Annotated in this window: 37 protein-coding genes (1 of these 37 only partly in view); 12 read left to right on the forward strand and 25 right to left on the reverse strand. The window is 41.3% G+C overall.

From position 1 onward, the window contains the following. Positions 1-154: 154 nt before the first annotated feature. The 6 genes from R9C00_09585 to xseA form a co-directional block, all read right to left on the reverse strand. On the reverse strand, positions 155-1,162 hold the full coding sequence (locus R9C00_09585; protein ID WPO37701.1) for a transposase: 1,008 nt from the start codon (positions 1,160-1,162) through the stop codon (positions 155-157). Positions 1,163-1,590: 428 nt separating this feature from the next. Next, positions 1,591-2,187 (reverse strand): hypothetical protein, encoded by a 597-nt coding sequence (locus tag R9C00_09590; protein ID WPO37702.1) that lies wholly within the window; start codon positions 2,185-2,187, stop codon positions 1,591-1,593. A 233-nt stretch (positions 2,188-2,420) separates the two neighbouring features. Next, entirely contained in the window at positions 2,421-2,639 is a 219-nt protein-coding gene (locus R9C00_09595; protein ID WPO37703.1) for a cysteine-rich CWC family protein, read from the reverse strand. A gap of 56 nt (positions 2,640-2,695) precedes the next feature. After that, the gene (locus R9C00_09600) at positions 2,696-3,301 is read right to left on the reverse strand and encodes a phospholipid scramblase-related protein (protein ID WPO37704.1); all 606 of its coding nucleotides are present in this window, start codon (positions 3,299-3,301) and stop codon (positions 2,696-2,698) included. Positions 3,302-3,534: 233 nt separating this feature from the next. Beyond that, the gene (gene xseB / locus R9C00_09605) at positions 3,535-3,738 is read right to left on the reverse strand and encodes an exodeoxyribonuclease VII small subunit (GenBank protein ID WPO37705.1); all 204 of its coding nucleotides are present in this window, start codon (positions 3,736-3,738) and stop codon (positions 3,535-3,537) included. Then, the gene (gene xseA, locus R9C00_09610) at positions 3,719-4,960 is read right to left on the reverse strand and encodes an exodeoxyribonuclease VII large subunit (protein ID WPO37706.1); all 1,242 of its coding nucleotides are present in this window, start codon (positions 4,958-4,960) and stop codon (positions 3,719-3,721) included. Before xseA ends, xseB begins: the two co-directional genes overlap by 20 nt. Before the next feature lie 203 nt (positions 4,961-5,163). Between xseA and R9C00_09615 the strand changes: the two genes are divergently transcribed. The 4 genes from R9C00_09615 to R9C00_09630 all read left to right on the forward strand — a co-directional run bounded on the left by R9C00_09615 (position 5,164) and on the right by R9C00_09630 (position 9,772). Then, positions 5,164-5,664: a biotin/lipoyl-containing protein gene (locus R9C00_09615; GenBank protein WPO37707.1), complete on the forward strand. Its 501-nt coding sequence runs from the start codon at positions 5,164-5,166 to the stop codon at positions 5,662-5,664. Positions 5,665-5,845: 181 nt separating this feature from the next. Then, on the forward strand, positions 5,846-6,454 hold the full coding sequence (locus R9C00_09620) for a ribonuclease HII (GenBank protein ID WPO37708.1): 609 nt from the start codon (positions 5,846-5,848) through the stop codon (positions 6,452-6,454). Between the two features lie 90 nt (positions 6,455-6,544). Then, positions 6,545-7,105 (forward strand): hypothetical protein, encoded by a 561-nt coding sequence (locus R9C00_09625; GenBank protein WPO37709.1) that lies wholly within the window; start codon positions 6,545-6,547, stop codon positions 7,103-7,105. Between the two features lie 93 nt (positions 7,106-7,198). Then, complete coding sequence (locus R9C00_09630; GenBank protein WPO37710.1) at positions 7,199-9,772, forward strand: tetratricopeptide repeat protein; 2,574 nt, start codon at positions 7,199-7,201, stop codon at positions 9,770-9,772. Here the strand turns inward: R9C00_09630 and R9C00_09635 are convergent. Next, entirely contained in the window at positions 9,769-10,824 is a 1,056-nt protein-coding gene (locus tag R9C00_09635) for a M20 family metallo-hydrolase (GenBank protein WPO37711.1), read from the reverse strand. The genes R9C00_09630 and R9C00_09635 overlap by 4 nt on opposite strands. Positions 10,825-11,345: 521 nt before the next feature. On the opposite strand from R9C00_09635, the gene R9C00_09640 reads away from it, so the two are divergent. Then, positions 11,346-11,783 carry a hypothetical protein gene (locus tag R9C00_09640; GenBank protein ID WPO37712.1) on the forward strand — a complete coding sequence of 146 codons (438 nt, stop codon included), beginning with the start codon at positions 11,346-11,348 and terminating at the stop codon, positions 11,781-11,783. A gap of 134 nt (positions 11,784-11,917) precedes the next feature. On the opposite strand, the gene R9C00_09645 is transcribed toward R9C00_09640, so the two are convergent. Together R9C00_09645 and R9C00_09650 are read right to left on the reverse strand one after the other, a co-directional pair. Then, positions 11,918-12,052, reverse strand: a complete 135-nt coding sequence (locus R9C00_09645) for a hypothetical protein (protein WPO37713.1) — start codon at positions 12,050-12,052, stop codon at positions 11,918-11,920. 25 nt (positions 12,053-12,077) lie between these two features. Then, positions 12,078-12,794, reverse strand: a complete 717-nt coding sequence (locus tag R9C00_09650; GenBank protein ID WPO37714.1) for a transposase — start codon at positions 12,792-12,794, stop codon at positions 12,078-12,080. 231 nt (positions 12,795-13,025) lie between these two features. On the opposite strand from R9C00_09650, the gene R9C00_09655 reads away from it, so the two are divergent. Both R9C00_09655 and R9C00_09660 read left to right on the forward strand, forming a co-directional pair. After that, positions 13,026-13,436 (forward strand): VOC family protein, encoded by a 411-nt coding sequence (locus R9C00_09655; protein WPO37715.1) that lies wholly within the window; start codon positions 13,026-13,028, stop codon positions 13,434-13,436. 239 nt (positions 13,437-13,675) lie between these two features. Next, the gene (locus R9C00_09660; protein ID WPO37716.1) at positions 13,676-16,192 is read left to right on the forward strand and encodes a DUF5686 family protein; all 2,517 of its coding nucleotides are present in this window, start codon (positions 13,676-13,678) and stop codon (positions 16,190-16,192) included. 206 nt (positions 16,193-16,398) lie between these two features. On the opposite strand, the gene R9C00_09665 is transcribed toward R9C00_09660, so the two are convergent. Next, positions 16,399-17,220: a hypothetical protein gene (locus R9C00_09665; GenBank protein ID WPO37717.1), complete on the reverse strand. Its 822-nt coding sequence runs from the start codon at positions 17,218-17,220 to the stop codon at positions 16,399-16,401. Positions 17,221-17,375: 155 nt separating this feature from the next. Here R9C00_09665 and R9C00_09670 point away from each other — a divergent pair, with 155 nt between their 5' ends. Next, on the forward strand, positions 17,376-20,729 hold the full coding sequence (locus R9C00_09670) for a methylmalonyl-CoA mutase family protein (protein WPO37718.1): 3,354 nt from the start codon (positions 17,376-17,378) through the stop codon (positions 20,727-20,729). Positions 20,730-20,806: 77 nt separating this feature from the next. Here R9C00_09670 and R9C00_09675 read toward each other — a convergent pair whose 3' ends face one another. From R9C00_09675 to R9C00_09720, 10 genes are all read right to left on the reverse strand, one after another. Beyond that, positions 20,807-22,690 carry a DUF4914 family protein gene (locus R9C00_09675; GenBank protein ID WPO37719.1) on the reverse strand — a complete coding sequence of 628 codons (1,884 nt, stop codon included), beginning with the start codon at positions 22,688-22,690 and terminating at the stop codon, positions 20,807-20,809. A gap of 535 nt (positions 22,691-23,225) precedes the next feature. Beyond that, on the reverse strand, positions 23,226-26,240 hold the full coding sequence (locus R9C00_09680; GenBank protein ID WPO37720.1) for a hypothetical protein: 3,015 nt from the start codon (positions 26,238-26,240) through the stop codon (positions 23,226-23,228). A gap of 393 nt (positions 26,241-26,633) precedes the next feature. Beyond that, positions 26,634-27,422, reverse strand: a complete 789-nt coding sequence (locus R9C00_09685; protein ID WPO37721.1) for a hypothetical protein — start codon at positions 27,420-27,422, stop codon at positions 26,634-26,636. A gap of 74 nt (positions 27,423-27,496) precedes the next feature. Beyond that, entirely contained in the window at positions 27,497-27,823 is a 327-nt protein-coding gene (locus R9C00_09690; GenBank protein ID WPO37722.1) for a tyrosine-type recombinase/integrase, read from the reverse strand. A gap of 3 nt (positions 27,824-27,826) precedes the next feature. Further along, complete coding sequence (gene tnpA, locus R9C00_09695) at positions 27,827-28,291, reverse strand: IS200/IS605 family transposase (protein ID WPO37723.1); 465 nt, start codon at positions 28,289-28,291, stop codon at positions 27,827-27,829. A 340-nt stretch (positions 28,292-28,631) separates the two neighbouring features. Continuing rightward, entirely contained in the window at positions 28,632-28,940 is a 309-nt protein-coding gene (locus tag R9C00_09700) for a hypothetical protein (GenBank protein ID WPO37724.1), read from the reverse strand. A gap of 19 nt (positions 28,941-28,959) precedes the next feature. After that, positions 28,960-29,604 (reverse strand): hypothetical protein, encoded by a 645-nt coding sequence (locus tag R9C00_09705; protein ID WPO37725.1) that lies wholly within the window; start codon positions 29,602-29,604, stop codon positions 28,960-28,962. Positions 29,605-29,892: 288 nt separating this feature from the next. Continuing rightward, a complete protein-coding gene (locus R9C00_09710) occupies positions 29,893-30,015 on the reverse strand; it encodes a hypothetical protein (GenBank protein ID WPO37726.1) in 123 nt (40 codons plus the stop codon). A 497-nt stretch (positions 30,016-30,512) separates the two neighbouring features. Next, positions 30,513-31,136 (reverse strand): hypothetical protein, encoded by a 624-nt coding sequence (locus tag R9C00_09715; GenBank protein WPO37727.1) that lies wholly within the window; start codon positions 31,134-31,136, stop codon positions 30,513-30,515. 483 nt (positions 31,137-31,619) lie between these two features. Then, entirely contained in the window at positions 31,620-31,850 is a 231-nt protein-coding gene (locus R9C00_09720; GenBank protein WPO37728.1) for a hypothetical protein, read from the reverse strand. Between the two features lie 72 nt (positions 31,851-31,922). Here R9C00_09720 and R9C00_09725 point away from each other — a divergent pair, with 72 nt between their 5' ends. Both R9C00_09725 and R9C00_09730 read left to right on the forward strand, forming a co-directional pair. Next, positions 31,923-32,588 (forward strand): chromate transporter, encoded by a 666-nt coding sequence (locus R9C00_09725; protein WPO37729.1) that lies wholly within the window; start codon positions 31,923-31,925, stop codon positions 32,586-32,588. After that, positions 32,585-33,130: a chromate transporter gene (locus R9C00_09730; GenBank protein ID WPO37730.1), complete on the forward strand. Its 546-nt coding sequence runs from the start codon at positions 32,585-32,587 to the stop codon at positions 33,128-33,130. The genes R9C00_09725 and R9C00_09730 overlap by 4 nt, the downstream gene beginning before the upstream one ends. Before the next feature lie 29 nt (positions 33,131-33,159). Here R9C00_09730 and R9C00_09735 read toward each other — a convergent pair whose 3' ends face one another. Then, entirely contained in the window at positions 33,160-34,275 is a 1,116-nt protein-coding gene (locus R9C00_09735) for a serine hydrolase (GenBank protein ID WPO37731.1), read from the reverse strand. A gap of 338 nt (positions 34,276-34,613) precedes the next feature. Between R9C00_09735 and R9C00_09740 the strand changes: the two genes are divergently transcribed. Continuing rightward, positions 34,614-36,740 carry a CRTAC1 family protein gene (locus R9C00_09740; GenBank protein WPO37732.1) on the forward strand — a complete coding sequence of 709 codons (2,127 nt, stop codon included), beginning with the start codon at positions 34,614-34,616 and terminating at the stop codon, positions 36,738-36,740. Positions 36,741-36,752: 12 nt separating this feature from the next. On the opposite strand, the gene R9C00_09745 is transcribed toward R9C00_09740, so the two are convergent. The 3 genes from R9C00_09745 to R9C00_09755 all read right to left on the reverse strand — a co-directional run bounded on the left by R9C00_09745 (position 36,753) and on the right by R9C00_09755 (position 48,854). Beyond that, positions 36,753-38,108, reverse strand: coding sequence for an ATP-binding protein (locus tag R9C00_09745; protein ID WPO37733.1), 1,356 nt, complete (start codon positions 38,106-38,108; stop codon positions 36,753-36,755). After that, positions 38,098-39,501 (reverse strand): sigma-54 dependent transcriptional regulator, encoded by a 1,404-nt coding sequence (locus R9C00_09750; protein WPO37734.1) that lies wholly within the window; start codon positions 39,499-39,501, stop codon positions 38,098-38,100. Before R9C00_09750 ends, R9C00_09745 begins: the two co-directional genes overlap by 11 nt. A gap of 284 nt (positions 39,502-39,785) precedes the next feature. Then, positions 39,786-48,854, reverse strand: coding sequence for a T9SS type A sorting domain-containing protein (locus tag R9C00_09755; protein WPO37735.1), 9,069 nt, complete (start codon positions 48,852-48,854; stop codon positions 39,786-39,788). Between the two features lie 1,255 nt (positions 48,855-50,109). On the opposite strand from R9C00_09755, the gene R9C00_09760 reads away from it, so the two are divergent. Beyond that, positions 50,110-56,778, forward strand: a complete 6,669-nt coding sequence (locus R9C00_09760) for a DUF2341 domain-containing protein (protein WPO37736.1) — start codon at positions 50,110-50,112, stop codon at positions 56,776-56,778. A gap of 94 nt (positions 56,779-56,872) precedes the next feature. Here the strand turns inward: R9C00_09760 and R9C00_09765 are convergent, their stop codons facing one another. Beyond that, positions 56,873-57,671, reverse strand: partial view of a T9SS type A sorting domain-containing protein gene (locus R9C00_09765; protein WPO37737.1) — the 3' portion only. 302 nt of this gene lie beyond the right edge of the window; 799 of the gene's 1,101 nt are visible here — the last part of the coding sequence; the start codon falls outside the window, past its right edge; it ends in the stop codon at positions 56,873-56,875.

Here is a 57,671-nt window from a genome sequence, read left to right on the forward strand (position 1 = left end):
GTACTTCTTTTGGCGTATAATTTCAGTAGTACCTCCGGAGGTAGCCTAAATCATAAGAGCAGAGAGGCGTTTCGATGGATTCTCTTGGCTTTCACTTGCAGCAGGTACAACAAAAAGCCCCAATTCTGAGCGATGGGGGCGCTACTCTTATGGTTTATGCAAGGGTATGGGTATAATTTTTTTCATATTTTCTATCTTGCTTTATGACGGCAAAAATTCTATGGACAAGCTTTGACCTGATAGCGTTGAGTACCGACATCTTGTTTTTCCCTTCTGCGACTTTTCGGTCATAATATTTCCTGAGCTCCCCTGTCGTGTTGAGGGTAGACAGGGCTGCCATGTGGAATATTTTCTTGAGCTCTTTGTTTGCCTTGTACGAGACCTTGTTGCGTGAACGGATGCTGCTGCCCGACACATACCTGAACGGCGCACAGCCGATATGGCAGACAAACTTCTTGGGGTCATCGAACTTCCGGAAATTTTCCGTGGCCACGATGGTGGCGATGGCGGTCTGCATGCCCACGCCCTCCACGGAGACGATCTTATCGAAATTCCCCTTGATGCCCGGGTCGTCTTCTATGAGCTGCCCCATCTGTTCCTCTATCTCATCGATCGTTTTTTTATAAGCGGCGATGATACCCTTTACCCTCTTTTCTTTTTCCTTGAAATACCCTTTGTCGAGAAACCCTTCTTCTTGTTTTAGCTGCCCCCTATATTTCGACAGGTCACGCACGGCCAGCTCCCGCTCGGCGGAAAGCAACTTTAACACCTTGATAGTCTTGGGCGTAGGCTCGGATAGCTTTGCCCTATCGGAAAAACGCTTGGCATATTGGGCGATCCTTATGGCATCTGCCCTGTCGTCCTTTCCCCTTGTCAGGCCTTGCGAGCGGAGGATGGCATAGGCCGGTTCCATCCAGAGGCAAAGCCCTAGGCAGAGACAGGTGTCCACCAGCTTGTTGCCGAACTGCCCCGTATGCTCGGCACATAGCAAGGTATCCCCTTCTTCAAGCCCGTGCACTTTGAACAAACCCTTCAGCCCCTTTGACAGGGCATCCCTGTCGTTGTCCCATTTGAGGTTGACAAGCTCGCCGTGCCCGGTCAAGAGGGCAAGGTCGATGGTCTCTTTGCTGATATCGATGCCGATAAAGTTTTTAAATCCCATGGTTATCCGTATTTTTATGTTGGACAAAAATCTGGAGGTTAAGAACCTGGGCCGTATCCTAATAACCTTAACGGTGACAAACTCTTATACAGGTCTCGGGCCAGGAGGGAGGACAGGCACTGAGGAGCGACATGAATCTTGTTCAAGAAGCGACATAGGTCGCCCGTCCCCCTTCTTAACCAAAAGAAATATCTCACTATGTTCAAGTAAATACAATTCTTCGAATAATACAAGAGTACTAATCTAAGGTGGGAGCGACCCCATCGTTTCTTGCGCCCGAACTAACGCCGTTACTCTTTTTAGAGCAGCAAAGCTTTATAACCCCAAAAACCAAAACGCCCCGCCAAAAAGTTGACGGTGCGTTTCGATGGTTACATTCTTGTTTTCAATTGCTACCCTTGTTTGGTTGAACCATAAGAGTAGTAGGGTTAAAAGAACACTTCTTTTTTGTTAAAGCTAAATAGTTCCATCATATTCTTAGAAGGTGTTATATAGTGAAGTTCATGTTTTTTAAAAGCCTCTACAGGAGGTTTTGCAAAATATAAAATCAGCTTTCTAGTATTAATATTATTACTATCGAATTCTATATTGAATGTCACACTTCTCTTCTGATTACTACGGAATAATTGTAACCCCATGTCATCATTATGTATCGGAGGAGAGTACTCACCCTCATGCTCCTTAATAAAAGCATCTATAATCTTACTAGAAAAAGGAAAATACTCTATTGTAATACTGTTGTTTTCTTTGATAATAGCTGGGAATTCTCTTTGGTCTAAATCGCCTTTAAATGAATAAACCATCAAATAGTCTTCATTTGATATATTTTCAACATCTATTTTAATGTTGCTAGTACCATTTTCTATTGCAACATCTACCACATTAACTATCAAATGCGTTAAGCTATCTACATATTCTTTATTGTTGTTATGACTCTTTATATGCTCATCATGACAATTAACCATTAAAAATAAAATACTTATCAATGTAACTACTTTAGTTACTTCTATTTGGATAGTACTCATAAGCTGCCCTTTCTTTTAGTCCTTGTTCTTTTCTAATTAAATTTTCAGAAATACGATCTGGAGGAATAAAACCCTGATACGGGATCTCCTTCCTAAATACCAGCAAGCATTGCGGAACTTTCCTTTTTCACGGAGCAGCAAGCCTTTGCGGAATAGTAGGTTGGAGATTCCCACTTTCGTGAGAATGACTCGGAATGGCGGAAGCGGGAAGTGATATTCTCAGCAGAAAAAACTCAATCCTCATTCTCTCCAAACTCTTGTTTCATTTCTAGTAGGCAGTTGATGCAGAGGCAATCGGTGATGCCGTTTGCTCTGTTTTGGGCAGTAACATATTCTCTTTCTTCAGGAGTGAGCTTGGCGGAGGCGCATTGGCAATGGGCAATGTCGGGAGGGTTGCAAAGAAATTCTTTGTGGCAACGGGGGCAGGTTTTGTGTTTTGCTACTAGTTCCATAGGGGCAAAAGTAGGGTAAGGGAGACATGAAAGTTCATATCTCCCCGTATATTTTATTACTCTTTCAATACCATGTCGATACAGAAGACTGCGGCAAGGATCAATAGTCTCAACGGATGATCACTTGGTACTTTCTCGTCGATTTGGAGCATGTAGTTATCGGCGGTGGTGAAGAGTTCTTTGCCAAGTCCTGCCCATTTTTTGCTCACATGGGCAAATTCAACATCGTCTTTCACAAACTTGAAATCCCAGCTTGTCCATTTTCCTTTCAGGGTACAAAAGATATTATCCTCAGGATCGAGCACGTTGAACTTTCCGCCTATGGAGAAAAACTTTTGTTTGAATTTCCCTACCAACTGGTCGTCTTTATCAAACACTTGAACGGTAGATAGGAACAAGGAAATGCCACGTTTCACAGTCAATATTTTTTCTCCAGAACTAGCTCTGACCTCCACTTCAAAGGGTGTCATTCGTTTGTAGTCGGTGAATCGTAAGATTTTGGTGAAAAAGCCCAAGCCGGGTTCGCGGCAAGTCATGAGAAGCTCTTGGGTTTCGGGATCAAAAACATCGTAATTGTTCGATGCTTTGAACATTCCCACATGTTCTTTTACGAAAAAGAGGTTTCTTTCGAGAATCGAGTTTGATTCTAATGTTGCATTCATGTTTGTGAGTTTTAAGTAAAGGTTTAAAAAAAATGCGTTGTAAATAAAACCCTTTGCTTGTTCTAAGATTGTTGTATAGGTGATACTTTTAACTCAATACACAAAAAACTTGCAATCGCAGCGGCGAACCGTTAGAAACCTGTAACTCGTAACAGGTAAAAAACATTAGAATAGGAAGTTGGACTTAAAGAATTAAGTGCTGTTGTCATTTACGGAGAAGTACTCAAAGCAAATTACTCCCCTCCCTTTAGGGTTTTATTTACTTCGTCCTCGGTTTCCCTCAGCTTGTTTTGGCAGTAGGTGAGGAGGAATCCCGCCCGCTTCACTTTTTCGGTGAGTTGGTCTATGGGTATCTCATTGTTCTCTAATGCTTCTTGGATGTCGTTGAGCTCTTCCAGTGCTTCGCTGTAGGTCGGTTCAGTTTTCTTTTTGCTCATCTCTTTTTTCTACTTTATCGATGGTACTTTTTATTTCAAATTGATGGGTAAGGGTGGTGAGTTCCTCGCCTTTTTTTAGCTCGCTTGCGGTCTTTACAGGCTTCCCGTTTACATAGCTAATGGAGTAGCCTCTTTTCAAAATGTTTTCGGGGTTGAGGTGGTGGATTTCCTGCCCAAGGCTTTTTATTCGCACCTTTTCTCTTTCCAAAAGTAATTGTGCTTGCTGGGCAGTTTTCATTTTTATTTCTCCCAAAGCTACCTTTTGCATGTACAGCAATTGCAGCACACCGCTTTGCAGCTGGAAGCTGGCACTGTCGAGCATCCTCGATTCGGTGTTGAGCAGATCTTTGGTGAGGGCTGCGATGTTTTCAAATCCAAGTTGGAGTTGGGACTCAAAGTTGATGCACAACTGCACGAAAAACTCCGCCACCGCAGTGGGGGTTTTGAGCTGCTGTCGGGCTACCATATCGCAGACGCTTTCATCGCGGTGATGGCCGATGCCTGTGAATACAGGAAGTTCCAAATTGGCGATGGTTTCTGAAAGGGCATAGCTGTTGAATACTTCCAAGTCGAGCCTTGCGCCTCCGCCACGGATCAGTGCCACAGCATCAAATCTACTTGGGTCAATGCGTTTGAGAGCAATGATGATTTCTTGCTCAGCCCGCTCGCCTTGCACCGAAGCTTGGAACGTTTCTAGTTGGAATTTGTAGCCGTAAGGGTTTTGGTGGAGCTGGTTCAGAAAATCGGAATAGCCCGCTGCTGTTGGTGAAGAGACGACCGCAATCCGCTGGGCAACTAAGGGCAAAGGTAACCCTTGCTGCTTGTCCATCAGTTCGTTGTCTATCAACTGCCAGATGGTTTCCCTCCGCTTTAGTTCTAGCTCGCCAATGGTATAAGCAGGGTTGATATCCTGCACATTGAGGGACAAACCATGTACTTCGTGGTAAGTGACTTCCACCAAAATAAGCACTTTGCTCCCTGCCGAAAGCAGCACTTCTAGCCCTGCGCCGTGCTCGGCATGAAGCTGTGCGAGTTTGCTTCCCCAAATGTTCGCACGAGCTTTGGCAACGATGCGCTCGTCTTCTTTTTGCACCAGTTCCAAATAAGCATGAGTACCCACCTGTGCCTGGGCAAGTTCGGCGCTAATCCAAAATTGCCGATTGATATCGACAATCAGTTTTTGGATGCTTTTGTTGAGCTGGAGTAGGGTAAAATGTTTCAAATTAGTTTCAATTTGTGGCGAAGTTAGGTAAAATGGGATTCATGCTCAACCATAATTCAAATATGGTTTCTCAACCCGCTCAAACTCTTTAGTTTGGGCATAGTTAATCTTGTAGGCTTATGCTTTTTAAAAACAGGAGGAACAGTATGCTGGTTTTGAGAAGGTATGGTCGATCTTATTTTTTGTATTTAAACTGATGAACCATGTTACAAATAACCGTAGCCGAAGGGCATGTTTTTGAGCTCGAAAAAAAGGAAGGAGAGGTTTTTTTGAATGGAAAAAAGTTGGACTGGGACTTGTCCAAAATTAATGAGCGACATTATCATGTGATTAGCGAGGGGCAATCTTTCAACTTGGAAATTGTGGAAAAAGATCTCCAAAGCAAAGAATTTGTTTTGAAGATAAATGGCAAAACGCTGACCGTTGTCGCAAAAGACAAGCTTGATTTGTTGCTGGAGAACTTGGGTATGGCTCAGGGGAGCAACAAAGTAGTTTCCGAATTGGTGGCGCCTATGCCAGGGCTGATTATGGAAGTGTGCGTAGAAGAAGGTTCAGAAGTGAAAATTGGAGATAAATTGATAGTTTTGGAGGCGATGAAAATGGAGAATGTGCTGAAATCACCTGTTGATGGGGTGGTAAAATCGGTCAGCGTGGGGAAAGGCGACAATGTAGAGAAGAAGCACGTGCTAATTCATTTTGAATAATGCTGTTTATCAAAAAAAAAGCTGATGTAGAGCCAAGGCATGCCTTGGCTCTTTTTTACTAGATAACTAAAGTTGCGCAATATTTACCTTTATCAGATATTGCATACCAAAAATTTATGGTTAACCGAGCCTTGTTAATGATTGGTGCCAGAATGCGTGACTTGAATAAAACAAGAAAAGAATGCTAAAAAGTTATTACGAAATTGGTGGGATAGAGGCCGGATGCGACGAAGCGGGGAGAGGATGTTTAGCTGGACCCGTAGTGGCAGCGGCTGTTATTTTGCCCGAAAACTACGAAAACGAACTGCTTAACGATTCGAAAAAAATAACTAAAAGCCTTCGTGAGTCGCTGAGGGAAGAAATCAAAGAGCATGCGCTGGCTTGGGCAGTGGCGGAAGTGAGCAATGAAGAAATTGATGAAATAAATATCCTGAAAGGGTCTTTTGTGGCCATGCATCGGGCTATTGACCAATTGAAAACTCGTCCTAATCGATTGCTGATAGATGGTAATCGCTTTATTCCTTACCAGTCGGTGAAGCATTTTTGCATAGTAAAAGGCGATGGGAAATATGCTTCGATAGCGGCAGCGTCTATTTTGGCTAAAACCCATCGGGATGATTTGATGGAAAAGCTTGCCAAGGAATACCCAGGGTACGGCTGGGAAAAAAACGCTGGCTACCCAACCAAGGCGCATAGGGAAGGAATAAGGCAATTGGGCACGACTCCTTTCCACCGAATGTCGTTCAAGCTCTTGCCCGAGCAGCTGGAGGTGCCTTTTGGGAAAAAATAAAAATACCTGATAAAGACTCATTTTTTTTGTGGAAATTTGCCCTTGTAAGTGGGCTAGTTGTCCATTTTTAGGTTCAACGATTTATTTTCTATGCTTAAAAATATCAAAATAAAACAGGTGTTGGTTGGTGCGCTATTGCTCTCAATAGTTGCGGGTTGTATGCAAAAAGAGTTCGATAATATTAATATTTTAACGGACGTGCAAGGTGATTTTGCTTTCGGTGCAGAAGGTGAAACTATTCCTGCTGATACGATATTGAGCGTATATGGAGATACTATTTTGGAGGATACCAACTTTTTTGTAGATACACTTAATATTTCGAGAGATGATGTAAATCAAATATTGTCTGATGAAATTATTTTGACAGTGGAGAGCGGAAGTGCAAATCTTCGCTTTTTGCAAGGGGTAGAGGTCTATTTGTTAGATGCCGATGATTTAGAAAATGAGATTCTTATTGGGTTTCAGGATACTATTATTTCTACCGTAGGCAGTAGTTTTGAGTTAGAACTCGAACCGAATGATGTAAAAGACATAATGTTTTTGAGTGAAAATGTAGGGATTAGAACACTGTTTGACTTGAGAAGTTCTGTTTCTACCGAAATTAAAACAAGGGTGAATATAAAATTGAGGGTAGCGGGGGAATTGGAATAGATTGGGTGCTCAAAAAAAGCTGATTGTATTACAGTAAAAAACAGATTTGCCCGTTATACGCTGTAACGTACTCTAATTAGCTTTACCTATAAAATGAAAACCATTTCTTTACGCTTTTTCATCTTACTTTTTCCTTTCTTATTACCAACTTTTGCTTTCTCACAAACCCAACAAGTGATCGACAGCCTTGAACAGGTGCTTGAAAAAGAGCTTGAAGGCAAAGACCGGGTCGATTTGCTCAACACACTTTCCTATAGATATCAGTTTGTAAAACCTATAGAGGCTATAGTAAATGGTACTAAAGCGCTAAAACTCTCAAAAGAAATTGGCTACAAAGAAGGTGAGGCAAATGCTTATTCAATGATTCAGAGTGGGTATTACTACCAAGGAAATGATACAAAAGCATTGGAGTACCTGCTGAAGGCGATAAAAGCTTTTGAAGATATTGAAGATGACACAAGTGTTGCTAGGCACTATTATTACCTTGGTTCTTTCCACAGAAGGCACAAACAAGATAGTCTAGCTCATGCCTATTACGCCCAAGCACTTGCTGTTTATGAGAAGTTGGAAGATGAAAAAGGAATATCTGGAGTACTAAATAGTACGGGAAGGGTTTCCTTTAGGCAAGGTAAATACGATGAAGCGCTTGAGTATTTTCACAAAGCACTGGTGATTAGAGAAAAACTAGGCGTAAAAGCGACCATTGCCTATTCATTGAGCGATATCGGTCGAGTTCAACTTAAAAAAGGAGACCCAAAGGAAGCAGAAAAGTTTTTTAGAAAGTCATTAACCTTGTATAAGGAAACCGAAGACAATAAGGGGATCTCCGAAACTATTGCATTGTTAGGGGAGTCGTTATTAGATCAAAAGAAATACAGCTCCAGTCAAAAATTATTAGCTGAATCCTTGGAGTTAGCCAAAAATGCTGGTTTTAAATCCACTTTGCTTGATATTTATGTACTCTATATCAGACTTTCGGTAGAGACGAATAAATATGCCCAAGCCTATGAGTATCAAGTAGCGATGACGGATCTGGATAAGCAACTGCACGATGAAAGTGCCCAGACTAAAATAGCGTCGATGCAATCTGGTTTTGAGCTGGATAAGAAACAAGCTGAGATAGATTTGCTCAATAAAGATAAAGAACTTAGCGAAAAGGAGTCGAAGCAGAGAATGACCTTTATTGTAGGGTTGTTGGCTAGCTTGTGTATGGTGACGGGCTTAGTAGTGGTTCAGAAAAGGCAAAATGAGCTAAAGAAGAAGGCTAATTCGAAACTGAAAGAGCAAAATGATGAGATCAATTCCAAAAACTCTGAGTTAGAAACTTTGGCAGAAACACTAGCCGAACAGCGAAACCAAATTGAGAAAAACCTTGAGAATATTGAGGTACTAAGTAAAATAGGTCAAGAAATTACTTCACAACTGACCATAGGAGGAATTGTAAAAACAGTCTATGAGCGTATTAATCATTTGTCAGTTTCTTCCTCATTTGCCATTGGCTTATATAATGAGGATAGCAATAATATGACCTTTTTCGGTTTAGAAGATACAAATAAGACTTTGGTGAATTCAGTAGAAGAGTTTGATGCTTCTTCAAGTTTGGCAACATGGAGTTTTGAAAAGCAAGAAGCTATACTTATAGGAGATGTAGAAAGTGAATATCGGCAGTTTATTCCCAAGAAACCAGCGTTCTATCATTCCGAGGAAAGAAATTCTCTTGTTTATGTTCCGCTTACCTTGAAGGATAGGCCAATAGGAGTTTTGACTGTTCAAAACAAAAGGAAAAATGTTTATGGTGAATACGAATTGAATTTCCTTAAAAACATGGCAGTTTATACGACCATCGCATTGATAAATTCTGATGCAGTTGAGGAAATTGAACGACAAAAAGCATTAATCACCAAAAAGAACGATGATATTTTGGCGAGTATGACCTATGCAGGTAGGATACAGTCAACCCTTTTGCCACAGCAGGCAACTATAGAGAAAGTACTTCCAGAAAGCTTTGTGTTGTTCCAGCCTAAGGATATTGTATCAGGAGATTTTTATTGGGTAAGCTCTAAAGAAGATCGAACTTATGTGATTGCTATTGATTGTACAGGGCACGGTGTTCCAGGTGCTATTATGAGTATTTTGGCACACGAAATGGTGAATATTGTGTTGAATATAAGGGGAATAACATCGCCAGAGCTTATTTTGAAAAACTTGCATGTGGAGGTGAGGAACACGCTAAGGCAGTACGAAACGAATAATAGGGAAGGTATGGATATGTCGATATGTGTGGTGGATAAAACAAATAAGCAGCTTGAATTTGCAGGAGCTAAAAACCCTTTGGTTTATATAAAGAATGGAGAATTGACTGAAATTAAAGGGGACAGACTTTCTATAGGTGGGCAGCTAAAACATGACAAAAGGAAATTCACTAAGCACATAGTACCTATTGATGCCCCAACAAGTTTCTATCTGTTCTCGGATGGTTACCAAGACCAGTTTGGTGGGGCTGAGGGGCGGAAGTTCATGGGCAAACAGCTTAAAGCCAAATTGCTTGAAATATGTGACGAGCCTATGGAAGCACAAGGAAAAATCTTAAAAGAAATCCTTGCAGCTTGGCAAGGTGATAAAGAAAAGCAGACTGACGATATTTTAGTAATTGGCGCTAAGGTTTAGCCAAGTTCTAATCCATCAAGAAGTTTGACATACCAATCAATTCCACTTTTGATTTCTGAAAGCAAGATATACTCCTCCGCTGTATGGGATCTGGCTGAATCGCCAGGTCCCATTTTTATAGTGGTGAAAGGCATCAAAGCTTGGTCGGAAAGGGTGGGAGATCCATAATAACTCAAGCCAAGCTCTGTTCCTTTTTTCACAATAGGATGATCGAGTGAAATACCAGAAGAGTTCAAACGGAAGGATCGGGCTTTTACTTCTGATTTCACATTTTCTTTGATGATTTCAAAAACTTCTTGGTTGGAGTATGTTTCCGTAGTACGTACATCTACCACAAACTTGCAACTGGCTGGAACCACATTGTGCTGTGAACCTGCTTCAATTTGGGTTACGCTCATTTTTATTTCACCGAGTACTTCAGATATTTTTGGGAATCGGTAGTTTTTGAACCAAGCAATGTCTTCCATAGCAAGGTAAATACTATTGGTTCCTTCGTTGCGAGCAGCGTGCCCAGCTTTGCCAATTGCCTCTCCATCAATTACCATCAGCCCCTTTTCGGCTATAGCCATTTGCGATTGGGTAGGTTCTCCAACAATGCCAAGGCGTATTTCTCCAAGTTCGGTTAGGATACTTTCTACACCATTTTTTCCTGATACTTCCTCTTCGGCCGTAGCGGCAAAAATGAGGTTATAAGCTTGTTCGGTCTGGGTCAAATGGATAAAAGTGGCAAGGAGTGCCATAAGCGGACCACCTGCATCGTTGCTTCCTAAGCCTGTTAGCGTATCTCCTTCTAGCTTGGCTTGGAACGGGTCGGAAACCCATTTCGGATTGGGTTTGACAGTATCGTGGTGGGAGTTAAGAAGAATGGTAGGAAGTGATTGTCCATTAGAATGGCTGACCCAGACGTTATTGCCGCTTCGTTGAGGGAAAAAGCCTTTGGTTGTTAAAAACTGCTCAATGAGGTCGGCGGTTTTAGACTCATCCCTGCTGATAGAAGGGGTTTCAATCAGTTTCTTCAATAACTCAATTACTTCTTTTTTTAACTCTTCCATATCTCCTTTCTAATTTGGGAGTCAAAGGTAGTAGTCTGGATTTAAATTCTTACAAAAATATCTTCTTCGCCCTGCTATCTTACTCCATTTCCACAACATTTCTTTAAGAGGTTGACTTGTTTATAAAATGTTGTTTTTTTAGGAAAATCTTACAATTTGTGCTTGCCTAAGTTAGGGGATGAGGTACTCCCTAAAATTGGGGATGCCTTGTTTTTGGCAAAATGAAACCAATATAATTGCAGTGTTTTTATAAAATATATAATAATTCTTATCTTTTTGGGTATAATAGGTATAGTTGTTGACTTAAAGCAATCGATATTCTATCAAAAAATTTTGTTAACAAATTGCTTGGGCTTCGTTGAAAAATACAAGTAAAACTCTATAATATCCTAAATATTTGTTAACGAATTGATTTAAAAAGGGCAATATGTTTCTATTTAATACATTCATTTAAGTACATTTAGTTAAATGAATTTTTCACTAACTCTTTCAACAATGCAATTCTAAATTACCAATCAGTTATGAACATCTACACTCAAGAGCTATCACTAATGATCTATCAAAGCGATTACCTCCGGCTAGAATTCATGCCAGAGGAAAAACTAATGAAAATGCAATGGCTAGATCGTAGTTGTAGTATGTCAGACAAAACTTTCAAGCAGGAGTTTTTAAAATATGCTGCTTTGGTGAAAAAACACCGCCCTTCCAAGTTATTGTTCAATACGGGAACGAGCTCATTTACCATCAACCCTAAAATGCAAGCTTGGCTAAACGATAAGGTTTTTCCTGTTACCTATAATGCCGGTCTTAGAACAGTTGCTTTTATCGTGAGCAGGGTATTTATCACTCAGCTATCACTTGAGCAAACGGTAGAGGAAGAACAGGGGAGGGCAAAGCACAAAATGGTGCGCTTTTTTGGAGATATAAACGAAGCTATGGCTTTCTTAAGGTTTAGCTAATAAGATATGATACTTTCAACATTACTCATTTTTCAATTACCAAATAATCCGACTACTTGCTCTCTGATTTAACAGTTCAACCAACATCTGATACCTGCTGAATAACTCCTTTTTGTCCTATCCAGTACTTTCCTCTAACTATTCATCCATTTTTTAAAACTGCTGATCCTTTCGGCAGGAACCATCACCTCAAAAGATGGATCAGGGTGCAAAACTAATTCCAGTTTACTTTTCGAATAGTTCACGACTTCTTTAATAGAGCTAATCATTTACAATAATCTTTCTATTTGCCCTCTAAGTACATGACAAAAATAAACTAATGGCCTTGTCAATAACAGGCCCGATGGCATTCAAAAAGGCCTCGGTGAGCGTATCAAGGCCATACGTAAAAAAGCTGACAGCCCTCCTGCCATGTTTTTTGATGGGGATCTCCCTAACAGACTGGTGCAAGTAGATCCCCACGTTATAAGACCAGGCAAAAGCGATTGCCAAGACCTTGACAAGGGTGTCCAGCCTCTGGTAATCATTGATATGGGTGTCCCCAAGGTTGAAGCCTGCCGATTTGAATGCCCTGAACATGGTCTCTATCTGCCAACGGTTCTTATAGAGCTCCAGGCTCAGGTGGCCGGGGGCAAAAGAGAGTAAGGCCAGGTAATCTATTTTCCCGTCTTGGCCAACATATTTGAGACCGGAGAGATAGATCAGCGTCTTGTCAAGGTAAACAATCTTAGGGTGGAAATACACTTGGTTCAAAGGCTGTGACATCAATAACCAAGAAGCTTTTACCTTTTCCCCATTGGCAAAAGTGATACGCATATTGTTTCTGGCTCTGATAAAAAAACGGATTTGGTGCACACATAAAAAAGCTAGCCAGTCCTGTCCTATAAACTCCCTGTTGGCTGTCAGGTAGTCGATGTTGTCCTCCCCAAAGTGGCGCATGAAACGGTTCAGCAACTCGATACGCTCCGCTTGGGATGAATTGCCCCGTTGTGATAACCTGTCGCCAGACACTTGAAATTCACGTAGCGCACCTTCAGTACCGATATGACCAGATAGCTAATAAAGTGACCCGGGCTTTATTTCCCCCAATTCTTTCCCCAAAACCAATGTTAATTCTTTACTTTTATAAGGGCTTTTTCATCTGTTGTGTTTTTAAGTGTGGTTACTCAAAAATAACAATTTGGTGATCAGTCCTTTATTTTTGTCATGTACTTAGAAAGTGTCAATAAAAACATAAAGAACATGATTCAATTAGACTATTTAGATCACATTGCGATTAGGGTAAAAGATATTCACCGCTCAGCCGACTGGTACGAGAAAGTACTTGGTTTAGAACGATATGAAAAAGAAGAATGGGGTGGAATGCCCATTATGATGTTTGCTGGAAAGTCGGGAATAGCTCTTTTCCCCACCAAAACAGTTGAGCCAAAGAAAATTCCCGAAGGAGATTTTTACCAGACCTCGCACTTTGCCTTCAATGTCCAACGTTCAAAATTTGAGGAAGCAAAGCAGCATTTAAATGATAATGGTGTCACTTTTTACGAGGAAGACCATCACTTTTTTCATTCTATTTATTTCGAAGATTTGGATGGGTATAGGTTGGAAATCACTACGTTGGTAGGAGATGTGGAAAGTTTTTTCTCAAAAAAATAAGAGTTGGGCAACTCTTTTTGCTTGTTTCTAATTTTGAGGATGATTATATTGAAGACAACTCACACATAGAAGCTTTCCTTCTTTTAAAATCATTTGTGTGTCTTCAAATGGTTATGAAAATGAAATCAGCAAAAATATTTTTTGACTAGCACTGACAAAAAGTTAAACTCAGTTGTTATTAAACTGACTAATTTTAGTTATTACAAACTAATGAACCTGCAAACCTAATTCACTCCAATTTGAAAATTATACTTTACTATAAATATAGATTTTTACTGCTCTTTTTGTGCTTTGGAAGTTTTATTTCTAACGGACAGCAGTATGTTATCACGGGAAAGGTAACGGATAGCGATACCGGTGAGGGAATGCCTTTTGTAAATGTCTATTTCCCTGGGAGTAATAAAGGGACTTCTACCAATTTTGAGGGTTATTATAAGTTCGTCAGCCCAACTATTTCCGACAGCTTGGCGGCTTCTTCCATTGGTTATGAAACCAAGTTGAAAGCCCTTTCCCAAAAGTCTGTACAAGAAGTGAACTTTCAGCTCATAGCAGCGGCCACTACACTAAGGGCGGTAGAAATTAGCTCGGATGGCTATGAAAACCCTGCTTGGGAAATCCTCCGTAATGTGGTTGAGAACAAACCTCGAAATGATAAACAACGACTGGAGGCATACGAATACGATAGCTACACCAAAATAGAGGTTGACGTAGATAATATCACAGATAAGTTTCGGGAGAAGAAATTGGTGAAGAAAATTACCAATGTGTTGGACAGTATTCAGCAGCTTGCAGGAGAAGATGGTAAGCCTATCTTACCCATATTTATCTCGGAAACGATTTCTAAAGTTTACTACAAAGAAAACCCTCAGCGAAAGCGTGAAGACATCCTCAAAACCAAGGTTTCGGGTATTGGAGTGACCGATGGCAGCACCATTTCCCAAATTCTAGGTTCTTCTTTCCAAGAGTATAATTTCTACAAAAATTGGATGAACATTGTAGAGAAGGATTTTGTTTCCCCTATCTCCGATTCTTGGAAGTTGTTTTACGAATATGATTTATTGAGCTTCGATGAAAAAGTAGGGGGAGTCAATTGCTATAAAATAAGCTTTGAGCCTAAGCGCCCAGAAGATTTGGCATTTACCGGAACCATGTGGATTACGGATTCGCTCAACCATTATGCCCTAAAGCAGGTTGAGGTGACAGTAAGCAAAGAGGCGAACCTGAACTTTGTGGAGAAAATAAAAATCCAGCAAGAACTTGGTGAATCGGACGAGGAGGCATGGCTGCCTATCAAAACGAGGGTGATAATAGATATTGGGGAGGTAAGGAACGACTGGGCTGGGATGCTTGCCAAATTCTATATTTCCAATGAGAATATTGTAGTGAACCAACCGAAGGAAGCTAAGTTTTATGACCAAGAGATTGTGTTGGATGAGATGGCTTTGGTAAGCGATGATTCCTACTGGAACGAAGCAAGGCATGATCCGCTCAGTGAGGCGGAATTGAATGTGTACCACATGATCGACACCATGAATAACCTGCCAGCGGTGAAGACCTACGTGGATATTGCTAATTTGGCTATAAATGGATATCAGAAGGTCGGGATGGTAGATATAGGTCCTTATCTGTATGTGTACAGCAACAACAACATTGAGGGGCATAGGTTACAGATGGGAATGAAAACCAATATTGGTTTTAGCAGGAAATTTGTTGTAAAAGGGTATGGTGCCTATGGCTTTACCGATAAGAAGTTTAAATACAAGGCAGAGTTTAACTACATCGCCTCGCGGAAACCTTGGACAGTTGTGGGGATTTCTCGCTCGGAAGATATTAACCAAGTCGGGATTTTTAATGATAACCTAAACAATACGGCATTGTTTACGGCTTTTACCTCTTTCGGGAAGTTGAGGCAACCTTTTTTACATCCCATGAACAAGGTTTGGGTACTCACCGAAGTACTTCCAGGATTTCAGCAACGCTTGACGTTTAGACACAGGGACTTTTTGCCCTTATATAAGTTTGAATATTACAAACCTGGAACAGACTTGGTAAGGGAATCTTCTTATACGGTAAGCGAGCTGATTTTTGAAGCCCGACTGGCGATAGGAGAGACCTTTATCCAAAATGACAATGAACGGATTAGCCTTGGTAACGGCAACCGGCCCGTGCTTACTCTCCGCTATACCTACGGAATGGACGGCGTGCTCAACAGCGATTTTGGGTACCACCGCTTCGATGGAAGTATATCACAGTCTTTTCGAGTTGGGGCATTGGGTAGGCTGCAGTACGATTTGGCAGGGGGATATATCCCTAGTTCCGTGCCGTATCCATTGCTCGAAACCCACTTGGGCAACGAAAGTATCTTTCTGAATGGGGCATCTTTTAACATGATGGACTACTTTGAGTTTGTTAGTGATAAATACACTTCATTGGGGCTAATCCATAGGTTCGATGGGTTGTTGCTCAACCGTATTCCCCTCATGAGGAAGCTCAACTGGCGGGTATTTGTGCAGGGAAAAGCGCTTTGGGGCAGCGTAAGGCAAGATAATATCGATATCATCCCCTCAACCGATGAGTTAGGAAATCCAGTTCCCAGACCTACCAAAGCCCTTGACATAGAGCCCTACATGGAAGTAGGCTACGGCATTGAAAACATCTTCCGACTTATCCGAGTGGACTTCCTGCATAGGCTCAATTATTTGGATAGGGAAACCAGCCATTTCGCCATCAAAGTCTCTACACAGTTTAGGTTGTAGGCGTGGTTTTATTTGACAGAGAAACGTCGTGGTCGTTTTTTTACGCCCACGACGCTAGAGCTACTAGAAACAGAGCTGGTTTCTTATCACTCACGTTCGTTGGGCGACTTATAATGTTATTATTCAGACTTAGTGCCTTATTGAGGATAGGTGACCAATCGATGGGGGGCTTGGGAAAAGACCCCGTCGTTCTACAACGATGAGTCTTATTTTTTAATGGCATTAAATTCAAAATTAAAGGAATACATGCCCACTACTTCCTTGTCTTTAGTTATCATTTCTTGTAGAAATCCAGAAATGCTTTGCTTCCCTTCTTTTTGAGGTATTACCTCGTAAAAGGCAGTAAGTGAATCGGAAACAACTTCAAAATCGGTTGAAACCAAATTCTTGTCTTTATCTAATTCGCCAACTTCTACTCTTATAAAAGAATCTTCAAACCCTGGATGGACAAGCGTAATTGCAAAGCTATACCTTTCCCCAACAATATATTCATCAACTTCGGGCTGGGGTTTAACTTCAATGGTTAAGAAACTGCCTTCAAGGTCTCCATTTTCCGTTAATAGCTTTGAATAAAGAACCTTTCCTTTATCATACAAGATTTCAATTCGAAGTTTTCCATCTGGGAAATATTCATAGTAATAACCTTCATATTGACCTTTTTCGTTGAAATTAAATTTTGCAGAAAGTTTACCGTTTTTGAAGTATTTTCTAAAAGTGCCAATAGGTACATCATTTTTATAGATCCCTTCTACCCTTAAATTACCATTAGGAAAAAACTCTTTTGATAATCCATCTTTTACCCCATATACCCAATTAGAAGTTAGTTGCAGTTGCCTATCATCATAATATTGATATAGAGTCCCATGTCTTTTTCCCTCTTCCAAAGGAACACGAAATAATAGGTTTCCATTGTCATGATAAGCTTTTTCTTCATTTTGGAACATATTGCAGTTAGCTAAGCTCAATATGACCAAGTAAATAAAACCATGTTTAACGTATTTAATTCGATCTATAACTAATTTTCTCATTGTTTTTATGAATGTGTAATTCTTGTCTTTTCAAAGAATGCCAAATTTAAAGACAAAAACTCGCAACCCAGAATCTTTCCAAAACAAAGGACAGGACTAGTAGCTTATATGTATATTGACCTCGTATAGAATATACACCAATAAATTACTAGCACATGCAACCTATAGCACCTTACCAACCAACACACAAAATCCGGATCGTTACCGCAGCGTCCTTGTTTGATGGACATGATGTTTCCATCAACCTTATGCGGAGGATAATGCAAGCCTCTGGCGCCGAAGTGATCCATTTGGGGCACAACCGCTCCGTGAAAGAAATTGTAGAATGCGCCATTCAGGAAGATGTCCAAGCCATTGCCATTACCTCGTACCAAGGGGGGCATTTGGAGTTTTTCAAATATGCTTACGACCTTCTTCAAGAGAATGATTGCGGGCATATCAAGCTTTTTGGAGGCGGAGGTGGAACTATCCATCCCCAAGAAATAGAGGAACTTCATCAATACGGTATCACCAAGATCTTTTCCCCAGATGACGGGAGGGAACTAGGCTTGCAAGGGATGATAAATGTAGTATTAGAGCAAAGTGATTTCCCTACAATCACAAGCTTCAATCAGGGAGCTTTTCCAACTAAAGAAAACAAAAAAGAGATAGCCAAACTCCTGACTGCCATTGAAAACGAGGTGGATGGAGCGGCGAGTTTACTAAGAGCATCCTTCAATGAAAAGGGCAAATCAACTGTGCCCGTCTTGGGTATTACGGGAACGGGCGGAGCGGGGAAATCGAGCCTGACCGATGAGCTTATCCGTCGCTTTTTGGTTGCCCATCCTAGCTTGTCGGTAGCGATCGTTTCCGTGGACCCTACCCGCAAAAAGTCGGGCGGGGCATTGCTGGGCGACCGCATCCGAATGAATGCCATCAACAATGAGCGGGTGTTTATGCGCTCGATGGCTACCCGCCAAGCAAATTTTTCCCTTTCCAAATATGTGAAAGAAGCCCTTGATGTTTTCAAGATTGCGGGCTACGATTTGGTGATTTTGGAATCTTCGGGCATTGGGCAGTCCGACTCGGAAATAACCGAGTTTGTGGACGTGAGCTTGTATGTGATGACTCCAGAATTTGGTGCGCCCTCACAGTTGGAGAAAATAGATATGCTCGATTTTGCCGACGTAGTAGCCATCAACAAGTTTGATAAGCAGGGGAGCTTAGATGCCCTCCGAGATGTGCGCAAGCAGTACCAACGCAACCGTCAATTGTGGGATCAGCCTACGGAGAAAATGCCCGTATTCGGCACGGTGGCTTCCCAGTTTTACGACGAAGGCACGGACAGGCTCTTTGCCCATTTGTCGGGTTTGCTAGGTTTAGAAAAGTTGGAAACTTCGTCGTTTGCCCAAGCAGAAAAGTTGAGCAAGTCTGTTATTATTCCTTCCGATAGGGTGCGCTACCTTTCCGAAATCAGCAAAACCGTGCGGGATTACAACAAGGACGTGGAAGAGAAAAGCAAAACGGCTTCTTCGCTTTATGCCCTACAAAAAACGGCTGCGGAATTTGAAAATGAAGCTTTGGTTAAAACAGCGATTGAGCAAAAGTTTGATGCTTTAAAATCGGGGCTAGCCCCGAAGGAATTGGAGGATTTGGAAAGCTGGAGTGCCTTCAAAGATGCGTATGAGAAGGGCGTATTTTCTTACCAAGTACGAGGGAAGGATATCAAGGTAGAAACAACGAGCAACTCTTTGGCAGGGCTGCCTATCCGAAAGGTGAGCTTGCCCAAATACAAGGATTGGGGCGATTTGCTAAAGTGGCAAAAGCAGGAAAATGTACCGGGTGTATTTCCCTACACCGCTGGCGTGTTTCCCTTCAAGCGGAAGGGTGAAGATCCTGCCCGCATGTTTGCAGGAGAAGGCGGCCCTGAGCGAACTAACAAGCGCTTCCATTACGTATCGGAAGGCTTGCCCGCTAAGCGACTCTCCACCGCCTTCGATTCGGTCACGCTCTATGGGAAAGATCCCGATTTGCGACCTGATATCTATGGGAAAATAGGCAACTCTGGTGTAAGCATCGCCAGCCTCGACGATGCCAAAAAGCTCTATTCGGGCTTCAATTTGGCTGACCCAAGTACCTCCGTTTCCATGACCATCAATGGCCCAGCCGCAGCTATTTGTGCCTACTTCATGAACGTGGCTATTGACCAGCAATGCGAGTTGTACATAAAAGAGAATAGCTTGGAAAAAGAGGTGAAGCAGAAGATGATTTCTATCTTTAGCAGGCGGAAAGCCGACCAGCCTATGTACCAAGCCGAGTTACCCGAAAACCACAACAAATTGGGCTTGATGTTGCTCGGGGTAACGGGCGATCAGGTTTTGCCTAAAGAGACTTATGAAAAAATAAAAGCCGATACCCTCCGAGCGGTGAGGGGAACGGTGCAAGCCGATATTTTGAAAGAAGACCAAGCGCAAAATACCTGCATTTTTTCCACAGGTTTTTCCCTTCGCCTCATGGGCGATATGCAGCAATATTTTATCCAACATAAAATCAAAAACTTTTACTCCGTCTCCATCTCTGGCTATCATATAGCCGAGGCGGGTGCGAACCCCATCACCCAGTTGGCATTTACCCTTGCCAATGGATTCACTTACGTGGAATATTACCTGAGCAGGGGCATGGATATAGATGATTTTGCACCCAATTTGTCCTTCTTCTTTTCCAATGGGATCGACCCTGAGTATGCGGTGATAGGAAGGGTTGCCCGAAGGATTTGGGCGAAAGCCATGAAGCTGCTCTACGGGGCAAGCGATCGTTCGCAAAAGCTCAAGTACCACATCCAAACTTCGGGAAGGTCGCTCCATGCACAGGAAATCGACTTTAATGATATCCGAACTACTTTGCAAGCGCTCTATGCCATTTACGACAATTGTAACTCCTTGCATACCAATGCTTACGACGAGGCTATCACTACGCCTACGGAAGAATCGGTACGCAGGGCGCTGGCTATCCAGCTCATCATAAACAAGGAACTAGGGCTTGCCAAAAACCAGAATCCTTTGCAAGGCTCATTTGTGATAGAAGAATTGACCGAACTGGTAGAAGAAGCCGTGATGGCGGAATTTGACAGGCTCACCGAAAGGGGAGGGGTGATAGGCGCAATGGAAGCCATGTACCAGCGCTCCCGCATCCAAGAAGAGTCCATGTATTATGAGCATTTGAAACACAACGGTGATTATCCCATCATCGGGGTGAATACCTTCTTGTCCTCCAAAGGCTCGCCGACCATCATTCCCCAAGAAGTGATCCGCTCTACGGAAGAGGAGAAAAACCGACAAGTACACAACTGCCAGCATTTGAAAACTATTTATAAAGAAGAGGCAAAAAGTCAATTAGCAAAATTACAAACCGCAGCCACTAGTGGAGGCAACGTATTTGAAGCTCTCATGGAAGCGATCAAGGTTTGTACTCTTGGGCAACTCACCGATGCCCTCTTCGCTGTAGGCGGGCAGTACAGGAGGAATATGTAGTTTGGTGTGGATGTGTTCTGATTTAGGTATTGTCCCGGTCTCTTTAAGCGACCGGGACAGTTAAAGGGTGTCAATTTTTACAGTAATCCTTCATATTCATTTACAGAGCCGTTATCTAAGCAGCATTCAATAATCTTTCTTCCTACTGGGTTGAGGTAGTCGAGTAAGTACTGATTAAGCTCCGATTTGAAGAAGTCGTGAAGTTGCTTAGCTCCTATATCGTAAGCTTCACCTCCAACTTCCTCTTGCAAGTCTACTCTCAAAAGCTCTTTTGGTATGTACTTGCCTTCTAAGCGCATGCTGTTCATATGGTAACCTAATAGGCTGCATCTTGCTTCGCTTATTTGTTCTTTAGAGAAGTTAGCGTTCCCTTTTCTGGCAAGGTACTCACGAGTGACCCACTGAGGCATAAAACCTGTCTTATAAGCCCCTATATGTTGGTTAGGAATAAGTATATGTTTAACCTCAGTAGTACGCTGGATTTGTTCTAATATTAAGTTGGCTTGGGTTACCCTTCTGCCTGCAGTAAATGGCCAGTAACTACCTACACCTTCACTAGTAAGGCCTTTACTGTCTGTAATACTTGGGTTAGCATGCCCGCGAGGAGCTACGAGTCTCCACAGCCAAGCTAAAGCAGGAGGTAAGATATGCATCATGCCCACAATGCCGTAGGTTGGGTGTTCTTTGGTGCAGGGAGGAGTCCGAATTCCCATGCTTCGGATATCTACATCCACCGATCCATTATACACTCCCGGAAACGAATCTCTTGGGACAATAACCCGTGGATTAGGACATGGTTTGCCAGGTTCGTCTTCTATATGATCCCAGATCAATGCCGTTCCACCAGGTACTGCATTGATATTTAAGAACAATAAGGGTGTTTTGGGTTGTGCAGTGATACGTTCCAATACAATATCAGTTCCGTATGTTTTCAAGTGATCCACACGTACAAACCAACCACTTTCGGCATCCTTCAAATGAAGCTTACCATTATTCTCTTTAGAATCGTCGTTATAGCACAAAGCCATATCGTCTGTCACCGCTTGCAACTCACATGTCCTTTGTAATTCCAACGTCGGACGATCGTTCCTCAAAATACTTTCTCCTAGCAAAAGGCTTCCGTCCACCTGCCTGTGGGGCTGTTGCAAGATTTCACTTTTGCCACCACCGCTGGCGCCTTCGTGCATGATGGTAACCACATTGTCGTAGGGGGTAACTACCCTGACTGTGGCGCAATGGGCAGTGATCCATCGCTCTAAGTTGCCTAAGTGAATCAGCATTCCATAGACTCCTTTTTTTGCACTTGGCCCCGGGTAAAGGTTGTAAGAAAACATCTCGTATTGGTTTTCCTGCCTTTCGTGTACCACTATTTGTTTTCCATCAAAATGGGTATGCCTGAAAGGTGGTGCTACATAGATAGCTACTTTAGGGTCAAAGCCTTCGGGCAGATTCTCGGCGTCTACAATACCTTGTAGCAAGGCTAGGCCTAAGCCAAAGAACCCGGCGTTTGCAGGAATGACCGCCACGCCGTCGTATCCAATGCCTGGTTGTCCAGCGTGGAAATAGAACATGGCCAGATCTTGTTTCTCTAGCCAGTCGAATGTTTCTTGTTTTAAGGATTCGAAACCGTAACCAAATCTACTTTCAAATCTTTCTTTGTCAGTAGGGTATTCATCGGCAATGACCATGCTATTAGGATCCCTTCTTCTTAGGTAGGTATCGGGGTAGTTGGCCGCTATTCCATTTTTAACCTTGACTACTTCGGCTTCCAAATAGTTCCGACCATCGGGTAAGTCATAGGCTACTTTTTGCACCTGGCTTTCGTCCCCAGGAATTGCAAGTTTTGCTAGTTCATCGACAGAGGAGGCAATGGTCATGCTTTTCGCATTTTCCATCAGGCTGTCAATTCGCTCTTTGATTTTGAGTGCTTTTTTTTCTTTCATGATCTGGTGCATCTTCATTTTTTAAATACCTAATGCAAATCAAAAGATCATTGTGGTGAACTGTAAGTCAATTTCTTAGGGTTTGGTTATGACTTTTGTCATAACCTTTATGGGACTGCAAAATGGGCTCGTTACCGATCCTGCTTACCTAAAAATTGCTGCTGGTATGATAGTGAACTGAAATAATTGTGATTTTTGTTATTAAAATTATTGATGAAGATGTAAGGAGGTGAAACTCGATCTTCAGGACTTGCGCCACATACAGTGTCATTCTGCACTTGATGCGGACGGCTAGTTGCAGAATCTCCTTCTTATACACCAGTAGGCATTGCGGAACTTCTCCTTTTTCGGAGTGGAACATATCGGAGTCGTTTCAGACGCCTTCGACGATAGGAAGGTCGATAAACGTCGGGGGCGGTGGAAAACGCCCCCGACGGAATGAGTTGTTTGAGGTGGAGAAAAGTGGAAGTAAGTTTAGCCATGCCTCAATAATATTTATATGTGGCGCAAGTCGCTATTTTATTCAACAAATAGGTAGGATGATTTTTTGACTTTATTCACCATCAAGAAGAGCACCCACCGAGTCTTGTACTTCCTTCAACTGTATCACCAGCTCGTCGTACCTATCGTAAGCATCTTTGCCGGGTAGTTGATCTGCTCTATTGATCATACTATTCAAATAGGATATTTGAGCAGTGAGTTTGGGTTGCATATAAATGCCCTTTGCTGTTTGCAGTTTAGTAAGCGTTTCTTTTAATACTTTTAATTTAGCTTCATCTTCGGTCTTCTTAATAGCTTTTTCCACGGAATTCTCAAGCTTTCTTGATGATTCCAGTAAGGACAAAACCTTTGCTTGTAGCTCAGCTTGTTTGGTTAAATCATCTAGGGTTACGCCCATATCTTTTATTCTTGGGTCGATTAAAAGCTCGAACTCCTGAGTACCACTCCATTCTCCAAGAGTGAGCGTTGCTGTATACTTTCCGGGTAGTACTATCGATCCATTTTTATATCGCCTGCTAGCTGCTTTATGCCATGGACCTGTACTCCTAAAATCCCACGCAAATCGATTCATGCCTTTTTTGGTCGATAGACTTTTACTTGTGATAAATCTTATATCTTCCGTAGCCATATCTCGAATCACCTTTGCTTTCTCTACTAGTTTAGTCGTATCGCTAACGATGTGATACACTACTTTTCCTTTTTCATCCTTTATTTCCAGTCGGATAGGTTGATCAGCTTTTTCTGATAGATAATAGTCAATCTTTACCGAGGGTCTTGGATAGGTTGGTGTTTCACTTCCCCATGAGCCGGCAGGCGAGCGGTAGCGAACTGTGTTTTTAGGTTTGAACAACATATGCTGTTCAACGCCCTCGGGCGTATACTGCCTAAGTGTAGAGATATTTTCCAATATCCAAAAGCCCCTTCCCATGGTACTTAGCACGATATCGTCTCTGTGAATCTTGAGATCGGTAATGGGTGTTAAGGGCAGGTTTTGTTGGAAAGGTTTCCACTGCTTTCCATCGTCGAAAGAGACGAACATACCATATTCAGTACCTGCAAACAATAGCCCCTCTTTTTCTGGGTCTTCTCGCATTACCCTAGTAGGAAAATCCGCTGGAATACCATTCTCTCCATTAGTCAGTAGCTCCCATGACTTACCATAGTTGGTCGTTTTATAAATATAGGGTTTGGGATCTCCCAACTGGTTTCTTAATACGCTTATGTATGCCTTTGCTGGGTTGTGTGGCGAAGGTTCTACCGCATCCACTCTTCCTCCTTTAGGAAGCCCTTTCGGGGTGACATTCGTCCATGTTTTTCCACCATCTTGCGTAACGTGAACCGGTCCATCGTTTGCGCCTACCCAAATGACACCTTGCTTAGCGGGTGATTCCCGAATGGCATAGATGGTACTGTAAAACTCCTCGCCTGTTATATCACGGGTGATAGGTGCTCCGGAGATCACTTGCTTATCGTCTTCAAAAGCGGTTAGGTCTGGTGAAATGGTCTCCCAAGTTTTGCCCTCGTCGGTGGTTTTGTGCAGAAACTGGCTGCAATGGTAAACTATGGAAGGATCGTGGGGTGATACATGAATAGGTGACACCCGTTGAAAGCGGTACTTGAGGTCTTTCGGGTTGTGCCCATACATATTGGAAGCGCCCACATAGTACTGCATTTCAGTCCCTGTTTCTTTATTGTATACTCCAAACCGACCTTTGCAATTCGCATAAACAATGTTGTGATTGCCCGGCTTAGGTACGGCAGGCCCTGTTTCGCATCCACCTGTATTAATGATATAGCCTGTTCCAGGTTGTTGTAGCCCGTAGGGAGCTTGTGTGGGAACTGCAATAGTACTGTAGTTGTCCTGCTGCCCACCATATACCCAATAAGGGTACTGATCGTCTACTTCTACCTGATAAATTTCGGCAGTAGGCTGGTTAAATTGGCTAGACCAAGACTTGCCACCGTTCAACGTGACATTGGCGCCACCATCATTGGCCTGAATGAAAATATCAGGATTGTCAGGGTTCATCCACATATCGTGGTTATCCCCATGCGGAGAGGAAACACGCTTCCAGTTCTTGCCTCCATCTTCAGATTTATAATAGCCTGTAGCCAAAGAATAGACGACATCGGGATTTTTAGGATTAACCCGTAAGTTGGTGTAATAAAACGGTCGGGTACGAATGCCGTTATGACTGGAAACTTGCTTGAAGGATTCTCCTTGATCAATAGATTTGTATAATCCTCCTTTATCATCTGGCGCTTCTACCAAGGCGTAGACCAATTTAGAATCAGCATTTGTTACCGCTAGGTCGATCTTACCAATCAGCTCATTGGGCAAGCCTTTCGTGATTTTATCCCAGCTCTTTCCTCCATCCACTGACTTATAAATTCCTCCTTCGGCAGGAGTGCCCCCACTGATGATTGACCAAGGCTTGCGCTCGGCTTTCCATGCGGTGGCAAATAACACTTCTGGGTTAGAAGGCAAGAATTCGATATCGTAAATCCCTGTTTGGTCAGAGATTGACAATACTTTCTCCCACGTTTTCCCTCCGTTAACCGTTTTATACACGCCACGCTCTGGGCTAGACTGGAACACCTTGCCAATGGCCGCTACATATACGATATTATGGTTGTCAGGGTGGATTCTCACCGCACCAATTTGCCCGACTTCAAATAATCCAATATAACTCCAGTTTTCCCCACCGTCAATCGACTTGTACATACCTCGCCCTTCAATCACATTGCTTCGCAAGCCGTCGCTGCCTGTGCCTACATAAACAATATTAGGGTCGTTTTGCGCTACTTCAATGGCACCAATGGAAGGGGTGGAAAAGAAGCCGTCTGAAACGTTCTTCCAAGTAATACCATAATCATCGGTTTTCCAGACACCTCCGCCGGTAGCCCCCAAGTAGAAGGTGGAAGGAGCTGTTTTTACACCCGCAACGGCAGTTACTCTCCCTCCACGGTAAGGCCCCAAGTCTCGGTATTTTAATACACCAAAATCTTGGGCAATAGCGGAAGTAATAAGTAGAAATGAAAATAAAAGGATTAAAATACGTGACATAAAATTTGTGTGGTTTGATTCAATAATGGTTGTTGTAGCCTTAAAGTAAGGGGTTTCTATTTGAAAATGGAAAGATTTTGTGTGGGGCGGTGCGGTTTTGAGGAAAATAGGGGGGAGGTAGGCTAGACTGTACTATAATAGAAGAGTAGTTTTTTGCTTTCACTTGTAGCCTTGTTTGAGCCGAGCGGACGCTCGGCCCAGAGGGGTTATCAATTTTAAAATTCTATTCAATCAATAAACGCTTCATCTGAACATCGGTTGCGAAATGTTTGCCAACGATTAGCTAAGCACAGTCGGCTTAGCCTTTCAAATATCTCAAAAGTACCTGGTCCAGATGCCCTTTGCAAGTAACTACGTAAGCCGATTGGGCTTAGCGCCTGTTATAAAACTCATTTAGTGAAACAGTTTAAGAAGATTTAAGCCGAAGTTAGCCATTGGGATACTTTTACTTATGTTAGTGATTGTTTGTTTTCTACTCCTGGATTTCAAGAACTTCTCAATTGAGTCAATTACCTGTTTTTTGTCAATGGAAGCACGGTGTGTGACAATCTCAGTACTTAATCGACTCCACTCGTCGTAGTAAGGTTGATCATCCCCTTTTTTTGTTCGATGAATATCAAGTGCTCTTACAGCTTGATATAGATCTGGATAGTTCTTTTCTATGTTAGCAATAATATGTCTCAATTCTTGAACAATACTCTCAGCGCTCAAGGAAGAGACATTCCATATCAAAAAGTTATCGGGTTCATGAAGGCTTGGAAAAAATGCTATACATGGTAGTTGTGACGTTGAAATCCCACAGAAACGAGCGAATTGAATGACCCCTTTGGCTTGCTTTTCCTTAAAATCATCTACTTCCTCACTGTAGTTTTTTTGAGACTTCTTATCAGAGGCTTTATAGATGCCAGTTTCAAATAACCGACTCATCTGATTTCCAAATAATTCACCGCTTTTGTAGTCAGATTTATCCACTTCTATTTTTGAACTCAGTAAAGTAATATACTCTGAAGTCAGCTCATCAATTTCCGGAAAGTAAGAGTAGATTTTGGGGATAACCTCTGAATCAGAAGGTGTAGCTAGTATTACTGCATAAAGGATTGTAAGTTCATCCGAAACACCCATTGAGTTCAAAAATGCTTCTTGAAAACTTACAAATTCCGGGAGAGGTTGAATATAGTGCATTAGCGAGTGTTTTATAACATTTGTATAAAAGGACAATTCCTTTTATTTTCATTATACATATACCGCAAGTTAACTTACAAATCCAAGTTGTCCAAGGGGCTAACAATGTTTTCGAGTGCTTTTTTGCTGATATGTGTATATATTTCGGTAGTCTTTGGAGAGCCATGCCCTAATAGGGCCTGTATATACCTAAGATCTGTCCCCCGTTCCAGCAAATGGGTGGCAAAGCTGTGCCTGAGCATGTGTGTGGGGGGGGGGGGCATTTTTTGGGCTATCCCTGCTTTACAGTGAGTTCTAGAATTAAAAAATATCCCGTAGGGATTACATAATTGTAGAAACAGATAAATAAAATAGAAACAACCCCGTGAGGGGTTACATAAAGTGTTCAAATTATACCACAAGGCCTACTCAAAAAATTCAAAAAGATACCTGTCATCAAACTTAACCTCAAACTTTTTCAAGAAGCTAATGTATTCTTGCTTGAAACTAAATTTCTTGTGGTGCTCTTCTTGGTTTTGAATATATTGGTACACCTTGTCTAAATCTGATTTGCTGTAAGAAAATGCCCCATACCCTTCTTGCCAAGCAAATTTTCCCACAAACCATTTTTGTTCATTTATAAATAAAGAAGAACTTCTTTTGAGGTCTCTCACGGTGTCAGAAATAGCATGTGTTGGGTTCAGCCCTAGCAAAATATGGACATGGTCGGGCATTCCGTTGATGAGGATGCATTTGTGTCTCTTGTTGTTCAAATGTGCTGCCATATAGGGATAAAGCGTATCACGATGGGGTTTATGCAATAGCCCATTTCTATTTTTTACGGCAAAGATGAGCTGGATAATGAGTTGGGAAAATGTTCCTGCTGCCATAGGTTCTCTTTTTTTCCAATTTACAGAGAAGATTGTTCGTTTCCAACATCTTATGCAAAACCATACGGCGTTGTTTGTTTTTTGAAATGATGTGCTACAATTGTGTAACCCCTTACGGGGTAACTGGCAAAAATGACATCATCTCAAAAAACCGATGGCCTTGCTCCAAGCGAGGCCATCGATGAAATAAAGCTGCTAACCCTTCCCTTCTCAGCAACCTTCGCCTTATTACACACAAGCTCTTCTAGTCTGAGTATCTGCTCAGACTAGACAGTACACTTATAGTAAGGCGCACTATAGGTTTATAACTCTTGATCGTCTACTCAATTGGTGATAGTTTTTATCCGAATATTTCAACATTTACTGTTACTGAAGCATCTTCTGAATATCTAATTGTTACTTGACTATAATTTTTTGCAGAATCATTTGATAATTCAAAATGAAAAGGCTTAGGAGTTCCTTTCATTGGTCCGTTACCCGATTTAATAATCAATTCTAAAACTAAAATTGAAGAGTTAATTCCTTGCGGTGTAACAACTGAAATCTCAACGATGTCATCAGTCCTGTAAGTCATAATCGAACCATGCACATAGAGAGTAGCTGGTTTTTCTTTAAGATTTAATATGGCATTCGCAGTTATATTTCTCATCTTTCTATTTTTCAAGTGTTTATTTTAATTCAATTTTTATTTGTCCATTACCTCTTACAGACCCTAAATTGATGATCGAAGGTCTGTCCAACTGCACTTCGGGTGTATCAATATCGAACCTTAATTGTGCAGGTAAAATTGCTCTACAAGGATCGTTCTCACTTAAGTCAACTAAATTAAAATTGTATTGAGGCGGAAAGCTCTCAAGTGATAATCCATCCCATTCTAATGAGAAAAGGTGGGAGAAACATCCTCCACCGTAATTTATATCTACAACTAGCTGTTTTGATGGCTCATCGAAGCTTGCCCCTTTTATAATTAAGAAATTTGATTGCTCAGCCGTAAAGCTTTCAACCTTTTTTACTTTTAGTTGAATAGTTTCATAATCAGCCTGGTCAGGTTCTAATGTTGGTTGTGTTATTCTTACACCGTTTGCTTCTGCATTTCCAGTCCAAGGGGCATCTATTACGAACGGCATCATCATATCTGCACCGAAAACTGAGATAGGAATAACTTCAAGGGTATAGCCCCAAATACCGTCTTCAGGCTCTTTGATATAAATATGCTCGTTTAACCTTACTTCCAAATTAGTTCTTGAAAGTTGGCCTGTTATTACCACTCTTCCATCGGTAGTAATATCAATATGCTGAATATAAGCTCTCATGTTAAATTATTTTAAGTTAAAAAGGTTTCTGTTTATCAAATTACCGCCAACACTATTTTAACAAGATAATTCCTGCTCCACAGTAGCTATTATTTCCCATTAATGATGACTGCATTTAGCCTACTAAATTTTAAAGGACTAACAATGTTTTCAAACCTATTTTATTGACAATGTACGGCTCTTAAATTCCCATTCATTGTAAAAATCGGACAATAACCAACAGCCGTAAAAAAACTAACTAAGTAGTTAAGCTATTTCAATAGTTTTAGGTGTAAATAAAATGACCTATCAATTCTTTATTTTCTCGACATCTTTCGCCTTATTACCCGCAAGCTGTTTAGGCTCGGGAGTGAGGGTGTAGATGGCTTTGAATTCTTTGAACCATTCGTAGAACTCTTTTTCGAGCGCCACCCGGTTGCTGGTGGCTCGGACAGGTTCTTTGTTTTTTTGAAATGGTGCTTTCTACAATTGTGTAACCTCTTACGGGGCTAATCTTGTAGGGGTTTTGAAAAAAAGAATCCTGTTAGGGATTCCACAATTGTAGATAGAGGGAATTTGTTTAAAAACAACCCTGTCAAGGGTTGCACAAATCATTTTTGCTCCATTTTTTGCAACACCTACGGCGTTGTGCCACATCCAAGCTTCCAATTGCTACAATTTTGAAACCCATACTGGGTTTGCTTTCAATGATTTGAAAACCCCTACAAAATTAGCTTCGGGGTAGGGAGTTAAAGTAATACCTTCAAAAAAACCGATGGCCTCGCTCCAAGCGAGGCCATCGATGAAAGTTAGAGCAAGCATTGAAGAAAATACCCTGAAACAAGTTCAGGGTGGCTCGATTGGGGAGTATAACAAAAAAAGGACTGCTCAACGCAGCCCTTATTGGTATTGTAATCCACATCAATTGGCTAGGTGGTAGCAACTGGCTTTACTTTGCTATAGGCGCGGATGATTCGCTTGGCTTTGGAGTGCCACTTTTCTAGTTCATTTGCTTTGCGCATGAGGGTTTCCTTAGCTTCTTTTCGTTCCTCTTCGGCAAGGGTCTGGATGCGCTTGAGGTCGAGCATATCGGCATGGAGTTTTAGCCCTGCTTCCAAATGTGCTTTGCTAATGCCTCTTGTACCCATTTCTTTTAGGTAGTTGGCATTGCTTAATATACCTTCGTAAAGTACCTTGACCTGTATTTTCATTTCGTCGAAGACAGTATCTCTTATCCCATTGAGGTCGAGCGTACTATAAGCTTCCCTATTGTCTTCAAAATGCACATAGGCTATTTCTTTTATAGGTGCATAATGTTCCTTTAATTGCTCCATGGCAAAGTTAAAGGCATCGGTGGCACTATAGCGCCTGCCTTTGGCTACTGTGCTGATTTGCCTTAGCTCCACTACTTCTTTGTGGAGTTTGGCTACTCTTTCAATTTCCTTTTTAGGATAACCTGCCGAAGCTGCTAGCTCCAAATCGCTTGGCTTAGCCAACATAAGGTCGATGTATTTTCCAATACTATCGACTTTCTTTTTGTCGTAATAGTCCATTTTTTTAAATGTTAAGTCTTGAAATTAATTTGAAACATAACGCAGTATCCTCATCTTTATGAAGTGAAAAATATTCGCATAAAGCAGGTGTGTAATAATGTAAATGTGATTTATTGTTTTGTTTGAAAAGTTATAAGTAGCTTATAGAGAGTATATTGTTGTTTTTTTTATCCTGAAATAGCTTTTATTTATTTTCCCGTGGCGTATTATGTTAGAATAGTACTATCTATTCTTGTTTTCTTAAAAGTAAGATATGTTATAGTATCGATAATATACTGTTTTCCTATTATCTTTATTATTGATAATGAGTCTGTTACTTACAAGGGATACTAAGAATGCCTCAAAAAGGGCATTTATTTAACATAATGTGGTATTTGGGGTTTTTCAATTCAGAAGATTATTTGGCGAATTTTCAACTTGGTAGTTTATTAAATTAGAAAATAGCGTAGAGGTTTAGCAAAAAACACCAGAATAGTAACCTTTTTAGTTCAAGTGGATACCTGAAGTGTTAAAATGCGTACCTGTACCCTTTAACTGGACACCTGAAGCGTTAAAGTACCTGTCTAATATGTTCAAGTAGGCACCTAACGTGTTTAAGTGAACACCCAAACCCTTTAAGTAGGTATCGGCAGTGTTCAAGTGCGCATTTGAAGTCATTGAGTAACTACCATAAGTGGTAGAATGTGTACCAAAAGGCAAGGAAATAAATACCATCCAAGAAGGATATTTGGGAATGTTGCCTGTGAACCACAGGCAACGGATACTTTTGTCGTGTATTAAGGAAGTATGGATGACTTTTATCCTTTGAAAAACCGTCAGTATCTTCTACCTTTCGCCGCAAAAAGAAGATCATTGGGCACACAAGAACAAACAACACAAACTAGGCAGAAAAATGGGGAATATTTCCAATTACTCACGTCCTTCTTAAAGGTAGGGTTCTTTATGTTTGGCGGGGGCTATGCCATGCTGCCCTTGCTGGAAAAGGAACTGATAGACTACCGAAAATGGATCACGGAAGATGAGCTGCTAGAGATTATCTCCCTTTCCCAGATGACGCCGGGGACTATTGCCATCAATGCGGCTACACACATTGGGAATACGCGGGCAGGGGTGCTAGGCGGTGTCCTTGCTTCCTTTGGTATTATCTTCCCTTCACTGCTTATCATCACGCTGATTTATTACTTTGCAGGGGCGCACTTTGAAAACCTTTGGGTTCAAAAAGCTTTTTTGGGCATTCGAGCCTGTTTGGTAGCCATGATCGCTAATTCGGTCTACAAAATGTTTAAAACGGGGGTGAAAGGAGCAATTCCTTTTTTAGTTTTCCTACTTGCCGTACTCTGCCTGTTTTTACACATTCATCCTATACTAATTATTTTAGCGGGTGCAGTTATTGGTCTGGTTGTTTGGGGATTAGTTCCTTATATGAAAGCAAAGGGGAGGGCAGGGCTATGAAAGACTTATTTGAATTAGTAAAGGTGTTTTTCAAGATTGGGCTATTCAGCTTTGGAGGAGGCTTGGCGATGGTGCCGCTATTCATTGTGGAGTTTGAGGCACAAGGCTGGATGACCAGCGATGAGTTTTTCGATGTGCTCTCCTTGGCTCAAATGACCCCCGGAGCTATTGCCATGAATTCTGCCACCTTTGTGGGCAACAGCGTGGCGGGAGTGTTGGGAGGAATAACCGCTACTTCGGCATTGGCTGCTCCTTCGGTTATCATCATGCTTCTGCTATCGAAATTCTTGCAGCGGGTGAAAAATAATAAGTTTAAAGAAGCCCTTTTTAAGGGCTTGAAGCCTGTAACCGTTGCCCTTATTTTGTTTGCAGGTTGGCAAATAGCCAATACGACCTACTTTGAAGGGGGAGACTATAGCCTTGTTAACTGGAAAGCGATTGGCTTGAGTATTGCCGTTGGCGGTGCATTGTTGTATTTCAAAAAGGTTAATCCCATCTTTCTTATCCTTGCTTCGGGGGTAATTGGGGTGATTTTGTTTTAGCATAGATTTGTTTCTAAAGGTGCATGAAATTACTCTGGTCTTGTAGATAAATTGGCAGTGGACGGACTAAGAGTTTCCTGTACCTGGGCCCTAAACTCATCATCCGACAAGATTTTCAATTCAAACTCGTTCATGCTCATCTGTAAGCGTTGGCTTTCCAAAGGGTTTAGGTCATTGAAGAAGTAAGCCATTTCCACTTTATTCCCTTGTTTGTCGGTAGCGTAGAGGGCTTTGGTAAGCACAAAAGCAGTAGATCCTCCTTTCATGCCCGAATGTTCTAGCCATGATCTGTTTTGTGGGTTTTCCAATATCCATTCCATCACTTCGTCGAGGTATTGCTGGGCTTCGGGACTGAAATAGCTTCTTGAGTTTATTTTTTCCATGATGCTTACATAGTCGGAGGTAGTGGAAGCTGGCAGATTATCGGACCATACTCTTTGTACCGCTAAGCCCATCTGCCCAATTTCTTTTTTGTAGGAGGTATCGCTTGCCAGTTTTTGGTGGATCTGCTCGGTCGTTTGGATGTATTCTGCCAAGGAAAGGTCTTTCAGTGCTTGGACTAGTTCTTCCCCTTTTAGCTCTGGAAACTTCTCTTTCCCCACAAAAAGAGCCGACACAATGTAGTACATCTGGGAGTGTTGCTTTAGCCCTAGGCTATCAATTTGGCTGTTTATGTTTTCTAACCCAAGTTTTTGGCAAAGCCATTCGGTATTGGCATTGGAGCTGAACTTGATCATCCCTTTGGCAACGTCTCTTATTGGAATTTTACCATCCACAATTTTGCTTTCGACCGATGTCAACCATCCCGGATGTGCGCCCCCGTCGGTATTGGGAGCATAATACATATCTAACTCACTTGTTTCTATAAGTTCGTTGGGATTGATAGTTCCGTTGGCAGCTTGCTCTGCATATTCTATGGCAATTATGATCTTTACGGTGCTTGCCAGGGGCATGACCGTATTTGGGTTTAATTCTGCTAGTGTAGTGTCGTTTCTGACAAGTTTGATTGCTGCCTTTTCAGGGTTTTCTTTGATGAAGTTGAGTACGGTTTCTTTGTTTGGGTTGAAGTAATATACTCCATACCCAAAGAGCAGCACAACAATACCAATCATGATTCCGAGGATGATCAAGACTTTTTTAAGCATAGAGTTTTAGTTAAATTATACAATAGTATGGTAGGCTACCTTCTATAAGGCATCCGTCAGTTGTGAGATAAGGGCGTGGTTGTAAACTTGTGAGATTATAATGACAGTCAACGGGCTTTTTGTTACCTAGGTTGTGATTTTTATTAACTTATTCCCATTTTGTTATTGGCTAGAGTAATTGATCTTGGGGTTTATGCCTCTTATTGTATATTTAGCCCAAAGAAATACTCTTAGTAGAAATAGAGAACCGCATTGTAAAAATGAAAGTGATCAGATTAGTACCCGTCCTCCTTTTTTTAACCTTAGCTATGATTGCATGTGATAAAAAAGAGGCCGACATGCCTGAGTTATTGGACAAAGCGGCAAAGGAAAAGTTTTTTGTGCCTGATAATGTGTATGCTGGATCGGTAAGGGCCGCCCATTTTCATGCTTTGGCTGAAGCTGCTACTGGTACTCAAAAAGATCGCTACCTACTAAGGGAGGCTGAATCCATGCTTTATGCAGGGAAAAACCAAGAGTCGATTGCGTTACTAGAAAGGCTTTGGGCAAACAGGAACAAAGGCAGTATGGGGAGCGGATTGGAGTTTAGGGAAATAGAAGAAGTTAGGTCTTTACTGGCACTTGCTTATTTGCGCTTAGGTGAGCAAGAAAATTGTATCCATCACCACGATGCCTCTGCCTCATGTATCATTCCAATAGCACCTGAGGGTTTTCACCATGCAAAGGAAGGGTCTAGCAAGGCAGTTGTTTTTTTAGAAGAATTTTTGAGCCATAATACGCATGATCTTAAAGCTAGGTGGCTGTTGAATATTGCCTATATGACTTTGGGGGAATATCCTGAAGGTGTTCCAGAAAAATGGGCTATTCCCGACAGTGCTTTTCAATCAGACTATCCCTTAAAGAAGTTTGAAGATATTGCTCCTAAACTTGGGTTGAACGTGAACGAGCTTTCTGGTGGTGGAATAGTGGATGATTTTAATAATGATAATCTTTTAGATGTATTTGTTTCCAGTTGGTTTCCCTCGCATCATCTGCGGTACTTTACAAATAACGGTGATGGTAGTTTTACGGAACAGTCGGAAACAGCAGCCTTGATGGAGACTGGTGGAGGGTTGAACATGGTGCAGGCGGATTATAACAACGACGGTTTTTTGGATGTGTTTGTATTGAGAGGGGCTTGGATGGAAAACTTGGGCGAACACCCTAATTCATTACTGAGGAACAATGGGGACAATACGTTTACCGATGTGACCATAGAGGCAGGCTTGTTGTCTTTTCACCCAACACAAGCGGCAGTTTGGACAGATTTTAACAACGATGGCTGGGTAGACCTATTCATAGGAAATGAGTCAGACACCAACAACACACATCCTTGTGAATTTTACATCAATAATGGCGATGGTACTTTTTCGGAGAAAACAAGTGAAGCTGGTCTTTTAATCAGTACTGCCCAGGGCCCTTTTTTTGTAAAAGGAGCTACCTCGCTCGACTATGACAAAGATGGTTGGATGGATTTGTATGTGTCTACACTGCAACAGGAAAATCTTTTTTTTAAGAATAGGGGTGTGGATGAAAAGGGGAATGTGGTTTTTGAGGAAGTTGGGAATAATGTAGGTTTAGGCGAGAAACTTTCTAGCTTTCCTATTTGGTCTTTTGATTATAACAATGATGGCTGGGAAGATATTTTTGTGGCTGGGTATAGACGGAGTTATGGTTCTATTATTCCTGATGTTGCCAGTGAATATTTAGGGTTGCCTTTCAGAGCCGAGACCATGCGACTTTATCAAAATAATAGAGGGACATTCACGGATGTATCGAAGGAAGTAGGTTTGGATAAAATAGGCTATGCCATGGGGGCAAACTTTGGCGACCTTGACAACGATGGCTATCCAGATATTTACCTAAGTACGGGGGAAGTGAGTTTTGAATCTATCATTCCCAATCGGGTCTTTCGGAACGCAGCTGGGGAAGTTTTCCAAGATGTGACTACGGCAGGTGGTTTTGGGAATATCCAGAAAGGGCATGGGGTTTCTTTTTCCGATATTGACAATGATGGAGACCAAGATATTCATGTGGTGATGGGAGGTGCTTTTGAAGGGGACAATTTCTTTAATTCGCTCTTTGAAAATCCTTATGAGGAAGAAAACAACTGGGTAAACCTTCGCTTGGTAGGTACGAAGTCTAACCGTTCGGCTATTGGAAGCCGCATAGTGGTTAGAGTACTGGAAGAAGGGCAGGAACGGGCGTTTTACCACACCGTCTGCTCGGGTGGGAGCTTTGGTAGCTCTACCTTGAGGGCGGAAATTGGTTTGGGAAATACGTCGGAGATTACCCAAGTGGAGGTAGTTTGGGCTGGCTCCGATACTCACCAAGTGTTTGAGGGCGTTCAGTTGAACCGCTTTTATACGATTACAGAAGGCAAACCGCAAGCAGAAAAGCTCAGCTTGCATGCCTTAGGATTATAGGTTGGTACATTTCTAAAATGTCAGTTTAAATTCCGTTTTTACATTTGGAACAGATTGGACCGTGAGCGAGCCTTTGTGCAATTGCATTATTTGCCTAGAAAGGCTGAGACCGATACCAGATCCTTCTTTTTTTGTGGTATAGAATGGTATAAATATTTGTTCGAGTGCTTCGGGGATGATGCCGGGTCCGTTGTCTATTACTTTGATGGAGGCATGGTTGTTTTCATCCAAGTCACACCTTAATTCGACATAAGCACCTTCGTTTCCTTGCACTGCTTGTGTTGCATTTTTCAATAGGTTAATAAGCACCATTTCAATGAGTTCGGTATCCATAGTGATCTTCATTGAGTTGCTGACCAAATTGTACTTTAGCTCAACATCTTTGCTTTGAATGTCATTTTGTAGTAGTTGTACAATACTGTCTAGCAGCTGTTTAACCGAGGCGTGTTTGAACTTGGGTTTGGGGATGTGGGTGAATTCTTTGTAGGCATTTACAAACCGGATGAGTGCATTGCTGCGTCGGCCAATGGTGCTGAGTGCTTCTTCTACATCTTCAATCACTTCTGTACTTATATTGACTGATTCCATTTCTTCATAGTCTTCGGGGAGCTCGTCGTCGAATATTTCGTGCATGGTAGCAATCAATGAAGAGATAGGGGTGATCGAGTTCATTATTTCGTGCCTCAATACACTGGTAAGGTTTTGCCAAGCCTCTAGTTCTCGCTGCTGAAGTTCTATTTGGATATTTTGTAAGGAAATTAGCTTAAATGTTTTTCCTTTTAACCTGACTTCGGTAGCGTTTATGGAAAGCTGCTGCTCAACAGATCGGTAAAGCGAGGTGTTTCCTGGCTTTAGTTGTCTGATCACCTCGGTAAGTTCTTCGTTTATATCTTCGAGGTCTTTGATATTTACGATGTTTGTGATATGTAGCAAACGGCAGGCTGCCGAGTTGAGCAATTCGACGTGCCCTTCGGTATCGAAGGAGAGTAGCCCTATTCCAACATGTTGCACCACGGTATTGAGGTATTGTAAGTGTTCTTCTTTCTCCGAACGGGCTTTCCTGAAAGCTTCCAATACTTCGTTGAAGGAATCATTTAGCTCTTTGAAGCTGTTCCCTAGCTTGTTGTCAGCGCTGAATCCTGAGGCGAAATCGGAATACTTTATGTATTCTAAAAAGCGAGTAAGCTTTCTGTTTGTGTTTTCAACATAGTGGTAAATATTGCTTACCAAATAAATCGCTCCCACGCCTACAATGATGGCAGTGAGCTCATTTTCTTGAATAAACCATAGGTACATGGAGATGACTGCTGTAATAGCCAACAGCAACACTCTCAAGAAAATGCCTAGTCTGAAGTTTTTAAAGTTCATATTTTTCCAACCTTCGGTACAGAGAAGATCGCGTTAGTCCTAGCTCGCTTGCTGCTTTGCTGATGTTCCCATTGTGTTTTTGTAATACTTTTCTGATCAATATCTTCTCGACTTTTTCCAAGTCGTAGTTTTCAAGTGAAAGCTCATCTGCTGATCCTGCTTGTGTTTTTTGAACATTTCCACCACTAAAGAAGAACTGTTCTGATTCTAATATCGCTCCTTGGCTCATGATCACCGCTCGCTCCATGGCATGTTGCAGCTCACGGATATTACCAGGCCAGTGGTACTTTTGCATGCGCTTTAGCAGTGCAGGACTGAGCGAACGAACAGGTTTATTGTATTTCTTTACGTAGTACTTAAGAAAATGCTCAGCCAATAGTGGGACGTCCTCCGTTCTGTCTCTCAACGGTGGTAAATTTATTTCAATGGTATTGATTCTGTAAAGTAAATCTTGGCGGAATGTTTTGTCCTTTACCATATCATAAAGTGCCATGTTGGTGGCACAAATCAGACGGACATCGATGGGGCGAGGCTTGTTTGCCCCAACCCGAGTCACGGTTCTGCTTTGCAGCACTGTCAACAGTTTTGCCTGGAGTGGGAGGGAGAGGTTACCGATTTCATCTAAGAATATGGTGCCTTTTGACGCTGTTTCAAATCTACCTGGTCGGTCTTCCCTTGCATCGGTGAATGCACCCTTCATATGGCCAAAAAGCTCACTTTCAAACAACGTTTCGGTTACAGCTCCCAAATCAACGCTCATGAATGTTTCATTTGCCCGTTCAGATCTTCTGTGAATAGCTCTTGCTACTAATTCTTTTCCAGTTCCATTCTCACCTAAAATCAAGATGTTAGCATCTGTTTTGGCTACCATTTCAATAGTCTCAAACATTTTGAGCATGGCTGAGCTTTGCCCTATGATGTCCTCAAAACCATGATTAAGGTCAGCATTTAATTGCTTTTCACGCTGTTTTAAAGTATCTACTTCCATTCGGCTCTGCCTCAAACGGAGGGCAGCCATCATGGTTGCCAGTAACTTGTCGTTGTCCCAAGGCTTCATCACGAAATCCGTGGCACCTTCTTTTATGGCTCTTACGGCCATTTCTACACCTCCATAGGCAGTGATCAGTACTATCACGGCTGATGGATCAATTTCTAAAATCTTGTCCATCCAGAAAAAGCCTTCGTGTCCACTTGCTACATCTTTGGTAAAGTTCATGTCCAGCAAGATCACATCATAGCTTTCGTTTTGAAGTAAGTCAGGAATGTTTTCAGGATTTTTTTCTACATCTACCTGTAATATATGTCTCTTCAAAAAAAGCTTTGCAGCTCTCAGGATATCTTCATTATCATCCACTATCAGGATTTTTCCCGATTTATTTACTTTCTTTCCCATGCATCACAAGTTTTGCGTTAGCGGCTACTGGTTAATTCAGGTTACTAGTTCTAGAGCTGTGAATTTAATGATTAAAACTATTAGGAGGGTAGCTTTTTGTACGATAGGCTGATTTTTAGGATAAGTACGGCCAGAGTTGATGTGCTGCAGTGTGTTTGCGGTCAGAATAGTAATTGAAGGACAACTGTTATCTGTTGTTTTGATGGTAGGAGAAAGAAAAAAAGGGAGGCATAGAATGCCTCCCTTTTCCGATTAGGTTATATATTAGTTAAATAAAGGTTATGTTATTTAACTATGACTTTCTTGCTATATGTCTTTTTACCATCTCTAAGTACTATATTGTATAGTCCTGAAGGTAATGAATATGGTAAATTCAGAGATTTCGATAGGTTTCCAGATTCTCCTAGACTTATAATTTCTTTAAAGTGACTTTTCCCCATCATGTCAACTACGGTCAGTAACACTTTAGCATTTGGTGTAAAACCTGTTGCATACAAACTGACTTGATAGTTTGGAATCGGGTTAGGGTAAGCAATAAACTCAACACTCTCACCTAACGGGTTTTCAACGTTATCACCTTTTTCTTCTTCTATTTCGTATTCTAACGAAAGTACATTTGAATAATCAAATTTCCCATCATTGTCTACTTGTTTAAGTCTGAAATAATTGGTGCCATTTACAGGGTTTTCCATGGTGAAGCGATACCTGTTGATTTCACTTATTCCTCCGAGAGCATCCACATCGCCTACTTCTGCAAATGACCTGCCGTCGGTTGAGTGTTCAATTACAAAATGGCTGTTATTAAACTCTTGTGTAGTTTCCCATTTGAGAAGAGCTGTTTTTCTATTTTTAACTGCTTCAAAGCTTAAGAATTCTACAGGTAAGATTACAAGGTCAGAAGCTCCTAAGGTGAAGTATTGGGTACTGAAACTTACCGCAGAATTTGATTTTATTGTTCCGCTTGAATTACTCCCAATAGGGCTTGTTCCTATTACATCCCAGTGTTTGTTGCTGGCATCTTCATCCCTATCCCATTGCATAAGTAAAAGCTTGTCATACTCACTTACACCAGTATTAGTATTCCATCCTATTTCAACAGAAGTAGTACCAGTAGGGTTGATATCATGCTTGAGCTTCCAATATTCACCCTGACTAACTTCAACAGCTACAGATCCAGGATCAGGATCGTTGTTCTCTATAGAAGCTTCTTCATCAGATGGGTTGATGTTAATATATTGAGCTACCCATTCGTCTGCTGTTGCCGAGTAAATACTCATTGGGTTGTAGTTGTTTGCATCACCTATAGGATATTCGAAATCTTGCCCATTAAAGACTTCCTTGGAAAATTGCCCATCGACAAAAGATGAACTACTGCCTCCATTAGCAACTGAAGACCCATTTAAGAATACTCTAAATGTAGATGCCCTCACAATCCCGTTGGTCAAAGAAAGTGTCCCTAGATCGTTGATGTCAATATCAAAGCCTAAGTTTACATCTCCAGCTGCTTTATTGATTTCGAGATTTGCAAACGAGTTTGTTCCTGTAAATCCTGAGGTGGCGCCAGTAATACTTTGATCTGTGGTGCCATCTAGAACAAATGTTCCATCACCGCTATCAAGTGTACCAGCATTGTAGATAATATCACCTTTAACGGTAATTTTCTTGTCACTTAGATCCGTCAAGTCAGGACCATTAAGTGTTAGATCATTACATATTATAATATCTTGGCTAGGTAATGTTCTTTGACCACCTTCGGATAAAGTGAGGTTATAAAGAATTGGAATCCCACCTAGGATACTGTAATCACCCGTTCCCGCATATTCTAATGTGCTCTCATTATCACAGCTAAAGAAATCAGTGGTATAAGCTGCTGGCATTACCACATTATTTGTATTGCTTTTAAGCCTTAGCGTACCATTTCCGGTTAGAATTCCCAACCTATGTCCTTGGGTTGCATCAATTTCGAGTACTGCACCAGCTTTAATTTCTGTTTTATAAAGCTTTACATCGTCAATGTCAAACGTAAGGGTATGCCCGCTTTCAACTACAAGTATAGCTCCTTGGGGCGCTCCACCACCAGGTACTGGGTTGTCATAAACATCGTCTTCAACGACACCGATTTTTGTGGTTGTATAAATAGTTACGGCATCAGGAATAGCATCATCAATTCCTGCGAAATAATCTCCTGATATTCCAGCCTCTCCAATACTTGAAAACTCGAAAGTGATGACGTTATTCACTTCATCTATAGAAGCAGGGGCAAACTTTTCGATAGAAGTATTTACATCTAATATTCTTGCGGCATAATAATCATCTTCATCGTAGCTAGGATCGTTAGTCAATACACTGGTTTGGTCATAGTATAGTTCCATGTCCGCAGTAAAGCCAGTGAGGTTGTCTGCGCCAACCAGCCAGTGGTATTGCAATACATTTTCAATATCTTGAGGAGCAGTGTTGTCAACTCCGTCACTTATTATTACAGGATGATATTCGTTTGCAGGTCTAACTGTCAAGCTGCCGGCTGTACTTCCTGAAGAATTTCCCCCTACAGAGAAATTAAAAAGAGCGGGAGTGTATTTTTGTTCACCTACTGGGAATACAAAATCAGCCGCATTGTAATTAGCAGGGAAATTCTTTCTAACTCCGTTGTCGGTAAATGAACTATTGGTCTGGATCATGCTATTTGAATTAAAAGCAGTGACGTCTGAGTTTCCAAGATCATTTTCTATAGCTGCACTTACTCCTATTTCTAATAGGTTTCCTCCAATATTTAGGATTCCGTCTTCAAGAACAAGCTTGTTATTTATCTGAAAAGTATATCCTGTTCCATCTGGAATTTCTACCCCATTTGTATTTGAAATAGTCAATACTCCAAATTGACTAGTACCATAGGCACTTCTAGAAAGGGTTTGTGTAAGTGTACCATTCATTACTATTCCTCTGCCTCCTGTACTAGTATGAATAGCGTCGTTTATCACATCTCCTTTTGCAAAAACACTGTGACCCTGATCGTCAAAAGTTCCATCTGAAATGGTAAGTGTTTGGTTAACGGTAATGTCTTTGTTAGTTCTGAGTGTTCCAGTACCATTTTTAGTCAAATGGTAAAAATCAGCTGTTCCAGTTCCCGAATAATTTTGGATTGATTCGGTGTAGAAATAAGTAGTGTTGCTAGAACCTGTATACGTCCCGTTGTTAATAAAGTCAGCGTTTAGGGTTAAATCAAGTGAACTTGCCGTTAAAGAACCATTATTGAGCAACTCCCCATTTATAGTTAATGGATTGGAGTAAAGACTTGCAGATAGGTTGGTGGCTGTATCAATTACTAAGTTAGCAAGAGGGATAGTTGAGTTAATACCAAAACTCTCGTTATCTGAGAGACTTCCATCACCTATAGTAATTGTAGAACCATCAAGGTTATATGTTTCAGGGTCAAGGAAAAGTGAGCCGACTGTTCCAGAACCATTAGATTTTACCAATGCCAAGCTTCCTCCATTATGTTCAAAGCTACTGCCATAATTTAGTATCTCGAAGACTCCTCTTGTTGGTTCGGCGTCGCCATTGTTTTTTCCTACATAGACTGAGCCTCCTGTTTGTACATACTTTAATACACCGTTAGAGCTAGCTGTTCCTCTACGAACCTGACCACCTACAGTTAGTAGCCCATCATAAATTTCAAGTTGGGCATTTTCAGAAACAGAATATTCTATATAGTTGTTTCCATTCTGGCCTAAGCCATTTCCAGGGTTAGTAGCATCGCTGATGTCCATGTTTAGCTCAGCATTTGCCCCATTAATTCGTAAAAGTCCATCTAAATAGATTCCAGAATCATCTCCGCTTACATATGCTTTCCCAGCTTGTATTTCTAAGCCTGCACCAGCTGGTATTTGGAATTCATCACCAGCAGTAGTAAGGTTTATTGCAATGTCTTCATGGTTCAGTATTAGCCTGCCACTTTGTAGCTCAAGTGCTTTGTATGCATCCTGATCAGTTTCACCATTCAATTCAAAGTCTGAATTGAATGTAGAAGTAACCGTAGAGTCAGTTTTGTTTACAATTAGTCGGTACAGTTCTGGAGTAGTTCCAGAAGTAACATTAAAAGTCATTGACGAATCTCCCAAAAGAGATAGATTGATCACATCCTCATCTAAAGCAGTAAAGAGAGTCATTCCACCACCTGAGGTAGTGTTTTGCAGGTAGTCTCCATATAAGTTTATTTGATGAGATCTTACATCTGTATTGTTTGGACTATTTACTTGAATAATGGCACCATTATTTTCCATGATTATGTCGCCAAAAACAGTTACTGTTCTATCTGTTCCACTGTTATCAAAAAGCAGTTCACCACCACCACCGGAGGGAGATGATTCAGCCCCATCAAACTCAGTGAACAAAAGGTCTTTTTTTACCGTAATATCTCCAGTTGCATCATTATCAAGTATTACGTTTATATCACCTAGAATTTCAAAATTCCCATTTGTAACAACATTTTTGTCAAAGATAATATCTTTGTCTTGCTGGCCCCATCCATTTGTCGCTACTATCAGGTTTGGATAAGCATCGGGGCTCAAGCTTATCGTTGCTGGGTCTGCCGTAGTCTCATATACTACATATGAAGAGTCTTCTTCTGCGAATTCGGCAAAGTCCATAGTAGTAAAGTCGGGGTCTGAATACCTGTTCCAAAACATGCCTTCACCTCTAACCAATCCCGTATTTAGTACTGCACTTCCTCCATTGATACAGAGCGTAGGTCTAAATTGGAAGTTAGATCGGTAGACCCTATCTGTTGGATTGCCAGAAGCATCGAGCATCTGGGTGAAGTTGACAATGGCACATTCTTGCGTGTCATTATCTACCCAAACTCCATGAGGGCGACCTCTTAACGATGTTTTGTCATCATCCCAAGGAACCCAGCCTATATGAACTACATCGCCTGCTTTTGGATAATCGGCAGCGGCAGGCTGTCTACTGTCGTGCCAATCTTTTTCATCAATAACAAGATCACCATTTGCATCTATCAGAATATCACTGCTTGTCCATGTGTTTATATCATCCCACCTAGGTTCACGAGCTGCAGTTCCTGTACTAGTACCATGGTCTCTAGTATAATATACTTTTACTGAACCTGTAAATCGTACTGGGTCACCAGCAGTATAATTTGCATTCTCCAAAGTAAAAGGTGTAGTACCCAAGCCTTCATCTCCATTGAAAGTGATTGTATAACCAGAAATATTTCCAGTCACTTCATTTGTTCTGGTATAAGGTTGCTCATCAAGTACCTTACCTGGACCAAACGTTGCGGGTAGTCCAGATGGAGTTGCGCCGCCGTCTGGGTCATCTGCTTCTTTACTGGTAAACACTATACTATTTAAGGTTGGAAGAGTAGTAAAGTCACTATGCCTTACTCTCCAATAATATGTCAGAACATCGCTACTTGTGGGCTGAACCACAGTGGCAAGTTCTCCTTCAACTGGGTTTACTGTTACATACCCATCATCAGAAAGAGTGGTAGTGTCAATTGTAATTACAACAGGGGTGTATTTGCCGCTCACACCAATAGGGAAGTAGAGTTGATCTGGTTTATTATAAGAGTTTCTCGAAGTTTGATATTCAACGTATGACGGATATCCAGTTGGAACAGGATAACTAACTTTTAGAGATAGGCCACCATCACTAGCTTTTCCAGCCGTATAGAACATATTGGTGGTAGAAGGATCTTGACTACTTATGTTATTTATGTCAAGAATATCAATCTTTAAGTTATTTGCACCTAAGTTTATTTTCCCATAACGATATTCAATACGCTTCATATGGACATCACTGGTAAAAGAAACAATGTTGTCTCCACTATGTAATCTGATATTGCCAAAAATTGCATCGGACTCAGTGGTTATTGTAAAGTCCCCAACACCATTGCTGTTTATTAGCTTAGTTAAAGATTCTTTTGGGGTAACTCCGTCTTCATATGTGAAAACAGTTCCCTTATTAGTGATGTCGGCATTATAAAGTGTTAGACTATAACCAACACCCGTATAATTTGGGTCCATTTGGTCTAAGGTTCCATCTAGAAGTGAAAAGCTGTTTACTACTTTGATAAGATTAGTCGACCAAGAGTTAACATTTTTCCCTGAACCTGTTTTAAATGTTGATAGGTTTGAACCGCTAGGATTCACCCCTTTAGAAGGCTCTTTGGATGCCAAATAGAGTGTAGCCCCAGGCTTGTTGATAGTTAGGTTATGTAGTGGATATTCCCACTTTCCAAAACAATCACTACTTACTGGATCCGTAAAGCCGAAATCTGCATCGTCGATTATAGCATTTATACCACCAGAATTATTTGCACCTCCTGCTTTGAATTCTGTAATATCGCCAATGTAGAAAATACCGTCTTCAGTGCCATCAAATATGGTAGTAGCTTGGTCATCATCGTATAATGCGTCATCCTCTATTGTGAAATTTCTTCCAATATATACATCAGCATTCATTGTTTTAAATCTTGCATTCGACTCAATAGTTAAATCATTTTTAACTACTAATGGCTGATTTGCTAATGTTTGTGGGCTAGATGTACCATCGGCTGCGGTTCCACCATTTAGTTTGATCCATTTGGTATTACCTGCCGTATTTCTCATTTCAACATCCCAGAATGGAGCACGAGATGTAACAATGAAATCATTTGAGTTGTCGATTTCCATTATTACTGTGCCTCCAGAAACATTGATATTGCCAGGGTCGCTATTTATAAATATACCGCCTCGACTATTTGGTGATACTACATGTAGTATTCCTCCAGTCATTGAGAATACGTTACCCGGGAAAGTAAGATTGAAGTTGTAATAACCAGTTGCAGTAGACCCACCTAATACATTGGTAGTGCCTCCTGTTTGGGTGTACCCGCCAATATGCTGAGCACCTAATACAGAAGTTCTGATTTGGTTTGTATTTAAGATTCCTCCTTCAACAATTAAGCTACCGTTTTCTCTTAATGTAAATCCGCTATTAACTAGAGCTTCAAAAATTCCACTGGTTATTTTTGCTGTACCATAAGGTACAATAGCAGTTCCCTCATCTTTAGTAACTGATCCACCATCAACCCAAATGGCGGCAGCGGCTGAAATATTGTAATTACTTGCTCTACTTAATTTTGGGATAACTACGTTAGGACCAATTTTCAAAGTACCCCTAAGAAGGCCAATCGCATTGTCGTTGGAAGTAAGTTGAGAATTATCTGAGTGATTATGACTGGCATAGCCATACAGTTTGAAATAGCTTTCTTGGCTTGCGTCTATTTGCAATGTATAAGTAGCATCAGTTCCTTTGTCAATCTCAATCCTATAAAATACTGTTTCTCCATAGCATTGAAGTATTTGGTCTCTTGTATCATGCAGGAAATTTACATCTACTATTCCGTTCGTGGCTTCTGTAGAATAATTTGCAGCACCACGGTTTGTGAATTTTACAACTCCTTTGTTATTAGTGAAATTGCTGAATAAGTTTAATTGGTGTCGGGCATTCCCCTCACCCGTTAAAAGAGAGCCTTCATTAAGGTTGTCACCTCTAACGGTAAAGTTGCCAAATACATCTATTGTTAAGTCCGTAGTAGAAGTATTGTCATTGATCATTAAAGTCCCTTTGTCCACGGATACATAACCATTTATTTGATAGTCTGACAATAAAACAGCCTCGTCAGCACCATTATCAAGTTTAAATTCAAGGTTGTTAAAAACCCTTTCTTGGTTAAGTAGTATTCCTGAGCCATGTACCTCTACTGTGCCTCCTACTAGGCTATCGGCAAATAAGGTTGTTTCACCGTCAGGGAAGTTATCTTCAGTACCACTTCCGGGGTTATATCCTGACATTTTGATAGTTCCGTCTCCTTCTATAGCAGTAAAGTCATGACCGTAAGAAGTTGTTAAATCTAAAATACCTTCTACTCTTACATTTGATACAGTAATGTTGTTGTTCGTGCTTTGGATTGTTACATTTCGAGAGATATTGATAACTACATTGTCTGTGGCACTAGGGATTTCACTAGATGGATTCAAATAGCTAGGGTTAGCAGCGCCATCTGCAGTCCATGTAGCAGGATCATTCCAGTTTCCTGTTTGGTAAGAATACCAAGTTCTATTATCTCCACCTTCAATAGGGCTGTTTGTTTCATCTTTTGTACCAACAGTATAAATACCCGTTAGCGAGAGGTTCGCATCGCTTACTTCAAAATTCAACTTATCTCCATTTACGGTTATGTTGTCAACTGTCACTTCTGCATACTCAGCACCATCCCATTTCAAAAGGGCATAGTTAGTGATGTTTTGAGGGTATTTTCCATCAATCCCATCACCAAAATCGAAAGTGATCGTAGCTCCTAAGCTACCTGTCTTTTCAATGTACCAAGTTCTAGCCCACCTTTGTTCTATTCCAGCGGCAAGGCTATCTGCGGTAACCAAGTTTGTTGTGTTATTATGACCAGCAATGATATATTCATCATCATCTAAAGAACTATTATATGGACTTAAGATAAGGCCAGTTGAATTTGCAAGCTCGTGTGAACCATCAGCGGTTTTTCCAATACCAATTACATCAAAGTCATATCCATTATCGTCTCCACTATATAGTTCGTTTGCTCCAAGTGTGATGCCATATTTAGCTGAAAGATAATTGTTTAAGATGTTTTTTTGAGCATTGTTTAGCTCAGAATTGAAGATGATTATTTCCGCAATTTGTCCCTCGTAATTTTGATTGGCATCATATCCTCCATCTAAATCATCCTGTTCAGCTCCAATAACAAGTGAGCCTCCATTTGAGATAGATGCTCCTGTTTTAAGTGAAGAGGTACTTACGGTATCTCCGTCTTGTAGCACAACGAGGTCTCCATCAGAACTTTTCCATGTAGTTCCGAGTATACCCCAAGACCCATTACTAAAATCGGCTCCACTACTAATATTTGATCCATCAATATATACCCTTACATTTTTAGGATAAAACATTATAAACTCATTATCTTCTGAGCTTGTATTATAGGATACCAATGCTTCTTGCCCATTACTATTGGTATTTAGAACTATAAAAGCACTTATAGCCGCAGTTGGCATGGAAGAAAATGGATTCAATACGAGTCTATTATTAGTCGAATTGAATTCAGCTGCGGGAAGACCATTTACTTGGTTTGCATTGAAAATTGGTTCTAAACCAGCTTCTGTTAAGAAAGTGAAGTTATTACCAGAATTTTCTGACCATGAAGAAATACCATCCCCATCAGAAAGACTGAGCTGGCTTGCATCTAGCCAAATAACATTTTCAGGTTGCCCATTTGCACCTGTACTATTACCTATACCCCCAGGTCCTGTTTGAGCCATGGTAGTCAAGCTTGATAAAAGTAAAAGCAGTATAATAAATATTTGCTTTGTGTGTGTTGTAGATTCGTTTAGCATAGTTGTCGAACTATTTATATAACCTTTGATTAATATTAATAACCTGTTTTTCGATATAATTTTAGTATGAGGTTCAATTAGGATGCCCTCAATTCCTATGATTTCAAGTTAACGGGGCGTAAGTAGGCTTATTGTTTATTATTCAGAAGATTACTTATGATAAATGCTGGATAATAGTAAAATAGCAGTTTATTATTTGGTTTGATAGGTGTGTTGAAAATTTTACCAAAATATTACACTGATTTGGTAAAATGTATTTTGGTTTAACTGGCCAAGTTCAATATGCTAACGGCTATTAGAGTATTTAATTATTACAATTTTTTCACTTCTTATTGCAATTTCCATTACTTTACAAAGAGGTTAATAAAAATAGTTTTAGCTGTATAATAGCATGGGGCAATTATGATGTTTGGAGTTTGGCGAGCTATCATGAAAAACAATACTCAATGCATACAATGTTAAATATTTAACTGGCATATAAACAGTTACTTGTATGAGGATTTAGCCCCTTGCTAAATTTGATACTAGAAGTTTCTATCTGTGGTGAGGGAGTGTTTGTCGGATGCTGGTTTTAGGTTCTTTTTAGGAAAGATATATTTTTTGACTTTCACTATTTTCTATAAAAAAAGCTTATTCCTATTTTGGGTTTTGTATTAAAATACACTGTGGAGAGTCAGGTCTTTTAGTAGTGTTTTTTGTGATTTTTAATGAAACCTTACTTAAGGGCTCGAAAGTATAGTGTGAACAAATGTAAACAGGAGTTTAGTTTGCCCAAATTGGGAATAATAAAATTATCTATGGAAGAAGTGAATTCCCTGTGAATGATCTCTTTATGTTAAGATAGGAATAGCTTTTTTTTTAATCTCTATCAGAAGTATTAATAGAAATTGCTGATTAAATATTCTGTATTAACCTATTTGTGTATATACTTTTTAAGTGTAAAAGCTGTTTTTCGAAATTATCAATTGAGAAAGCTAGTTGAGCGTATTTGGCATTGTTGTCCTGACATTGATTAGGAGCCAATTCTTCGGTGTTTTATCTCTTTCATATTTCAAAAAAGTGGATATACATATGCAATCACTACATTGTGCCATCTAAAATTTTATGGGAAGCGGTGACATATATCAACAGAAGTAGCGTATTTGTTAATGATTCTTAATAAGAAACAAACTTTGAATCCATGACTAACAACAACACTAAACTTCTGATCATCTTCATTTCCATTTTTTTATTTGGATATGGAGAAGCTTTGGCCCAATGGGTGCCTGGTTACACAAATAGGATACCGCTTACCATCAAAGGTGAGAATATTGGCGATGGGGTAGCCCCCGAAAACCCTATAGAAGGGATTACCTTTCTTATTTCACTTACTGACGATGTCGGCTTTAGGTTAGCGGAGCTCGCTCACACTTCTTTTGCGGGAAAGGTACAACATATCAATGGCTTTGATATCATATTTGCTGAACCCGATGGAACAGTGCTACCCCATGGTACATTGGTCTATGATCGAACCAATGGCGATTTTAAAGCATGGGTAAAGCTGGGTCTTGTAGAAGAGCAAGACAAAACCTTTTATCTATATTATGGTAATCCAGGCGTAAGTGTCGATCCGTCCACTACAGATATTTGGGGAGAGGAGTACTTGGCCGTATTAGGTTTGGATGATGCGAATGCTGCAATAGGTGGCAATCCAGCAAACTTCAATGGTGACCTTAAAAATATAATAGATGCTTCTGGTAAAGGAAACCATGGGGTAAATAATGGCTATTTAGATGTGAATGGGCCTCATTTGGCAACTATAAATGGGAATGGCAAAATTGGTTCATCCCTTGCTTTTAATACAGATGAACAATCTGATGGGGTTTTGTTTGACCCAATAGATGTTACCAACGATTTGCCTCGTAATCAAATGACTATTTCTGCTTGGATATGGCCAAATGGAACGGGAGCAGGTGATGATGGTATTGAAGGAACGGGCGATGATCCTATAGCTGCTGGAAATGATGCAGGTTCTGACGGGCGAATTATCTCCAAAGCTAGAAATGGAACAGCCATTGCCGAACACGTTTGGATGCTTAATGTACAAGATGGTAGGTTGCGTGCTCGGATAATGACCGATGATAATGGTGTAGTTCAGCTTTTTGCCGATAATAATGAATCTAACCTTGTGCCAAATGAATGGAACTATGTAGCCTTTGTGTACGATGGTGAAAATATGAAGCTTTTTGAGCGCGATCAGATGATCACTTCAGTCGCTCAAAATGGAGATATTTCTATCGATCCTGAAGCATTTGTTTCTATTGGTACTCAGCCTATCAAAAAAAATAATACAGATCAGTGGATAACCAACTCGGACGATTACCGCTTTGATGGGATGATTGACGAAGTAAGGGTGGCTCAAGCGGTTCGCCCAGACGAATGGTTGGTTACTGAGTTTAATAATATCAATAACCCAGGTGGATCGATTGAAACCCCTGGAGGCGAAGAAATCTGTAATGCCGAAGGAGGTTCAGTGTTTCCTGCTAACTTGACCATAGACCCTTTTGGTGAAGTAGATTTGACACTTCAAGGGTATTCGGGAGCAGGTACACCAACTTACCAATGGCAAATTTCTTATAATGGCGTTGATTTTACCGATATTCCTAGCGCCAGCCTTATCGATTACCACACCGACCCATTAAGCTCTACTACCTTTATAAGAGTGCTTACTACCGATGACGATTGTACCGTCGCCTCCGAAATGGCTCGCATTGATATTAATGCGCCTTTTCCAGCGGGGTGCTACCAATACAGGAAAAAAATCACCATTAGCAACGACTTGTTTTCAGGAAATGAAACGTTGACAGACTTTCCATTCTTGGTTGAGGTTACGGATAATGATTTGAAAGGAGTGTCTGGAAAAGTGTTGAGTCCCGAAGGGCTTGATATTTTGTTTACCGCAGCCGACGGTTCGACCCCACTAGATTTTGAACGAGTTTCTTACGATAGACAAGAAGGGAGTTTTTCAGCTTGGGTGAAAATCCCTGCGCTCACCAATGGGGTTCTCCCAGAAATATACATGTATTATGGAAACCTTTCTGAAACAGACCTTTCTACTACGGCTACTTGGTCAGCGGCTTATAAAGGTGTTTGGCATTTAGATAGCCATTTAGAAAGTGCTACTGATGCTACCGACCGAAATGGATTGAATTTCGGGACAGTTAATACCGAAGGAATGGTTGGGGATGCCCAATTGTTCAATGGCAATGACTATATAAGTGTGGCAGATAATACTGATTTTAGGTTTACAGCGACCGATGACTACACGGTTTCGTTTTGGATGTATCAAGATGAGAAGCCTGGTGAAGAAATGGGGATTGTGACGAAGGCGGGGGAATCCAATGATTATTATGGTTTTTGGAACGAGGCAAATGACAAGTGGGATTTTGCCCAAGATGGCCCTACCAATTACAATGCCCGCATCCAAAGCTGGCACTATATTATAATGGTACAAACAGGTGGTTCAAAAAAAGAACTGTACGTTGACGGGCAACTTTGGACCACAGAAGGGCTTGCTGCCGATGCTGATGGGCTTGGTGATTTGGTGTTTGGGGCAAATAAAAAGAATGGAGTCCAATTTGAAAATTACTTCTCTGGAAAATTGGATGAGATTCGTATTCAAAATAGGGCGGTAACGGCTGAATGGGTTGAAGCAGAGTACAATAATCAGCATACCCCAGAAGCAAGTTATACATTAGGTATTGAAGAGTCGAATGAAGATGTGAAAGGGGGGACAGCTGTGGCAGACGACGAATTTGTATTGGAAGGAGGGCAAACTACCATTAGGCTTTCAGGCCAATCGGCTGGGGCTATTCAGTGGCAAAGCTCAACTGACAATGAGACATTTACCGATATTCTAGGTGAAAACGGAACAATCTTGGAAACAGGTGCGCTAACCGTCACCACATATTTCAGGGCGCTCATTGATATAAGTGAAATTTGTAACGAAGTAGTTTCTCGTTTGGCAGTGGTAGACGTGGGCGGTCCTTTCCTGCCATGTTACCGCTTTAGAAAAAAGATTGCCATTGATGGGGATATGGTTGTTGGCAACGAGGTATTGACAGATTTTCCTTACCTATTTAAAATTACAGATGCAGATTTGGCTGCCAACGCTGGTAAGGTACACAGCCCCTTTGGCTATGATATAGCTTTTACAGCAGCGGATAGTTCGGCATTAGATTTCCAACTCGAAAAATACGATCCTTCAACAGGTGAGTTAGTCGCTTGGGTAAAATTACCTGCCATTTCTGCGGCGAACCCTCCTAGTATTTACATGAACTATGGAAACCCGACGGTAACTACTGACCAATCTTCCGATAATGTATGGTCGGGAGATTACGAAGCGGTTTGGCATTTTAATGAGAATTTGCAAGATGGGACAAGTAATGGGATTGATGGAACAAATAATGGAACACAGACCCAACTGGCAGGTCATATAGGAAGCGCTCAGTATTTTGATGGAGCAGATGACTATATTGATCTTTCTGCGAATGCCGATCTGAGCGATTTGTTGGGAGGAACGGCAATGGTTTCATTCTGGATGAAAACAACTCAGGCAGGAGCGAACAATCCAAAGTCTGCCCCTGGGCTTATGGGAATAACAGGTTCTTCGGAAGATATGTATTATGGTTATCTCGATGCCTCGAGCAGGGTTGGGGCAAGAGTAGGGAATGGGAAAAGTGCAAATAGTACCACCGTGGTAGGGGATGATGCATGGTATTTTGTAGTAATTCAGCGAGAGCATGTAAGTGGAGATATAAAGGTATATGTGGATGGACAGCTTGAAACTACCGAAAACTCTGTTTCTGGAATTAAAGGTGAATCGTTTGATAAGATAGGGACAATCGAAAATTCGGGAGTTTTCTTTGGGGGCAACCTCGATGAGTTGCGGATTCTCAATATCTTGAAATCAGCAGAGTGGATTGGGACGGAGTATAATAACCAAGCTGATCCTACATCTACTTATTCTGTAAGCAAAGAATACATAAACCACGATGTGAGTACGTTAGGAGGGGTTGCTTCGGCAAGTGATGACTTTATAGAAGCGGGCGAACAAGTAGATATTACCCTGATAGATTCAAATGGAGATATTCAATGGCAGTTTTCATCGGACGGATCAACTTTTACCGATATTTCAGGGGAAAATGCGACAGTGCTCCAGAATGTGCCAGCATCTTCTGTGGTAGGAACGTTCTATTACCGAGCTAAGGTGATCAGCGAAGGTTGCGAAGATTATTCTTCTATTGAAATATTACGAGTAATCGCCCCTTTTTCAGACGATTATGCGTTCAGGAAATTAATTACGGTGAACCCTTCGGGAACTTGTGGAGACACTCCACTGCCCAACTTCCCTGTATTGGTAAATATCTCCGCAGACCCAGACTTGGTGCATTTTGACGATGAGGTGAATGATAAGGTTTATACGTCCGATGGTTCTGATTTCGCCTTTACCGATGGCGATGGGGAAACAATTTTACCATACGATATCGAACATTACAATCCTGCTACTGGTGAATTGGTAGCTTGGGTGAGGGTTCCGCTTTACGATCCGTTGAACCCAGCAGTTTTCTACTTGTATTATGGTAGCGAGTGCGATACAGATCAGCCTAGCAAAGCTACTTGGTACGATGGGTTTGAGACTGTATGGCACTTCAACCAATCCTCAGATGCAGATGGGCTTACCTACGAAATGCTAGATGCAACAGGTTTTGAAAATCATGCAAATTCTGAAGGGGCTTCAGTTCTTTCCCAAGTAGATGCCAAAATAGGCAAGGGCATTGGGATGAACTTGGCGGATGAAAGTGGTGCCCAGTATTTGTCGGTAGACAAACAAACTAATTTTAGTTTTACCAGAGATTTTTCTGTTTCGGCATGGGTAAAAGTAGCGGAAGCGAACGGTGATGAAAGCATCATTACCAAAACCAATGGTGCAGATGTAGATAACCATAAGTTTTTCTTGGGTGTAAACAGCGACTATGAGCTATTGCTTAAAGCTACCACCGAAACAGATTTTGTGGAAATAACCTCCTCTAACACTATAGTAGCCGATACGTGGTATTACTTGACGGCCACTTACGACGGCACCACGCTCAAAGGCTATATCAACGGTGAAATTGCCATTTCAACTCCACTTTCTGGGACCATGATCCATAGTGGTGACGATCAGGTGTTGATTGGGAAAACCTGGGACAATAATTATTTCCAAGGAGAAATTGATGAGGTGCAATTTGCAAGTACAGCCAGAAGTGCCGATTGGATTTGCCATGCCTATCACAACCAAGCAAATGGCGGACTTTCTATTGGGTTTGATAACGAAGAGAACCAATATACATGGAAAGGTGGCGCGGCTGGAAATGAGACTTCTTGGGCAGCTCCAGAAAACTGGAGCGGTTGCCGTCTTCCTAGGGACGGGGGAAATATCATCATTCCAGAGGTAGACGATTATCCTGTGCTAGATATGGACCCAACTATTGGGGACTTGCTGATAGAAGAAAACGCATTGCTTACACTAGCCGATAGGGTGCTTACTATCCAAGGTGATGTGGAAAATGAAGGAAGTATTGTAGCAGGTTCTAGCCAAGTGGTTTTCTCAGGGGCAGAAGAACAGGAAATAAGTAGTATTCAGGTGCTTGGGTTTTACAATTTCACTTTGGCAAATGCCGAAGGAGTTTCGTTGGAAACATCAATTTCAGTAGCCAATATTCTTAATTTATCTACAGGGCATTTGACCACAAATGGATACGAGGTGTTGATAGAAAACACAGGCACAAGTGAAGTAAGTGGGGCAAATGCTGATAAATTCATTATTACCAACGGGCAAGGCACGCTAGCGCAAGAAGGCTTAGGCCAAGGGCAAAGAGAAGGGGATATCCTTTTCCCGGTTGGAACGGATACCACTAGCTACACTCCACTGAGTATCGACAATTCTACAGGCACGGCCGACCGTTTTGATGTAGGTATTTGCGATGGTGTTTATAGAGAAGGGACTTGCGAAACAGGAACTCAAATCACGGAAAAAGTGGTGTTGAAAACATGGAACGTGGCGGAGGAGACACCCGGTGGATCTGATGCGACCATTACTCTTGGCTGGGACGAGGGCGACGAAGCCGCTGATTTCAGCAGAGATGGGCTTTTTATGGCTCGCCATGCCTCAGACATGGTTTGGGATAATTTCCATACGGGTTCATTTATAACAACTTCTCCGTTTTCCCTTTCGGTACTAGGGTTTTCAAGTTTTGGCAGTTTTGGTATAGGTTCTGACTTGTCCCTATTGCCAGTCAGGTTGCTTTCTTTCGATGCAGAAGCTTCTGAAAATAGCGTAAGTATATCTTGGGAAACCATAGATGAGATAGGAGGGGAGGTGTACACAGTTCAGAAGTCAAGAGATGGGAAGATATTCGAACCAATAGCGATCAAAGATGGAAGAAACCCGGATGGAGCACAAGCGGCGTACAAAGTGGTAGACAGCCAGCCTTGGAACGGAGTAAATTACTACCGTCTCAAGATTGAAGAGCCAGATGGAAAGGTTACGTTCTCCAAAATTGTTGTGGTAAATGCAAAATCAAATAATTTGTTGGTGGTGTACCCCAATCCTATTACAACTGAGGGTTTGCATTATGACCTAAACGTTGATGGCCCTGTTTCTATAGAGGTTATCAATGCGGCAGGGCTAGTGTTGAAAACGATGCAATTCGAAGAAGTGCCACAAACAGACCGAGTGATTGATTTCAATAGTTTAAAACCAGGTTTGTACTTCGTTAGGTTCCATACGGCTACAAATACCTACGTGGAAAAAGTAATCAAAAAATAGCAACCACGATTATCTCCATTGTATAAAAGTACGGCGGTCTTTCCTTGTGAGAGACCGCCGTACTGCTTTATCAAAACTCTTTTTAGAGTTGGTTTTACTCAAACACCAAGTGCTTCCTAAAGACTTGCCCATCAATTTGCACATTGAGCATATAATGCCCCGATTGCAACTCCCTTTCAGGGGCGATGTCTAAAACATCTTTGTCGAGAACCAAGGTTCTGGTGAAAACCTCCATGCCCAATGTGTTCATCACGGAAACTTGAACCTCCTTGCCAAAGGCATTGGGGTAGTAGAGCGAAAAGTGTCCGTTGGGTGCTGGATTTGGAAATACAGAAAGCGCTTCCAAACTGGCTTTGGTAGAAACCGCAACCACTTTCGAGTATTCAAAAGAACCGTCTAGGTCTACCATTTTGAGGCGGTAATAAATTAAATCTCTTCCGGGAAACAAATCGGTGTAAGTATAATCGGCAAGTAATCCTTCGCCTCCTTTAGGATCAACCTCGGCCACAAAATCAAAATTGATCCCATCAAAAGACTTCTCGATCTCATAATGCGAAAAATCCCACTCCGAAGCCGTGCTCCACCTTATGTTGGTGAAGCTGTTGTTTGCTGAAGCGGTGAAGGAGGTTAGGGTTACAGGGAGAGGACCTATCCCCCCTAGCGCTGTTATTTTTCGAGGTCCGGGTATATCCGCTTTTGGAGGACTACCTAAATTAGAGAAGTATGCAATATCTGAAAACTCACCTATTCTAATACCTTGAGATTCATTTATGTTTTGGTTAGATTCAAAATCTATAATCCCACCAGTTTGGATCGTAAATATCGAAGAAAATGGTAGTATAAGTTGGGCTTGAGCACCCTGAAACTCTAAAGATCCAAATATATTAATATTT

Source organism: Flammeovirgaceae bacterium SG7u.111 (genome assembly GCA_034044135.1).
Classification (GTDB): domain Bacteria; phylum Bacteroidota; class Bacteroidia; order Cytophagales; family Flammeovirgaceae.

Coding starts and splice junctions, on each gene's coding strand:
- R9C00_09715 (WPO37727.1), bottom strand. CDS start 31,136: ATGGACTATTACGACAAAAAGAAAGTCGATAGTATTGGAAAATACATC.
- R9C00_09745 (WPO37733.1), bottom strand. CDS start 38,108: ATGAACTTTAAAAACTTCAGACTAGGCATTTTCTTGAGAGTGTTGCTG.
- R9C00_09760 (WPO37736.1), top strand. CDS start 50,110: ATGACTAACAACAACACTAAACTTCTGATCATCTTCATTTCCATTTTT.
- R9C00_09615 (WPO37707.1), top strand. CDS start 5,164: ATGTTACAAATAACCGTAGCCGAAGGGCATGTTTTTGAGCTCGAAAAA.
- R9C00_09720 (WPO37728.1), bottom strand. CDS start 31,850: ATGGTATTTATTTCCTTGCCTTTTGGTACACATTCTACCACTTATGGT.
- R9C00_09675 (WPO37719.1), bottom strand. CDS start 22,690: ATGAAGATGCACCAGATCATGAAAGAAAAAAAAGCACTCAAAATCAAA.
- R9C00_09730 (WPO37730.1), top strand. CDS start 32,585: ATGAAAGACTTATTTGAATTAGTAAAGGTGTTTTTCAAGATTGGGCTA.
- R9C00_09635 (WPO37711.1), bottom strand. CDS start 10,824: ATGGAAGAGTTAAAAAAAGAAGTAATTGAGTTATTGAAGAAACTGATT.
- R9C00_09685 (WPO37721.1), bottom strand. CDS start 27,422: ATGCACTATATTCAACCTCTCCCGGAATTTGTAAGTTTTCAAGAAGCA.
- R9C00_09595 (WPO37703.1), bottom strand. CDS start 2,639: ATGGAACTAGTAGCAAAACACAAAACCTGCCCCCGTTGCCACAAAGAA.
- R9C00_09665 (WPO37717.1), bottom strand. CDS start 17,220: ATGAGAAAATTAGTTATAGATCGAATTAAATACGTTAAACATGGTTTT.
- R9C00_09585 (WPO37701.1), bottom strand. CDS start 1,162: ATGGGATTTAAAAACTTTATCGGCATCGATATCAGCAAAGAGACCATC.
- R9C00_09645 (WPO37713.1), bottom strand. CDS start 12,052: ATGATTAGCTCTATTAAAGAAGTCGTGAACTATTCGAAAAGTAAACTG.
- R9C00_09680 (WPO37720.1), bottom strand. CDS start 26,240: ATGTCACGTATTTTAATCCTTTTATTTTCATTTCTACTTATTACTTCC.
- R9C00_09655 (WPO37715.1), top strand. CDS start 13,026: ATGATTCAATTAGACTATTTAGATCACATTGCGATTAGGGTAAAAGAT.
- R9C00_09640 (WPO37712.1), top strand. CDS start 11,346: ATGAACATCTACACTCAAGAGCTATCACTAATGATCTATCAAAGCGAT.
- R9C00_09625 (WPO37709.1), top strand. CDS start 6,545: ATGCTTAAAAATATCAAAATAAAACAGGTGTTGGTTGGTGCGCTATTG.
- R9C00_09590 (WPO37702.1), bottom strand. CDS start 2,187: ATGAGTACTATCCAAATAGAAGTAACTAAAGTAGTTACATTGATAAGT.
- R9C00_09735 (WPO37731.1), bottom strand. CDS start 34,275: ATGCTTAAAAAAGTCTTGATCATCCTCGGAATCATGATTGGTATTGTT.
- R9C00_09750 (WPO37734.1), bottom strand. CDS start 39,501: ATGGGAAAGAAAGTAAATAAATCGGGAAAAATCCTGATAGTGGATGAT.
- R9C00_09740 (WPO37732.1), top strand. CDS start 34,614: ATGCCTGAGTTATTGGACAAAGCGGCAAAGGAAAAGTTTTTTGTGCCT.
- tnpA (WPO37723.1), bottom strand. CDS start 28,291: ATGGCAGCAGGAACATTTTCCCAACTCATTATCCAGCTCATCTTTGCC.
- R9C00_09630 (WPO37710.1), top strand. CDS start 7,199: ATGAAAACCATTTCTTTACGCTTTTTCATCTTACTTTTTCCTTTCTTA.
- R9C00_09705 (WPO37725.1), bottom strand. CDS start 29,604: ATGAGAGCTTATATTCAGCATATTGATATTACTACCGATGGAAGAGTG.
- R9C00_09600 (WPO37704.1), bottom strand. CDS start 3,301: ATGAATGCAACATTAGAATCAAACTCGATTCTCGAAAGAAACCTCTTT.
- R9C00_09700 (WPO37724.1), bottom strand. CDS start 28,940: ATGAGAAATATAACTGCGAATGCCATATTAAATCTTAAAGAAAAACCA.
- R9C00_09620 (WPO37708.1), top strand. CDS start 5,846: ATGCTAAAAAGTTATTACGAAATTGGTGGGATAGAGGCCGGATGCGAC.
- R9C00_09755 (WPO37735.1), bottom strand. CDS start 48,854: ATGGCTCAAACAGGACCTGGGGGTATAGGTAATAGTACAGGTGCAAAT.
- R9C00_09725 (WPO37729.1), top strand. CDS start 31,923: ATGGATGACTTTTATCCTTTGAAAAACCGTCAGTATCTTCTACCTTTC.
- R9C00_09670 (WPO37718.1), top strand. CDS start 17,376: ATGCAACCTATAGCACCTTACCAACCAACACACAAAATCCGGATCGTT.
- xseB (WPO37705.1), bottom strand. CDS start 3,738: ATGAGCAAAAAGAAAACTGAACCGACCTACAGCGAAGCACTGGAAGAG.